This is a genomic window from Campylobacter concisus, assembly GCF_002913745.1.
In the GTDB taxonomy this organism is placed as follows: Bacteria; Campylobacterota; Campylobacteria; order Campylobacterales; family Campylobacteraceae; genus Campylobacter_A; species Campylobacter_A concisus_R.
In genome coordinates this window covers 1-56,922 of the sequence record NZ_PPCG01000021.1, presented here as the reverse complement: position 1 = coordinate 56,922, position 56,922 = coordinate 1, and the positions used below count along the sequence as shown (strand labels likewise).

Below are 56,922 nucleotides of genomic sequence, written 5' to 3'. Positions count from 1 at the left end.
TTGTGAAGCAACTTTTGCGTTGTGATTAGCTCAAATTCTTTGTTTAGATAGGCTTTCATGCTCTCGGCCAAAAGCGAGATGATCACTTTATCGACACGAAGCATCCTTAAAAGCTGGTTTTTTCTAAGCTTTGCGATGAGCTCTTTTTTGCCGACTATGATGCCACACTGCACCGCGCCAAGCAGCTTATCGCCGCTAAAGCTAACTAGCGAAACATCTTTTAAATTTTTTAGATCTGGCTCGTTTTTGTCTAAGTTAAATGGCAAATTCCCGTAAAATCCACTGCCAAGGTCAAAATAATCTATCAAATTTTGCCTGCTTGCTAGCTCGCTTAGCTCATTTGCCGTGGTCTCTTCGCTAAAGCCAACGATGTCAAAATTTGAGCGATGAACCTTTACAAGCATCGCCGTCTCGTCACTTATCGCCTCTTCATAGTCCTTTAGCCTAGTTTTGTTTGTAGTGCCGACCTCTTTTAAGATACAACCTGCATTTGCCATCACTTCAGGCACTCTAAAACTGCCGCCGATCTCGACTAGCTCGCCTCTGCTAACGACCACCTCTCTGCCCTTTGCAAAGGTGTTTAGCACCAAAAATACAGCGCTTGCGTTGTTATTTACAACGATGGCGTCCTCAAAGCCAAAAGCCCTTGCTATTAGCGAGCCAACGTAGTCGTATCTGTTGCCGCGGCTGCCTGTTTTTAGATTGTATTCAAGGTTTGAGTATCCAGTGATAACAGGTGTTGCTCGCTTTAAAATTTCTTTATCGATAACGCTTCTAGCGAGGTTTGTATGTATGGTGATACCGGTTAAATTTAGCACTCTTTGAAGGCTTGCTTCATTAAATTTATAGTACTCATCTAGGACCAAATTTATTATCTCTTCTCCGCTAAAGCTTGCATTTTCATTTAAAATTTTAGCTCTTATTTCATCTAAAATTTGCCTTGCAAGCATAGTGACTAAACTCGTATCAAGCCCCGAAAATGCTTCATTTTTTATGATCTTATCAACTTGTGGGATATTTCTTAAATCGTTCAATTTGCGCTCCTAGTAAGTTAGTTTTACCAAGGCGTGATTTTAACATAAAAATATTATAAATTAAAACTTAGAGCAAAAAGAAGGATATAAATTTCAGAGTCTATTAATCCCATTAATATTAGAATAAGCCCGTTTTTGATAATAGGAGAAACAATGAAAGAATTTGGCTTTTATAACTATTTTGTCGATGCTTTGATGCTAAATGAGCAGATAGAGATCAACAACGAAAATGGCGACTATCTAGTCTCAAACTCTCCAAAGCTAAAAGCAAACATCATCGCACCTGAGATAAATTTCTACCTTAAAAATACCACCGCAAGCGTCTTAGAAAAAGCCAAAAACACACTTTTACTCTACGAGGCAAGAGCGAGCGCCTTTGACATGGCAAAGGATGTGGATTACGAAAAAGAGGTCGGCAAAAATGTCGTGATAGTAAGCAACTCAGGCCGCGAAGAGCTAGCAAATTTACTAAAAGAAAATGGCTACAAAGTGATTGAGCTCACGCACTTTGAGGTTAAATTTATATATGGCGCTGCTGGCGAGCTAAGCGTTTTGGTGCTTAGAGCAAATGATGAATTTGAGGTTGATTGCGACTTTTTCTTAGTTGAAAACGCAAGGGATTATATGCTAAAACAAAGCGGCTGCTACGAAATTTCAGGGTTAAAAGATGAAAAAGTGCTTGAAATTTTAAATGCAAAAAGCCCAAAATTTAGATACAAAAGCTTTACGCAGTATGACTCTTCTATCTGCCAGTATCACGAGCGCAGGACCGAAATTTGCGGACGTTGCGCCGAGGTTTGCCCAACGGTTGCTATCTTAAAAGAGGACGAGACAAAGCACCTTGTCTTTTCAGCGATAGATTGCACAAACTGCGGAAACTGCATCAGCGTCTGCCCTAGCGGCTCGCTAGACTCAACGCTCATGCCACAAAGCTCATTTGCCACTATCGCTAAGCTTTACAAAGATAAGGTCTCTCTCATCATATCTGAAGAGATAAATTTAGAAGAGCTTAACGTGAGCCTACCGCAAAATGTCCTACCTTTTGTCATCCTAGCCCCGCATCTGCTAAGCCAAACGCACTTTTTGACGCTCCTTCAAGAAAGTGGTGCAAGTGTGATTTTATATAGCAAGAGCCTTGGCAAGGGCGAAAAAGACGCCATTAGCATCTTAAATCAAATTTATGAGCTTAAATTTAAAGAGCAAGCGATATACCACGCAAAAGATAAGGCCGAGCTTGAAAGCGCACTTAAAAAAGCAAAACTAATAGACGGCTCTCAGCACTCTATCAACGAATACGCACTGCCAAAGAGAGAAATTTTTGCCAAAAGGCTTGAGTTTATCGTAGGTAGTGATGATCTTGGCGTGGTAAAAAGCGGCGAGATGATAAGATATGGCGAGGTTAAGATAAACGCTGAAACTTGCACGCTCTGCCTTAGCTGTGTCGGCGCTTGTAACGTAAGCGCTTTGGTGGCTGACAAGAAGACAAATTCGATTTTATTTAACCCAAGCGTCTGCACCGCCTGTGGCTACTGCGAGCTAAGCTGCGCTGAGAAAAACACCATCTCGCTTGAAGTTGGCAAACTAGCACTTAAGCCTGAGAGCTTCGTTTATAGCGAGCTTGCGCATGATGAGCTTTTTGCTTGCGTGGAGTGCGGAAAAGAGTTTGCGACTAAAAAAGCAGTCGAGAAGATCGCAGCGATCATGCAGCCACGTTTTGGCAACGACAGAGCCAAGATAAAAGCTCTTTACTGCTGTGCCGACTGCAAGGCAAAGATCATGGTGCAAGCCCAACTAAACGCGATGAGAGAGGATTTATTAAATGGATAAAAACATCACAAAAGCAAGGGCATATTTTTACGAATTTTTAGCTTATCCGCTATTTTTTCACACTAGCGATGAGAAATTTGCAAGGTGGAGAGAGCAGCTAAGCTACCTAGCGCAAAATCCTTTGAGCGAGCAAAGCGCAGAGGCATTTGCAAATTTAGATAAATTTAGCTTTAAAGAGCTTGTAAATGAGCAAAATGAGGTTCTTTTTGGCTTTACAAATATCCCTTTAAGCGCCTCATTTTATGAAGAGGGCAGAGATAACGGCGCGGCTAGACTTAGGGTGATACACTGCCTAAACCTTAGCCCATATAGGCGTGATAAGGAGCTTTGCAAGGATAGCGAAGACTACGTTGGCTTTATATTTTTAGCGATGGCTACGTTTTTAAATGACGAATTTAATGGCGCAAAAAATATCAGCGACAAGCTTTTTAGCGAGACTTTAAATTTATTTGTAGATGAGTTTGGCTCGCTACTTTTAGCTCATAAAAATGCAAATTTCTTCCGCTCCTATGCGCTCATCTTAAAAGACTTCATCGAGCTTGAAAGAGCCGTTTTAAGCGTAGAAGCGCCAGCTAAGCCACAAGGCGATAGCGTCGCTATGGCAGCTCTTAAAAAAGAGCCATTTCAAAGCAAGATGCCAACTATTAAAACCAAGCTTCACTGGGAGGAATTCTCCCCAGTCATCTCACACGAGTTTAAAGACTAGCTTAAATTTACTCTTAGCCTAGCTAGGAGTAAATTTAACATCCGCTTAAATCTCACAACTATTCTTGATATTTTTTAACTATCTTAGCCCTTTGGTAGTAAATTTCTTTAAATTTTTACAAAGGATTTACAATGGTAATGACACACTACATGGAGCTTTTATCGCTCAATCAACCTTACAATCTAATCCTCTACATGGTGATACCTATGGGGCTTGCGGAGCTTTTAGTGGCGATGGAGTTTTTCACGATGTATCACATGGATAGCGGCAAAAACGCTGGCTTTAAGGCCGTTAGCAAATTTGTTGGCATAGTGCTTGGGGTCTATTTTACAGCTCTTGTAATCTACTTTTTAGCAAAAATTTATCCAAGTATAAAATGGCGCGGATATGCCGATATTATCGCTATCTACTCATATCTCATCGGCGTCATCCCACTTCTTGGCATCGCGCTTTTAGAGCTAAATTTGATCTATAAAAACGCAAGCCAAAAGGCAAAGCTAAAGCTTCACTTTTGCCTGCTTATCTTCTTCTTGATCGTCGGACACGTCGCTATGATATTTGGCATGGTTGATCCTACTATAACTGGCTACAAGGCTAATGATGGCGCGATGGATATGCGGATGAATATGCCAATGAACATGCCAGCAGATATGCCGATGCATGATCACCACAAGATGATGATGGATATGCAACAGATGAGTGATGATAACTCAACTAACATGCATATGCATCACTAAAATTTTTATAGCTTCTTGGTGCCTACTAAGAAGCTATAAAAAATTTAATTCTTTTTTTCTGCTTTTAACAATCTATCTTCTTTAAAAAATTTTCGGAGTGATTTTTGCTCTTTTGGGCCTATTTTGTAGCTTATAAATTTAAGATACCACTTGATATCTTGCTCGCTTATGTCGCGACTTTTAGCATACTGGGCTAAGATGTAGTTTGGAATTTTTACATTTTTTTGCAAAAATTTTGCGACCAGTTTTTTGTAGAACGAGCCATTTTTTACGTAAGAAAATCTACCAAAAACAAAGGGCAAATTTGTCTTTTCGTGCCAAATTTGACCAAGGTCGTAAAAGCACTCTTTGCCCTCGCTTAAGTATGCCTTTAGCGCCCTGTCACCTATGATCACCTCGCCATTTAGCTTAAGCACCTTGGCTAGGGCGTTTGAGCTAGCCGAGGCAGGATCTGGCTTTGGGGCTGAGTTTTTGCGCACAAGCACGCTTTTTACATCTTTTTTGGCGACTATTCCAAAATTTAGCTTCTTTAAATTTGCCTTTTTACTAGCTATGCTTGAGATAACCGCAGCGTCGATCTTTCTAGCGTTTAGGGCTCTATTTAGCTTGCTTGGCACGCCTTTTTTAAACTCGATCGCCTTTTTTATCTGAGAGCTTAGTGGGGCTGATTTTAAAAATACGTGAAAGGGGAGTAAATTTAGATAATCAATCTTTCCAAATATCATTTTTCATCTTTTACAAGCTCAAATTTAACCATCTCATTTTCGTTGCAAACGTCGCGAAATAGCTGGGTTAAGCTCTCTTTTGTGCCATCATCCAAAGCATTTTCATTTTTTAGCTTTATAAGCGTTGGCTCATTTATCTCACAAAGGCAGTCAAAGAGCGCGTCTAAATTTTTGCCGTAGTACTCTGGCAGGTCAAATTTCTTAGCAAAATACTCATGCATCTTCTCTTTTTTGAGCATCTTTTTGGCATCTAAACTCACGCTTTTCATTGCATCCTCTTCTCATAAAGCAGGTAAAAATGCTCGTAGTGATCGGGCGTGTAGTAGATAAGCCCGTCGTTTGAGTATAAAATTCTCTCAGCGCCGCGCCTGCCACCATTATAATTCACATCGCACTCAAACCACTTTCTACCATCAGCCTCAGGCAACCTCTTTTCTCGGTTTGAAAACCTATCTCCACCGATGCTTTTGCCGCCGCTTATCTGCCATAAATTTCCGCTTTTTGCGTCCCAGCCAAGAGTCATTGCCTCTTTTTTGGTTATGAAATTTTTTGGTAGCTTGTTAAATTTATAGATATAAAGTGCGACCTTATCTTTTGAGGTGTATGAGCCGTTTTCTGCGAGGCTCTGGCTCTTTTGCCCCTCTTTGTTTAGCTGCTCAAGTAAAATTTGAGCGTTTTTGTTTGCCTCGCCGCCCTCTTTTGAAAAAAAGAAGGTACCGATGATGATGGCAATAACAAAGGCGACTAGAGCTGGCAAAAGTCTTTTGTTCAAATTTTGCCCTTAAAGAGTGTTAAAAACTCTATCGCCAGCATCACCAAGACCTGGTACGATGTAGTTTTTCTCATTTAGTTTCTCATCGATCGATGCCGTATAGACCTCGACGTCTGGGTAAATTTCGCTAAATCTCTTTAGCCCCTCAGGTGCAGCGATGATAGAGATAAATTTGATCTCTTTAACGCCCTTTTCACGCAAAAACTTAACCGCGTCTATCGCCGTGCCACCAGTCGCAAACATAGGATCGATGATGATAGCCATGCGCTCTTTTGCGTCTTTTGGAAGCTTTGCGTAGAAAAACTCAGCCTGCGCTGTCTCCTCGTTTCGCTGAAAGCCCAAAAAACCAACGCTCGCATCTGGTATGATGGTAAAGACGCTATCAAGCATGCCAAGAGCAGCCCTTAAGATAGGGCATATCATCACCTTTGTAGTTAGCCTCTTTGCGTCTGCCACCGCAACTGGAGTTTGGACTTTGACATCTTTTACCTTTAAATTTCTAGTCGCTTCAAAGATCATAAGGTAGCTGATCTCATCAACTAGCATGCGAAACTGAAAAGGCTGGGTGTTTTTATCACGTAAAATGGTTAATTTATGCTCGATCAATGGGTGTGAGATGAGCTTCACGTTTTGCATTTTTTGTCCTTAAATTTACTGTTTTTACAAGGTTTGTCTTTTACAAAATGCCAAGAGAAGAATTTAGCCCAAAATTTGGGCTAAATTTGATTAAAAACCTTTTGCAAGTTTGGCTTTGTAAGCCTCAATGTCAAAATCTTTTACTCTCGCTACGCCATCTTCAACTGCAGCTTTTGCAACTGCTGGAGCGACCGCTGTTAGCACGCGCTTGTCAAATGGTTTTGGGATGATGTACTCTTTGCCAAATTTTAGCTCGCTAACGCCACTTGCTTTTAAAACTTCAGCTGGCACTGGCTCTTTTGCAAGCTGTGCAAGCGCTTTAGCTGCAGCCATTTTCATATTTTCAGTGATCTTTTTAGCCCTAACGTCAAGCGCGCCTCTAAAGATAAATGGAAATCCCAAAACGTTATTTACTTGGTTAGGATAGTCGCTTCTGCCTGTGCCCATCATAACGTCATCTCTTACAGCTACGACGTCCTCTGGGAAGATTTCAGGCACTGGGTTTGCCAAAGCGAAGATGATAGGCTCTTTGTTCATCGACGCGACCATCTCTTTTGTCACAACGCCAGGCTTAGAAAGACCTAAAAACATATCAGCGCCTTTCATCGCATCAGCCAAAGTCCTATCCTCAGTCTCAAGCGCAAATTCAACCTTTTCTGGAGTTAGATCTGTTCTTTTTGAGTGGATGACGCCTTTGCTATCTATCATCACGATGTGTTTTGCGCCAAGTGCTTTATACATCTTTGCGCAAGCTATACCCGCTGCACCAGCGCCGCTAACTACGATCTTTATCTTAGATATATCTTTGCCAGAAATTTCCATCGCGTTTATAATGCCAGCGCTTGTTATCATCGCTGTGCCGTGCTGATCGTCGTGCATTACAGGGATATCGACTGCTTCTTGAAGCTTTCTTTCGATCTCAAAGCACTTTGGAGCGCGGATATCTTCTAAATTTATACCGCCAAATGTCGGAGCTAGAGCCTTGCAAATCTCAACGATCTTATCAGGATCGTGCTCGTCTAGCTCGATGTCAAAGGCATCAACGTTTGCAAATTTCTTAAATAAAACTGACTTGCCCTCCATAACTGGCTTACCAGCGATAGCGCCGATGTCGCCAAGCCCAAGAACAGCCGTGCCATCGGTGATGACAGCTACTAAATTTGCTTTATTTGTATATTTATAAGCTAGCTCAGTGTCTACATTTATCTCACGGCATGGCTCAGCAACGCCTGGTGTATAGGCCATTGAAAGGTCTCTTGAAGTCTCGCAAGGTGTCTTTACCCTGATCTCGATCTTACCGCCGATGTGGTAGTTTAGTGCCTCTTCTTTAGTTACATGTGTCATTTCTCTTCCTTTAATAAATTTTGTATTCTGTTTTTTATCTCGTTGCTACCTACTACTTCAAGCACCTCAAAGATACTTGGGCTCACGCTTGAGCCAGTTAGCGCTATCCTTAAGGCTTGAGCTAGGTCTTTTAGTTTTAAGCCATTTTGCTCTAAAAATTTATTAGTTAGCTCCTCATAGCCTTTAGCATCAAGGTCACGGTCTAAAATTTGAGCAAATTTCGCCAAAATTTCTTTGCTATTTTCATTTATAAATTTAGCCCACGCTTTCTCATCGTAGCTTTTTGGAGTGTTGATGATAGCATTTGCGCTATTTGCCATTTCGATCAAGGTCTTTGATCTCTCACGGAGCGAATTTAATAGTAGCTCGCCCTTTATTAAAGCCTTAAAATCCACGCCAAACTCGAGCATATCGTGCGCTAGTCTCTCGTAAGGCAAAGTTTTTATATAGTGAGAATTTAGCCAGTCAAGCTTTTGAGCGTTGTAGGTGCTTGAGCTTTTGTTGATATCGTTTGGATTGAAGTATTTAAGCATATCCTCAATAGTAAAAATCTCATCATCGCCGTGGCTCCAGCCAAGACGAACGAGAAAATTTAAGAGCGCTTCAGGCAAGTAGCCCATCTTTTTATACTCCATAACGTCAGTCGCGCCGTGCCTTTTGCTAAGTTTTTTACCGTCCTCGCCGTTTATCATAGCGACGTGATAAAATTTTGGCACCTTAAAGCCAAGCGCCTCGTAAAGAACGATCTGTTTTGGGGTATTTGAGAGGTGATCATCGCCGCGGATGACGTCTGTGACGCCCATTAGCGCATCGTCTATCACAACTGTGAAGTTATATGTTGGCGTGCCGTCGCTTCTAGCGATGATGAAGTCGTCTAAGATATCTTCAACCTTAAATTTAACCTCGCCCTTTATGCCATCATGTATGACGATCTCGCCGCTAAGCGGGGCTTTTATACGGATGACTGGCTCGATACCAGCTGGAGGCGTGCCAGTAAAATCTCTATATCTATTATCATATTTTGGGCGCTCTTTTCTTGCCTCTTGGCTAGCTCTAAGCTCTTCAAGCTCCTCTTTGCTCATGTAGCATTTGTAGGCTTTGCCTTCATCAAGCAGCTTTTTAACGTACTCTTTGTAAAGATCAAATCTCTTTGACTGATAGGTCACTTCGCCGTCGTGATCAAGCTTACACCAAGCAAATGCCCCTTTTATAGCTTGTGTTGCCTCTTCTGAGTTTCGTTTTAAGTCAGTATCTTCGATGCGGAGCAGAAATTTTCCATTGTTAGCTCTTGCGTATAAATAATTATAAAGAGCTGTCCTAAGTCCGCCTATATGTAGGTATCCAGTAGGCGACGGAGCAAATCTAGTAACTATCATTTTGTGCCTTATTTTTATGTTATAATTGCCCAAAATTATATTTACTAAATACTTAAATAAAGGTTTCATTATGAAAAAATTGCTCTTTTTGGCTGCTGGCGTGTTAAGTGCCTTAAATTTATATTCAGCTCAGATGATAAACGGCATCGCAGCTATCGTGGAGAACGAGCCTATCACGCTTTACGAGGTTTATAGTTTGAAGGAACAGCTAAAGACAACAGAGCAGGATGCTTTAAATTTGCTTATCAGAGATAGGCTTGAAGATGCGCAGATAAAAAACTTAAATTTAAGCGTGACACCTTTTGAGCTAAACGACAGGATCGAGGCGATCGCAAAGCAAAATGGTATGACAAATTCACAGTTTAGAAGCTCTATCCAAGCTCAAGGCATGGACTTTTTGGACTTTAAAAACAACTTAGAGCACAAGATGCTTCAAGAAAAACTTTATAAAAGCATAGCTGCCGAGGCTGGCAAAAACATAAATGAGCAAAAAGCAAAGGCGTATTTTGACGCTAATCCTGATAAATTTAAGGTCTTTAGCACCGCTAGAGTCGTAGTTTATAGAGCAAAAGACCCTGATCTGCTTGAAGCTCAAAAGACAAGTCCAAAGCTACTAGACGGCGTGCAAACACAAGAGGTTAGTTTGGACTATCAAAGCATAGATCCAAGACTTGCTGCGATCATCTCAAGCACAAATAACGGCGACTACACACAGCCTTTGCAAGGACCTGACAGCTTTGATATGTTTTTGGTAAAAGAGAAGATCGGCTCATACACACCAAGCTTTGCTGATGTAAAAGATAATGTTATAAACGAGCTTTACCAAGGTGAGCAAGAAAAATTAATGAGTGATTACTTCGAAAAACTCCGCGCAAAAGCAAAAATTCAAATTCTAAGATAACTTCAAATTTAGCCACTTTGGTGGCTAAATTTCTCTAAAATTTAAATTTAAAATTTATAAGCAAAAACCTGCAAAAGCAGTCAAATTTAATTACGATTTTTAGTGAAAAATCCAACGTAAATAGCGTAGATGTAAGGGCTACTACAGCTTAAGGAGCAAAAAGTGTGATGTCAGCTCTCCTGAGCTTTCAAGCACGAAGTTGTGGCTTATAGCAGCACCTGCGCCCATGCCTAAAACAAAAAGAGCTGAATTTCAAAGTCAAATTTGTATTGATTTAGCACTAAATTTGTGATGCTTGCGCAGATGATAATAGAGAGATGCCATAAAACATCAAAAGTCACGCTCGAAAATTTTGCTGATAGCTCCCACTGAGCAAAATTTACTTCTTTGCAAAATGCGCCATTTTCGCCAAGTTTTATGCCAAAAACAAGTGCTATCAAAAGTAAAATAGCAGTGATAGTTGGCAAAAATCCTATCGCCTTTGCAGTGGTTTCGCTCTCAGGTAAAAGGTAGCCATTTTTCTTAAAAGTTCGCCCTACAAAGACGCCAGCAAACAAGCCAACAACGCCAGCGATGATGTTTAAATTTAACTATTTGACAACAAATGAGATTATTGAAAATTTTCTATCAGGTCTTTAAAAACTTCATAAAGTTTATTTATTTCATCAACGCTAACTCGTTCGTTTTTGGCGTGTATGCGGTCATTTATGACGCCAAATTCTATCGCATCTACGCCAAATTCTGCAAAGTGCCTAGCATCGCTCGTGCCACCCTTTGTATTTAAAAGTGGCGTAACGCCGGTGATCTTTGTAACAGATGCCATTAAATTTCTTACGATCTTACTGTCTTTGTTCGTTAAAAATCTCTTCGAGCTTTGCTTTATACTAAGCTCGTAACTAAGCGCATCTAAAACGCTTCTAAGATAGCTCTCAACGTCATTTACATCGGTTAAATTTGAGTTTCTAACGTTAAACATTATGCTAAGCTCGCTTGGCGTGACGTTGCAAACCTGCATGCCACCACGAATGTCTGTCACCACGATCTTGCTTGGGCTAAAAAACTCGCTCCCTCCGTCCATATCGTGGTCAGCTATCTTACTTAAAAGTGGAGCTATTAAATTTACTGGATTTATGCATTTTTCTGGGTATGCCACGTGACCTTGAACGCCCTTTATCACGATCTTGCCATTTATCGAGCCACGTCTACCGACCTTTATACTATCGCCAAATTTCTTATCACAAGTTGGCTCAGCCACGACGCAAAATTTTGGCAGATCCCCTATCTCACGCAGATATTCAAGTGCTAAAGGCGTGCCGTAAGTGCCATCGCCCTCTTCGTCACTTGTTAAGATGAGGCTTAGCTTGCCATCAAATTTAGCCTCTTTAGCAGCACAAACAAAGGCAGCCACGCCGCTTTTCATATCCTGCGCACCCCTTGCGTAGATGTAGCCATCTTTTTCTAGCGGGGTAAATGGCTCGCTCTCCCAGCCATCGCCTGGTGGCACGACATCAACGTGTCCTGCAAAGGCTAGATGTTCGCCGTCTCCATAAATTTTAGAAAGTATGAGATTTTTTGTGCCGTTTTTTTCTATAAATTTAGCCTCAAAATCAGGCAAAAATTTAGCGATAAACTCCAAACTGCCTGCATCATCTGGCGTGATAGAGCGAAAGCTTAAAAGCTCTTTTAAAAAGCCAACTACCACTAAAACGCCTTTTTAGAAGGAATTCCCAAGTAAAATCCCTGGAATTCGTCGATGCCTATCTCCTTACAGACGTTAAAGATTTCTTTAGAATGAACATACTCTGCGATCGTTTTTATGCCAAGATCCTTTGCAAATGCCACGATCGCGCTTGCGATGGCGTATGAGTCTTTATTGATATCGATGTCTTTGATGATAGAGCCATCGATCTTCACGTAGTCTGGCTTGATCTTTATGATGTAAGAGAAATTTGAGTAGCCAGAACCAAAGTCATCAATCGCTATCATAGCGCCCATGCTCTTTGCTCGCTCGATAAAGACTGAGACGCGCTCAGCACTCTTTAGCTCCTCGTCTTCGACTATCTCAAAAACTATCCTGCCAGCGACATTGTGCTTGTTTAGTAAATTTAAAACCATCGCAGAGACGTCGCCATCTATCATATCTCGGCTGCTTAAATTTATAGAAAGAACCAAATTTGGATCTTCAGTGAGGTGCTCAAAGCACTTTTTAATGAGCTGTTTTTCAAGGTCTGCATAACGCTTGATACGCTTTGAGATATCCAAAAATACACTTGGCGAGATGACGTCGTCGCGGTCTAAAATTCTTATTAAGCATTCATATTTTATAGGGATCTTTTTCTCGTCAAATATCGGCTGAAAATACGGCACAATGTTGTCGTTTATCGTAGCGTTTTGGATCAGCTTTGAGCGCTCGATCTGATTTGCGTATTCATCCTTTTGGCTTAGCCCTTTAAAGTAGCAAACATAGTCTTTATCAAGCGTCTTAGCTGATTTTAGCGCGATGGTCGCCTTTCTTAAAGTCTGGTCGCTATCAAGCGCAAAGCCTATGGTGTTGTGAATTTCTATATCATCGACCTCTACGCCATTTTCATCTTTTATGCTAAGCATCCTACCTTTAAAGATCTCTAGTAAATTTTCAGCTAGCTCCTCGTATCTGTCGATAAAGTCGTTATTATCTTCAACCAAAGCAAATCTGTCCGCCTCGATACAATAAGCCTTCATATTCTCATTTTTGGCAAATTCTTTGATGAGATTTGCCATCTGTTTTAATATCTGGTCGCAAACGTATTTGCCGTAGTAGTCGTTCATCTTGCCAAAATCATCGATATCCATAAGTATCACTTTTGGATATTTATACTCATTTACATCTCTCGTGAGTGCAGCTTTATTTAAAAGTCCTGTCATCGGATCAATATACAGTTTCTCATTTAAATCAGCTATCTTTTCAACACTATCTTTTTTTAATTTATCATAGTCGGATACAATTCTTTTATACTTGATAATAAATAAAGAACTTACGATAAGGCCGATAATTAACCCAGCAAAACTTATAAAAAATGTTCTATACATATTTTGAAAAAACCACTGATAAAAGTACCTATCACTAAAACCAACAATTCTTTGATCGATATTTGCCTTAAAGCCTAAAATATAGTCTTTTATAGGCACAAACATACAAACTTTTACACTATTTTCAGGTAAGATTTCAGCTAAGAAATAATCTTTTTGAAAATCATGCGAATATATATCTCCACATTCCTTATCATCATAGTCTTTTCCGACTAAACTTGCATCCGAAGCTGCCACGATTTTAAAACCATTTTTATCATTGTCTTTTAGTAAGGTTACATTTCCAATGGCACTATTATTTATATAATTTTGAAAATTTGCAACATTTAAATTACTAGCATTTTTAAAGTAATTTACAAACTGATATGTTAAATATTCTGTCTTTTTTCTAATATCATAGCCATTAGAGGCAATAGCACTATTATATTTAAAATAAAAAACAACCAAATTTTCAATCATAAAGAATGAAAAAAATACAAACATAACAATAACAATAATTTTGACATTGTTTATACTTTTTTTTTGTAAATCTTCAGACATAAAATTAAACTCCCTTTCCTATGGCTAAGGCTTTCAAATTATAACTATCATTAAATAAAATTTAACTTTTGCTTTAAATTAAAGTTTAACGATCTTTGCACCGTATCCGCCTTGATTTGCCGGTGCATCGTGAAATTCTTTCACGCTTGGATGCTCTTTTAAGAAATTTTTAACCGCAAAGGCAAGCTTGCCAGTGCCGATACCGTGAAATACGCTAACCTCATCAAATCCCATAACAAGACTATCTGAGATAAATTTATCAAGCTTTGCTATCGCCTCGTCAGCTCTCATGCCGTGCAGATCAAGCGAGAGCGAGGCCGTTTTTGGCTTATCGACACTTAAACTTACGCCACCTTTTTTAGGCAAGACTACTTCGTTGCCATTTTTTCTTAAAAGCTCGAGTGGCACGCGCAAATTTATGCCATTTGACTCGATCATCGCGTCATTTTTAGAGATACTTAAAACAGTGCCTTTAATATTTTCATACTTCACTCTATCGCCTACTTTTAGGCTCTCGCGTTCAGTTTTTTTAGGCTTAACGATGGCAGCTTTTTTCTCATTTGCCACGTTTAGCGCCCTTTGCTTGTCTTTTATATCCTTGAAATTTATAACAGCTTTTGCCGCATTTATCGCTTCATAATACTCTTTTTCAAGGCGCGAAATAGTCGCATTTAGCTTGATCTCATTTTTCTCTTTTAGCTCTTTTTGCTCCTCAAGCAAGCGCTCCAGCCGCTCCTCTTTTGCCGTGACCTCTTTTATGCCCTCGTCAAGCTTGGTTTGTAAATTTAGCGTCTTTGTGATGATCTCGTTTAAATTCTCTTTATCTTCGCCGTAAATTTTCTTTGCCTGAGCCACTAAATTTTGAGATATGCCGTATCTTGCTGCAGTTTCAAAGGCGTAAGACTTGCCGATCGTGCCCTTTAAAAACTCAAATTTAGGCCTTTGAGCCGCCTCGTCGTAAAGTGCCGCCACTAGCTCAACCTCTGGATTCTTGGCTAGCAACATCGCAAGGCGCTTGTGGTGGGTCGTGATGATCATTTTGATATCTTGAGTGATGAGGCGCTCTATCATGACACCATACAAGCTCGCAGCCTCCTCAAAGTCGGTGCCAAGCTCGATCTCGTCGATACCGATGATGATCGATTTTTTAGTAAAAAGCCTTGCAAAATGCACCATCCTGCCAGCAAAGGTCGAGATGTCGTTTTTCACGCTTTGCGGATCTTCAATGATCGCGTCAAATTCTTTAAAAGAGCCGATGCTTGAGTGGTTTGCGTCGATACGCATAGGTAGCAGATACTTTGCAAGCAGCGTGGCTGAGATGATCGATTTTAAAAGCATCGACTTACCACCAGCATTTACGCCGGTAATGAGAAGCACCTTTTTGCTAAAATCCACACTCACGCTTTTTGGGTTTTTAAGCGCTGGATGGGCAAATTTCTCAAGTTTGATAACGTGTGAGCTATTTGGCAAAACAAACTCATAGTCACGCGATCTAGCCAAATTTACTCGAGCCTGATATGCGTCAAACTGATCAAAAGCGTTATTTATAAATTTCAAAAAGAGCAGGTTCTTGCTCATCTGCAGGCTAAATTTCTTGCAGTGTTCAAAAATGATCTCCTCTTTTCTATCAAGTAGCTCGCTTTGCTCCTTTTTTAGGCGCTCAGTGCTTGCAGGTGCGACGTAGAAGTAGCCGCCTGAGCTTCTAGCGATCACGGTGCCTTTTAGGGCGTGATTAAAGCCGCCACGCACCAAAAGTGCCTCTTGCGAGTTGATATAGTGCGTCTGGGTATCGACTAGATAGGGTGTGATGTGCTTTGAGTAGATGAGCTTTTTAAGCTCAGCGTCGATCTGGCGCTTTTTCTCGCTAAAAGCCTGCTTTATCGCGTAAAATCTCTCATCCACGCTGTCGCTAAACTCGCCGTTTTCATCAAAGCTGTTTGCCATCTGGCTCATCGCTTCAGGGATTTCAACCTTTGCGATCCACTCGCCAAGCCTACCTTCAAATTTTTGCTTTTTTAGATATGAAAAATACTTAATGATCTTTGCAAACTCGTAAATTTCACTGATGTGAAGCACTGCTTGCTTGCTAAGTCTCATAAGCGCGTCATCAAGCTCTTTTATCTCGTCAGGCGCCTTAAAATCATACTTTGAAAGCTCGCTAATGTTTTCAAAGTGGATCTTGCTGTCGCCTTGTAAAAATAGCGGTTTTTGCCTTGCTAAAAAGGAGTTAAATTTCTCTAAATACTCGCCCAGATCGAGCTTTAAAAATATCTCTTCAGTCATTGCTCACAACTTTTTATAGGCACGATGACGCCTGAGAGATCGCTAAATTCTCTTTTAGCTAAAAATGACGCTGTGCCAAATTCGTAGTTAAATTTCTCAGCGCTCACGTTGTATTCGCCGCATTTTAGTGTTTTGCCTTGTTTAAAATCGCTAACTAGCTTTGAGATGGCGTCCTCATTTTTTGATAAATTCTCTTCGTAAAAATAGACACAAACAAGGATAGCTACAAGCACCGCGCTAACGAGCACTTTAACGCCTTTGCTGATCTTTTCATCTTTTATCGCCCAGATCGCTCCAAAAAGTAGCATCACGCCGGCGATTATTATCAAATTTCTTACCATTTCACGCCTTTATACTTTGCGATGAGTTCTTTGTAAAGCTCAGGGTGAAGCTTGATCTTTTCTAAAATTTCAGCCCTAACCTCGCTGATATCTTGCTTTTCAACCAGCAAGCAAACGGCTAGATAAGGGGCATTTGGCAGCATCTCCTTTATCTGGGTGCTACTTAGCTTTTGCGACCTTGCAAGGGCTATCAAGATATCTTTTTTGCCTAAATTTATAAGGCTTGAAATTTCTTCTTCGCTAAGCTCTTTTTCTTTTATCTCTTTTAAAATTTCATTTTCATCTTGAGGCTTGAAAGTGCTTAGATCCATTAATATCCGCCTCTTAGCTGCACGCTGATATCGCCCGCTCCAAAGCCAACTACGATGCCGTCACTTAGGCGGTTTTTCACGCCAAATTCATCTGTAAATTCTATCCCCTCTTCAACCCTCTCGACCTTGTCTGTAAAGATCGGGTTATACTCGCTAAATTCGCTCTTCATATCAACTTCGATCGGATTTTCTCCGGCTGCATAAACTGGCAAGATAACAAGCTCATCAACGCCCTTAAAGCACTCTTTAAAGCCAGGTAAATTTGTGCTAAGTCTTGTGTAGCGGTGTGGCTGAAATATCGCTGTGACGCTCTTAATACCTAAAATTTTGGCGTATTCAAAGACTGATTTTAGCGTCGCTTTTATCTCGGTTGGATGGTGTGCGTAGTCGTCTATTAGGACGAAATTTTTATTTGCGCTAAGTATGTCAAAGCGCTTTTTTATGCCTTTAAAATTTAATAAATTTTCTCTAATATCTTTAAGCGGTGTCTCATGCATAGCAGCAAGGATAGCCAAAGATGCGTCTATGGCGATGTACTCGCCCATGCCAAAAGCTTCAAATTTGCCTAAATTTTTAAGGTTAAAGCTGGTGTATGGCTGATAGTCTCTTACCACCATCGTTAGCTCGGTGATATCACTGCTTGGATAAAGCCTGATCGCATCAAGCTTAAGAGTGCTTAAAAACTCGTCCTCAGCGTTTATCACCCTAACCTTTGCGCGCTCCAAAAAGCCCTTGTATGCTGCGTAAAATTTAGCTAGATCATAGTCGTAGTGCTCCATGTGCTCTGGCTCTGCGTTTGTGACGATGGCTAGATATGGGTTTGAGTTTAAAAAGCTTGAGTCGCTCTCATCAGCCTCAAATACGACGTTATCGCTCTTTGCGTAGCGCATATTTGAGCCAAACTGCTTTGAGATAGCGCCGATAATGACTGAGCCTTCTATTAGGCTTGCTAGCATCGCTGAAGTAGTACTCTTACCGTGTGCGCCAGCTACTGCAAAAACGCACTTATCTTCAAGCACATAAGGCAAAATTTCTTTTCTTGAAAAGCACTTTATGCCCTTTCTTCTGGCCTCCACTAGCTCGATGTTGTCCTCTTTTATCGCGGCTGAATAGACCACAAAATCTTGGTCTTTTATCGCCTCTTTGCAGTGTGGCGTGATGACCTCGATGCCTTCATTTTGAAGCTCAAGCGTCGTCTTGCTCTCTTTGATGTCGCTGCCGCTTATCTTGTGGCCTTTTTCGTGTAAAAATCTAGCGATGGCTGAGATGCCGATGCCGCCGATGCCTATGAAATGGACTTTTTTGATCTCGTTGTTTAGCTCTTGCAAATTTTATCCTTAAGTTTTTCGTGATTTTAACAAAAACTACTAAATTTAAGGCTGAAAATGGCTTTTATTTGCTTAAGACAAAGCTCTCTTCTATCAGGTCAAAAACTGTTTTTTGTGAGATTTTGGAGTTTAAATTTACGCTTATCCAGTGCTTTTTATTCATATGATATGCCTTAAAAATTTGCCTCTCATCAACTAGCACCATGGCTAGATCTGGACTGCATTTTAGATTTAAAACATCGATCATCTCGTCACTTTCAAGAGCTAGCTTGCTAGCGCTTAGCTGCATAAGTAGCGCAAACCACTTCTTGTTTTCCTTGTGACGAAAGACACTAAATTTTGGATACTTTGGGAAAATTTGCTCACCTAAAATGTCAAATTTCTCTTTTATATATCTCTCAACTTCACTTCGTTTCAAATTTCACTCCGAAATAAAATTATCATTTTTTTAAATCCCCTAAACCCCTCGCACGTTAGAGATTGCTGTGCTTCGAACAGGTTTAGTGATTTGTAAATTTTAAAATTTCATGAGCGAGCAATTTCGGCTCTAAATTTTGAGCTAAGCTGTAAGCGAAGCCAAAATTTAGTAGTCAATTCTTGTGAGCGAATGAAAGTTTTTAAATTTACTAATAAAAAACAAAATTTTAATCTCTGCACTGATAAATTTGGAGGCTAGTATCGCCTACCTAAGCCAAAGGTAAGATAAACTGCCTCCAAATTTAGCACGAGTAAATCTAGATGTTCTCCCCAGCTATCATGCCAAATGTCAAGCAGTCAAGTATCGCGCAGCTACCAAGCCTACTAGCTCCATGTGTGCCACCAGTGACCTCTCCAGCAGCGTAAAGTCCCTTGATCGGCTCATCGTCGATGTTTAGCACCTGAGCTTTGGTGTTGATCTTCACGCCGCCCATTGTGTGGTGAAGCTTTGGAGCGCCACGCATAGCGTAAAATGGGGCTTGCGAGATGGTGATGCCATCAGTTAGCTTGATTGGCTTATCAAAATCCTCATCCTTGCCTTTTTTAACAAATTCGTTGTATCTCTCAACTGTTTTTTCTAGCTCGCCAGCTGGCATTTTGTAGTATTTAGCAAGATCTGCTAGCGTGTCAAATTTCATTATGACGCCGTTTTTCATAGGATTTGCAACGTCGCTCTCGACTAGCTTTGCAGCAGCTACTGAGTCGCATAAATTTATAGGATAGCTGTCGTTTTTAGTATCAATGATCCTAAACATAGCATCAGCCCTTATCTTGCGGTCAGCTAACTCGTTCATATAGCGTTTGCCGGTCTTTGGATCGACTGAGATGCCGTATCTAAAGGCAGCTTGTGAGGCAAATTTACTTGTGATGCCGTTGCCTTTTTCGTCAGGGCATTTATATGGGATGTATTGTATCCAGCCGATTTGAACAGGCAAAGCGCCTATTTTTAGGGCTGAGATCAAAGCTCCTGCAGTCGCTCCTGGGTGGTTTGTGGTGTCAAATTCAGGCACTGCGCGTGGGTCTTGAAGCTTTCTAAAAAATTTATCGCTACAAAAGCCGCCGCTTGCTAGCACGACGCCCTTTTTAGCCTTTATAAATTTACGCTCGCCGCTTTTGTTCTCTTTATCATCGCTAAATAGATTTTTATCAAATTTATAGTCATTTCGCACCGCAACGCCTACTATTGCGCCATTTTCATCAGTCACAAACTCATCAAATTTGCACCTTGTTCTTAGTTCGCATCCTTGTAAATTTTTAAATGTCTCAGCTAGTGGCTGAACTATGCCAGAGCCGCTTGTATTTTCAGTGTAGTAAGTCCTTGGCACGCTGTGTCCGCCCTCAAGAAGTAGCTTGTCTAGGTATTTTGCACCGTGTTTTACAGTGAAGTTAAAAGTATCGACCGCTCTATCAGCAAGGATGCCAAGAAGCTCCACGTGGTTTAGCCCAAGGCCAGCTTTGACGCAGTCTGAGATGAAAAGCTCTTTTGAGTCTTTGACTCCATTTTTCTTTTGAAGTTCGCTGTTTGGCACGGCAAAAATTCCGCCATTTATCACAGAGTTGCCGCCAACTCGTCCCATTTTTTCTAAGATAAGAACCTTGTTGCCTCGCTCATTTGCCTTGATGCCAGCTGCAAGGCCAGCAAAACCGCTACCGATGATAACGACATCCCACTCCTCGTCAAATTTGACATCTTTATCTCTAAAGACTGGCATATCGCTCGCATAAACTCCGCTTGCAGCAAGAGCTGAAACAGCACCAAATTTTATGAAATCACGTCTAGAAACTTTACTCATAGCGTCTCCTTTTTAGTATTACGCTAAAGCCTGTAAATTTTAAATTTACACCTTAGTTTAAACCTTTTGTGATTACTAAAATTATAGGATCATTTATGATAAAAATTACTTAAAATTATTTATTTTACATTAAGGTTACAGTTGCGGCGAGCTTAAATTTTGCCTTTACAAAAGCACTCATTTTCGTGATCATCGATGACACCAACACCTTGTAAAAACGAGTAGATGATCACAGCACCTACAAATTTGAGGCCGCGCTTTTTCATATCTTTTGAGATGCGCTCTGAGAGCTCACTACTTGCTGGCATGTCCTTGGCGCTTTTTATGTCATTTATGACGCGCTTGCCATTTGTAAATTTATAGATGTAGTTATAAAACGAACCAAACCCAGCACAAAGCTCTAAAAAAGCCTTGGCATTTTTTGGCAGAGAGTAAAATTTAAGGCGGTTTTTGATCGCTCTATCATCGCTTAAAAGACTTTGAAGCTTATTTTCATCATAATCTGCGATCTTTTTTGCGTCAAATCCATCTAAAATTTGAGCAAGCCCGGCTCTTTTTCGTAGCACATAGTCCCAGCTAAGACCTGCTTGAAAGCCCTCTAAAATGAGCATTTCAAAGAATTTCTTATCATCTTTGACCGCCCTGCCCCACTCACAGTCGTGATAGCTCTTGCTAAACTCGCTCTTTTCAGCCCAGGCGCAGCGCTTCATCTTTTAAATTTAGCCTCTATCTGCATAAAGCCCCAGGTGCTTCTAGCCTCGCTAAGCTCCTTTTTACTAAGCTCATCGATCATCATCTCTTCATTTTTGCCAAGCCTGTTTTTAACCTCGCCAAATGGGCTAATAAGCATCGAGTCGCCGTAAAAACTCCACTGCTCATCCTCGCTCTTGTGGCTCCCTACGCGATTTGCGCGAAGCACATAGAGGTTGTTTGTAAAGGCTCTAACCTTTAAAAGCTCCTCCCAGCGCGCCTGAGAAAAAAACGTGCAAGCCGTTGGCACAAGCACGATATCGACCTTTTTAGCGCTCATATACGCCCAGCACACGTCAAAGTGCGCCTCGAAGCCAAACATGACGCCAACCTTAAATTTATCGTAGGTAAAGATAGGTAAATTTAGCTCTTCGCTTGCGTTGCTAAAAAATTTTGCCTCGTTCCAGTGCGCATAAGGCATGAGAATTTGCTGATCGTATAGCTTTACTTGAGTTGGGCTAAATTTAGCTAGGCTCTTAAAAATCTCTTTGCCTTTTAAATTTATGATAGGTGCGATGATGTTTAGATCATACTTTTTTGCCATCGCAAATAGCGCCTCTTTTTTGCGCTCGCTTTGCTCTTTTATGAGGCTTTTTGGCATGCTAGCAAGCTCTTTAAAGAAGCTATTTAGCACGTATTCGCCAAGGACAACCAGCCTTGCATTTTCATCCGCGCAAATTTTAAGGTAATAATCAAGCCTTGCCTCGCTCAAAGGCTGCGTTGGTAGCTGAAGGGCGCAAATTTTACTCATCATCCACCTGCTTTATGCTAAGTTTTGCGTTTTCTAAAATTTCTCTTGCTTCATTTAAGAGATTTTTGCCCTGCTCGTGCAGCTTTATGCTGTTTTCTAAGCTCACATCATCTTTGTTTAAATCGTTTAAAATTTTATCAGCTAGGGCTAATTTCTCTTCAAAACTTTGCTCTTTTTGCTCCATTTTCTATCCTTTTAATATATTTTTTATATATCCATCAAATTTTTCTATCTCGACCAAAAAGGCGTCGTGGCCGTAGTTGCTATCTATCTCTACAAAATTTGTCTTTGCGCCTCTGCCCATTTCGCAAAGTGCGTCATAAATTTCTCTCATGCAGCTTGGCGGAAAGAGTAGATCGCCTTTAAATGCGATAAGGTGCAAATTTGCTTTGATCGGCGCAAGGGCGTCTTTTAGGCTATCATAGTGCCTTGTGCAGTCAAAGATATTCATCATCTTTACGATGTATAGGTAGCTTAGTGGGTCAAACCTCTTTGGGAAGTTGTAGCCGTTATACTCCATGTAGCGATCGACCTGAAAATGTCCAAAAAGATCGTAAAGGCCGTCAGTTTCGACGTAGCTCCGTCCAAATTTCTTATCCATGCTATCAGGGCTTAAGAAGCTGATGTGCCCTGCCATCCTGCCATAAGCCATACCTTTTAGCCCATTTTTTCTTATAAATTCTGCGTCATATTCGCCATTTTTGAAATTTTCATCGTTTAAAATGGCTTCGATGGCGATCTTGTTAAACGCTATCGCCCAAGGCTTTGTCTGGTAGGTGCTTGCTAGCATTATGATATCTTGCGCAAATTCTGGAAACTCGATAGCGTAGCAAAGTGCCTGCATACCGCCAAGACTGCCGCCTATCACGGCTTTTGCTCTTGTGATACCAAGCTCGCTAAATAGCCTCATCTGCGCCTTTACTACGTCACTTATAGCAAGGACTGGGAAATTTAGCCTATACTCTTTGCCGCTACTTCGATCAACACTTAGCGGCGAGGTCGAGCCAAAGCACGAACCTAAGATATTCACGCAAATAACATAAAATTTATCCGTATCAACCGCCTTTTTGCTGCCTATTAGCCCGTCCCACCAGCCAGCTTTCTCATCGCCTGCGTATGTGCCAGCAGCGTGGTGTGAGCCAGTTAGGGCGTGACAGATCACGATAACGTTGCTTTTATCAGCATTTAGCGTGCCGTAAGTCTCATAAATAAGCTTGAAATTTGATAGCATACGGCCACTCTCAAGATAGAGTGGCTCGTTAAATTTAATAGTTCTAGTTTGCAGGTCTAACACTAATTAACTTTGTAGTTTGGTGCCTCGTGAGTGATAACTACGTCGTGGACGTGGCTCTCTTTTAGTCCAGCGCTTGTTATCTCGACAAATTCAGCTCTTTCTTGAAGAGTTGGGATGTCTTTTGCGCCGACATAGCCCATAGCGCTTCTTAGGCCGCCTATTAGCTGATGGATCACATCTTTTATGCTGCCAGCAAATGGCACACGGCCTTCGATGCCTTCAGGCACAAGCTTGTCTTGAGCGGTGCCCTCTTGAAAGTAGCGGTCAGAGCTGCCCTTTGTCATAGCGCCTATTGAGCCCATGCCGCGATATACTTTGTACTGGCGACCTTGGAATGTTATAAGCTCGCCTGGGCTCTCTTCGCAACCTGCAAGCAAGCTTCCCGCCATAACGCAAGCCGCACCTGCTGCAAGGGCTTTTGCCACGTCGCCTGAGTATTTTAAACCACCATCTGCGATAACTGGGATGCCATATTTTGCTGCTTCGCTTGCGCAGTCATCAATCGCTGAAATTTGAGGCACGCCAACACCAGCAACGATCCTTGTGGTACAAATAGATCCTGGTCCAATGCCCACTTTTATGCCGTCAGCTCCTGCTTCTGCTAGGTCTTTTACAGCTGCTGGATTTGCGATATTGCCAGCTACGACATCGACTTTAAAATTTGCTTTTATCTCTTTTAAAGTGTCGATGATGCCCTTTGAGTGGCCGTGAGCTGAGTCGATGACGATGACATCTACGCCAGCATCAACAAGTGCTTTAGCGCGGTCTATCTGACCCACGCCAATAGCCGCAGCCACGCGAAGTCTGCCGTAGCTATCTTTGTTTGCGTTTGGATACTCTTTGCGTTTTTTTAGATCTTTTATGGTGATAAGTCCGTCAAGTCTGCCATCTTTATCGACTATAGGTAGCTTCTCAACCCTATTTTGAGAGAAAATTTTCTCCGCATCATCAAGCGTGCAGCCCTTTGGTGCAGTGATAAGCGGTGCTTTTGTCATGCGGTCTTTTACCAAAGTGCTCATATTTGTTTCAAATCTCAAATCGCGGTTTGTTAAAATTCCTATTAGTTTGCGGTCTTTGTCGATGACTGGAACGCCTGAAATATGAAGATCTGACATAAGGCTTAGAGCTTCAGCCACGGTTGCTTCTGGATTTATAAAGATAGGATCGATGATGACGCCACTTTCGCTTTTTTTAACGCGTTTGACCTCTTTTGCTTGGCTTTCGACGTCCATATTTTTGTGGATGACGCCGATACCGCCGAGCCTTGCCATCATGATAGCAGTTCTATGCTCAGTCACCGTATCCATCGCAGCAGAGACGATCGGGATATTTAGCGTGACGTTTTTGCTGATCCTGGTTTTGACATCAACTTGCTTTGGCAAAATTTCAGAGTATTGCGGCACAAGAAGCACATCCTCAAATGTTAAAGCTCTCTTTACTATCTTCATATTTTTATCCTTTTATTAAATTTTCTAGGCTCTTAGCACCATTTATCAAGGTCTGTTCGTCCCACGCTTTTGCGATGAGCTGGGCGCTTACGTTTAAATTTTGATCATCTTTGCCAACTGGCACAGAGATAGCTGGTAGGCCTGCTAAATTTACGCTGATCGTGTAGATGTCGCTTAGATAGGCTTGAAGTGGATCGCTGTGTGCTCCAAATTTATAAGCTGTGCTTGGAGCAACTGGCATGAAGATGAGATCATTTTCTTCCAAAATTTTCTCGTACTGAGCTTTTATATGCGCTCTTGCTTTTTGCGCTTTGATGTAGTAAGCATCGTAGTATCCGCTACTTAGTACAAATGTACCAAGTAAAATTCTTCTTTTTACCTCTTCGCCAAAGCCTTCTGAGCGCGAATTTACATATAGCTCTTTTAAATTTCTAGCTTCTGCGCGTCTGCCATATCTCACGCCGTCGTAGCGGCTTAAATTTGCGCTCGCCTCTGCGGTTGCGATGATGTAGTAGGCAGCGACGTCATATTTTGAGTCTTCAAAATTTGTGTAAGTTACGCTGTGACCGTGTGATTTTAGCTTCTCGATCGCTAAATTTAAAGCAGCTTTTGTCTGCTCGCTTGCGTTTTCGACGTAGTTTTTGATGACACAAATTTTTAGCTTTTTGTTGCCATCTATCTTGTCGCTAACGCTCACAAACGGCACATCTGCGCTCGTGCTATCTTTTGGATCGTGTCCAGCGATCGCGTCATATAAAATGGCTGCATCTTCTACGTTTTGAGCGATAGGTCCTATTTGATCAAGGCTGCTTGAGTAGGCACCAAGGCCGTATCTGCTCACTCTGCCATAAGTTGGCTTAAGTCCTACGCATCCGCAAAATGCCGCTGGCTGGCGGATCGAGCCACCAGTGTCGCTACCAAGTGCGGCTACTGCAAGGCCAGCTGCGACTGCTGCTGCCGAGCCACCGCTACTGCCACCTGGGACGTGAGCGTGATTTAGTGGGTTTAGTGTTTTGCCATAAAATGAGCTCTCAGTCGTGCTTCCCATCGCAAATTCGTCCATATTTGTGCGGCCAAATGGAGCTAAATTTTTGCTAAGTAGCTTCTCTATGACAGTTGCATTATATGGTGCTACGTAGCCTTGTAAAATTTTAGAAGCGCACGTGACGTTCCAGCCTTTTACTTGGATGTTGTCTTTTATAGCGATAGGCACGCCCTCGCCTAGTTTTGCGATCTCTAAATTTGCTAGCTGCTCGACATAAGCGCCAAGCTCTTTTTCTTTTATGATCTTTGCCTCAAGCTCGGCTCTTAAATTTTTTATCTCTTCAGCTGAAAATTTCAAAGCTTCTTTTAAAGTTACCACTATTTTTATCCTTTAAATTTATTAACCAAAAATATGCCAAATAAGCTAACAACGACCACCGCAGCGATCGTTGCTATTATGATAGTTGCACTTACTGGCTCACTTAGCACTTATGACCTCTTCACATCTTGGGCATAGCGCATCTTCTTTGCTAGCGTTAAATTTCCAGCATCTTGGGCATTTGTGAAGGTTGCTTGCTATGATCTTAAATTTATCACCCTCAAGCTCAAACTCAGCTAATGGCTCGCTATCATCATAAGCTCTAACCGAGCTTACCATGTAAAGATCGGCCACTTCGCGCTCGTCGTAGCCTGTGATGTTGTGGTTTGTGGTCTCTAGGCTTAGCTCTAGAGTTGATTTTATCTTTTTATCCTTTTTAAGAACGTCCACAATCTCGTTAAATTTCTCCCTGCTAGCAAAAAGCAGCTCATCTTCAAAGCTAAGATCAAATTTGATAGGCTCATAAACTAAGTCAAACGCGTCTTTTGCCTCGCCTTTGATGATCTTTGGAGCGTAGTCCATCACCTCATCAACGGTGTAAGTAAGCGTTGGAGCGATGAGTGGCAAAAGTGCCTTTGCGATGATCGCCATTGCGCTTTGAGCTGATCTTCTTCTTGGTGCGTCTTTTGCGTCGCAGTAAAGCCTATCTTTGCATACATCAAGATATACGCCGCTAAGATCGGCTGATAGGAAATTTAAAAGGATGTTAAAGCCCTTTGAAAAGTCATAATTTTTAAAGCAAGCACTCGCCTCATCAAAGACCTTTTTAGCACGTGCTAATATCCATTTATCAAGGATGTTAAATTCTGTATTTAAGCTCTCAAGATCATTTACATTTGCTAGTAAAAAGCGTATAGTGTTGCGGATTTTGCGGTATTGCTCGCTTATTTGTTTTAATATATCTTCGCTTATTTTTAAATCGCTTGAATAATCACTCATACCAACCCAAAGGCGTAAAATTTCCACGCCGTGAGTTTTGGCTACATCTTGTGGAGCGATGACGTTGCCCTTGCTCTTGCTCATCTTCTCGCCCTTGGCATCAACAGTAAAGCCGTGAGTTAGGATGCTCTCATAAGGTGCGTGAGAATTTATAGCTGTGCTTACTAGAAGCGAGCTTTGAAACCAGCCGCGGTGCTGGTCTGAGCCTTCAAGATACATGCTTGCAGGGTATTTGCCAGCGTCGTAGTTGTCACTTTGCAAGACCGCATGCCACGTCGAGCCGCTATCAAACCAAACGTCAAGGATGTCCATAACTTTTTCTAAATTCTCAGCCTTGTATTTTGTGCCCTTTGGTAAAAGCTCATCTATACTTAGCGCCCACCACGCATCAGCGCCTTTTTCTTTAAAGATAGCCACGATGTGGTCTAAAATTTCACTATCAAATATAACTTCTTTTGTCGCTTTATCTCTGAAAAACGCGATCGGCACGCCCCAGTCACGCTGACGAGAGATGCACCAGTCTGGGCGATTTTCTATCATCGAGCCTATTCTTTTTATGCCTACGCTTGGGTAAAATTTAACCTTTTCAAGCTCTTTTAGCGCTGTTTGTCTAAGCGTTTTTCCACCTAGTTTAGCCTCATCCATAGCGATAAACCACTGCTTTGTGGCTCTATAAATTACAGGCTTGTGTGTTCTCCAGCAAAATGGATAAGAGTGTCTAAATTTAGAGACGCTAAGCAAGCTTTTGCCAAGTAGCTCTAAAATTTTCTCATTTGCTTTAAAGATGTGCATGCCGACAAACTCGTCTACCACGTCACTTCTAAATAGTCCGTGATGTTTTATGCTCTCATCGTAGCAGCCTCCATCATCAACTGGCATCAAAATTTCGCTAAAGCCATATTTCAAACAGACGTAGTAGTCGTCCTCGCCGTGACCTGGAGCTGTATGAACAAGTCCAGTACCCCCGTCCATCATGACGTGATCACCTAGTAAAAATTTAGACTTTCTGCCGTTTAGTGGATTTATCGCGTGGGTATTTTCAAGCAGGCTTGATTTAAACTCTTTTTTGATCTCGCCCTTGCTTAGGCCACTCTGCACAACGCTTTCAAGTAGTGGCTTTGCAAATATCAAATTTTCAGCCGTTAGCACATAAATTTCATCTGGTTTTAGGCTTATGGCTTGATTTGCTGGAAGCGTCCAAGGCGTGGTTGTCCAGATGACAGCGCTTGCCTCTTTTACGCCAAGCTTTTCTAGCGCGTCGCTATCAAGCTCAAATGCTACGTAAATAGAGTAGTCCTCTTTCTCCTCGTACTCGACCTCAGCCTCAGCTAGTGCCGATCTAGCCGCCCAGCTCCAATAAACTGGCTTGCTTCTCTCTATCAAAAGGCCTTTTTTAGCGATCTCGCAAAGCGCTTTGTAGATGTCAGCCTCAAACTCAAATTTCATCGTCATGTATGGATTTTCAAAGTCGCCGATGATGCCAAGGCTTTTAAATTCATTTCGCTGGATATCTATAAATTCTCTCGCATGCTGCCTGCAAAGCTCCCTGATCTCGACCTTGCTAAGCTCTTTTTTCTTATCGCCAAGCTTAACTTCGACTTGCTGCTCGATAGGCAAGCCATGGCAATCCCAGCCTGGCACATAGCGGACGTTTTCGCCGTAAAAATAGTGCGTTTTTGTGATGATATCTTTTAAAATTTTATTTAATGCGTGGCCGATGTGAAGGTGTCCGTTTGCATACGGAGGGCCGTCGTGGATATTGAAGTTTTTAACCGCATTTTGGCGATTTTTCTTCATTTTTTCATAAACCTTGCGCTCTTCATACCATGATTTTAGTCTTTGTGGTTCATTTTGTGGGAGATTTCCGCGCATCGGGAAATTTGTCTCTGGGAGTAAAAGTGTCTCTTTGTAGTCCATTTTTTACCTTGATTTTAAAATTTGCTAATTTTACACCTGTGCTGGTTAAATCACACTGAAAAATAGTATAATGAGGCAAAAAAAGGAGCTTAAAAATGAGACAAAGTATCTTGATAATAGGCGAAGATCTTGAGATAAATAGAGAATTTCTAAACTACATTTTTCAAAGTTACGAGGATCATTTTGGCGAGCTTGGAGTGGTCAGTTTTGCTCCAAAAAATAGCAAAGAGCTACCTTTTATCATCGAAAATTTATCAAAAGATTACGACTTTGTAAGCATTTTTGGCTCGGATGAAAATTTTGCCATCGCCGCAAAGATCGTAGCGACGCTAACTGGGGGCTCACTCGAGCTAAAAGATAGCACGACACTTGCGCTTAAAGATAGCTTAGACTACTCTAAAAATAGCTTTTTAGCTAGCCTAAATAACGCCCAGATAAATCTCATAAAAGCCAACCCAAATGAAGAGCTAGGCGAGTTTCTAACCGAATATGAGCCTGATTTTAGCTACTTTCATCTAATAGACATCGACGCAGATAGCGCGAAGATCCTTATGCTACCACTTGCTAAAACTTATGAGGTCGATATCACTATTGCGCAGATCCTGCCAAATTTGATACTAGTAAGGGCAAAAAGCAATAAATTTGGCCAGATCGAGAGCTTTTTACAAGGGGTAAAAACGCTATTTTCGCAAAAATTTATCCCGCAAAAAGATGTGATCAAATTTGTAGCAAAAAAGCTCATGCAAAATGGGCTTAAAATTTCATTTGCTGAGTCTTGCACGGCTGGGCTTGCGGCGGCTAAATTTGCAAGATATGGCGGCATCTCAGCTAGCTTTGATGGCTCCTTGGTAACTTATGCAAATCACATAAAGCACGAATGGCTGGGCGTTGAGGATGAAATTTTAGATACTTACGGAGCCGTGAGCGAGCCTTGCGTAAAAGCGATGGTAAAAGGCACGCTAAGCACGACAAATGCGGACTTTGCGCTTGCTATAAGTGGCATAGCAGGACCAGGTGGAGGCACAGCTAGCAAGCCAGTTGGCACGGTATATGTCGCAGCTGGCGATAGAAACGGCAATATCGAGGTTGAGAGGCTGCTTTTAAAAGGGGAGCGCAACTACGTTAGAGAGCAAAGCGTGCTAAGTGCCTATCTATGTTTGCTTCGTCTAAAAAGCGAGATATTTTTCGCGTAAAATTTATCTTTTTAAAAATTGCACTAAATTTAACAGCGACATTCACAATAAAATATCAAAAATAAAAAGCCAAATTTAGGAGGCTAAAGATGTTTAAAAAGATATTGTTTCTCGCCGCTGGCGCGTTATTTGCATTTGGTGCTAAGACACAAGCTGGCGAGATAAAAGCAAGCGACTCGCCCTTTGGTTACGCTAGCATTGGAGCTGAGCAAAATTTTGGCGGATACGCCGGCAAAGAGAGTAAAGAAGTCGTCATTCAAGATAGGCAAGAGCTCATAAAATATGCCAAAATGGACAGCTACGTTATATACATAGATGGGCTCATAGACCTTAGCGAAGGCAAGATCCCGCAAAATGGCAATAGCGATGGGCTGGATAAATTTATAAGTGAGATTAGCGGTGGTGAGTTTGACACTTATACTAAATTTATGCAGGCTTACGGCGCTTCGTGCCATGCATTTTTAGATGGTTCGCAAGATCCAAAGCTAGCAGCGCTTCGCAAAAATTTAGCCAACGAATACAAAAAGCTTATCGTAGTGCCAGTAGCTAGCAATACCACGATAATCGGCCTAGGCGAAAACTCAGGCATAAAAGGTGGCTCATTTTTGCTAAAAAATGTCCAAAATATCGCGATCCGCAACATGAATATCCTAGATGCTTTTGATCCATTTCCAGATGTACAAAAAAATGACGGCTTTAACGCGCAATATGACGGCGTTAGCATAGAGTCAAGCAAAAACATCTGGGTAGATCACTGCCATTTTAAGGATACTGTTGAGCTTAGCCATGTGCATTTAGCAGGTGGAGAGCTTACTAAATGGCAAACTTATGACGGACTATGCGACATCAAGGGGGATAGTGCGGCTATCACGATCTCGCACAACATCTTTGAAAACCACGACAAAACGATGCTAATAGGCTCAAGAGACTCGGACGGCAGCAGCGAAACAAGAACTATAACGGTCGCTCATAACATTTTTGACAACTGCGCGCAACGCCTACCTATGGCACGCAATGCAAAGGTGCACGTCTATAACAACTTTTACGACTCAAAAGATGGCTTTTATAACCAAAAATACGCCATTGGCGTGCGCTTTGGCTCGCTAGTATACGCTCAAAACAACTACTTTACAAATGGCGTCAAGATAAGCTATAAATGTAACAAAGGCACCATTTTTGAAAGCGGCAACATAGACCTTTCTAAAAAAGGCAGCGTTTGCGAAAAGCTAGACAAACCGCCATTTGAGCCTCCATATAAATTTGAACTCCTCGAAGCTTCAAACGTCCAAAAAGAGGTAAATCAAAACGCAGGCACTGGCAAACTAGCCGTTATAAAGTAAAACCAAAGCCCCGAGCTAGCCAAAACTCTTGGGGGCTAAATTTCTCAGCCTCAAAGCCGATAAAAAGATAAATTTCACCCCTTTTTATAGGCATTTTTAACTCTTTTTTTATACTCTTTTGCACTTTCAAGTGCTCCTCTAAACTCGCCACTAATCGCCCTTAAAGCGTCATTTTGAAGCTCACTCTCATCTTTAAACGATCTAATCCTTGGCGTAAAAGCGACCTCATCATCTCTAAAATCAGCCTCTTTTAGATCAAAATTTAAATTACTTATTTTGCTATTTAAGATATGCAAGGCGCATTTTCTTGGTCCAAAGATGAAATTTCGCTCATTTAAGGGCTTCAAGCTCCTTACCAAAATGCCGCCATAAAGCGCTGGCTCGCTCTTAAAAGAGATGTCAAAACCAAAATTGTGAAAGTAAATTTCGCCCGCCTCGCACGATCTTTTGTAGGTGTTAGCATCAAAGCAGGTGTAAATTTCAAGCTCGCTAAATTTATACTCCGCGCCACTTACAACGAGGATCTTGCTTTGCATCAGCTCACGTAAAAAGCCCTGAAATTTCGCGTCAAAATACGCTTTAAAGCCTGCTATTTTAAGAAGCTCCTCTCTTTGGCTCTTATCTAAGCTTTTAAAGCCATCTCGCCTAAGTGCTTGAAATTTTTCTTTATCAAAAGAACATTGCTTTAAAAACTCGCTAAGCATCGCCACTAGATCAAATTTAGCAAAATGGCTTTTAAGTAGCTCGCCTGATAGCATTTTTGCTCCTAATTTTTGGCATATTTTAAGAAATTTAGCTTTTAGATAAAAAGTAAATCTCACATAAATTATACATTTTATAAACATTTAATTACATTTAAAAATATTCAAAAAAGTTTATGAACTTAATCGATTTTATTTCTGCTACAATTACGCCAAAAAATTCAAAGGCTATATATAAATGAAAAGCTTAATCATCGTGGAATCTCCCGCAAAAGCAAAGACTATCAAGAATTTCTTAGACAAAAGCTACAACGTCATCGCCTCAAAAGGCCACATCAGAGACCTGCCAAAAACGAGCTTTGGCATCAAGATAGAGGATGATAAATTTACCCCAGAGTATCGCATCAGTAGCGATCACTCCGCCATCGTAAAAGAGATAAAAGAGCTAGCTAAGGGTGCAGATGAAATTTACCTCGCGACCGATGAGGATAGAGAGGGCGAGGCGATCGCGTTTCACATCGCAAATGCCATCGGCAAAGAGCCAACCAGCCTGCCTCGCATCGTCTTTCACGAGATCACCAAAAGCGCCATACAAAACGCTCTAAAAAGCCCAAGGCATGTCGATATGAACAGCGTTAATGCCCAGCAAACAAGGCGTTTGCTCGACCGCATCGTTGGCTACAAGCTAAGCCCGCTTTTAAATTTAAAGATACAAAAAGGCTTAAGCGCTGGCCGTGTGCAAAGTGCAGCGCTAAAGATAATAGTCGATCGCGAGCGTGAAATTCAGGCGTTTAAACCAGTTGAATACTACACCATTGACACCGTTTTTAAAAAAGACCTAGACGCTGAGCTAGTTAAATTTGAAAATCAAAAGATCGAAAAGCTAACTATCCAAAACCCAGACCGCGCAAAATACATCATTGAAAATTTACAAAATGAGAAATTTAGCGTCCGTGAGATCGAGAGCAAGGATAGAAAGATCCAGCCAAGTCCGCCATTTATGACTTCAACACTTCAACAGAGTGCGAGCAACCGCCTTGGCTTTAGTCCTAAAAAGACGATGATGATCGCGCAAAGCCTCTATGAGGGCGTGCAAACAAACGAGGGCTTCATGGGTGCGATCACATATATGAGAACGGACAGCTTAAATTTAGCCAAAGAGGCCGTCGTAGCAGCTAGAGAGCACATCCTTCAAAACTACGGCAAAGAGTACTTGCCAGCCAAAGCGATAAGCTACACGACAAGCTCAAAAGGCGCGCAAGAAGCCCACGAAGCGATCCGCCCTACAAATTTAAACTTCACACCGCAAATCGCCGCTAAATTTTTAGAAAAAGACGCGCTCAAACTCTACACGCTCATCTACAATAGATTTTTGGCCTGCCAAATGAGCGCATGTGTGAGCCAAACGCAAAACGTCTATGTCGCAAGCGAAAAAGGCGAGTTTAAGATAAGCGGCAGAAAGGTGCTATTTGACGGCTTTTACAAGGTTTATGGCGAGCTTGATAAGGATAAAATTTTGCCAAATTTAAAAAAGGGCGACGAGATGAGCTTGCAAAGCATAAAAAGCACGCAAAACTTCACCGAGCCGCCAGCCAGGTACTCTGAAGCTGGCCTTGTTAAAAAGCTAGAAAGCCTAGGAATTGGCCGCCCAAGCACCTACGCACCGACCATCTCGCTGCTAACATCAAGAGACTACGTGAGGATCGAGAAAAAGCAGCTCATACCAAACGAGATCGCATTTAGTATGATAGGCGTTTTGGAGGAGCACTTTAGCAACATCGTAGATAGCGAATTTACCTCACATCTTGAAGAAAAGCTCGATGAGATCGCACTTGACAAGGCTGACTGGCAAAAGGTGCTAAGCGACTTTTACTATCCATTTATGGAAAAAATAAGCGCTGGCAAAACTGGCATAAAAAGCCTAAAAACAGCCACTCCGATCGGCGAGAAGTGCCCAGAGTGCGGAAGCGAGCTAGTGCTTAGAAAGGGCAGATACGGCGAATTTATCGCTTGCTCAAATTTCCCAAAATGCAAATACTCAAGAAATGTCGCAAAAGATAATGAAAAGAGTGCAGAAACTGGCTCTGCAACGGCAGCTAAGCCAAAACGTGAGCTTAAAAAGCTTGAGGTGCCATGTCCAAAATGTGGCGGCGAGATCGTCGAGAGATTTAGCAGGCGCGGTAAATTCTATGGATGTGCCAACTATCCAAAATGCGACTTCATCTCAAACTACGAGCCAGTCGCGCAAAAATGCGATGAATGCGGCGGCGATATGATTAAAAAAGAGCTAAAAAAAGGCACTTTTATAGAGTGCACAAAGTGTAAGAAAAAGACGCTTATCTCTGAAAATTAAAATTTCTAGCTAAATTTAAGCCCCTGAGCCTAAATTTGGCTTATAAATTTGGACTTTAAATGCCTGACACCATCATAGAAGTTAGCCAGTATAAAGGGCAAAAGAGCCTTGTGATAAACTGCACGCAGCTAGGGGATAGCTTCACGCCGCAGTATAAAACCGCCAAGCAAAAAAGAGCGGTGCTTGATGAGTGGTGCGACTTTTTAAGAAGCGAGCAAGAGGCATTTGATGAGCTTAACTTTTGCACCAAAATGCCTCAAGAGCTCTTTGATGCGGTGTGCTGCCAAAGAAATTTAAAGAGCCTTCACATCAAATGGGGCTCGTATGAGAGCCTTGATGCGCTGGCAAATCTTTCTAGTCTAAAGAGCCTTTTTGTAGGCTCTGGAGCCAGCGTAAAAAGCATCGCACCGGTTGCGACACTTACTGGACTTGAAAGCCTTGCGGTGGAGAATTTTCAAAAGATAAGTGACTACTCTGCGCTTTCAAATTTGCAAAATTTAAAGAGCCTAGAGATCAGCGGAGACGGACTTTCGCCTAAATTTATCCACATCGAAAGCTTAGAGTTTTTGCGCCAGATGCCTGGGCTAACCAGCCTTGTGATCTTGGTGGCTAGGCTAAAAAGCAAGGACTACTCGCCTATTTTATCTCTAAAATTCCTCACTCACCTCAGCCTGCCACCACAGCACGCACTTTTTGGACTTTTTGACGAGCTTAGCGCTTTGCCAAATTTAAAAACAGGGCTTTTAAAAGAGAGAGCGGAAATTTATAAGAAAAGATGATGCTGTAAAATTAAATTTTTGCCAGACTTGCAGTAAATTTGATAGTTTTAGGCAAATTTTAAAATTGCATTCACTCGCAAGAATTGACTACTAAAATTTGGCTTCGCTCACAGCTTAGCTCAAATTTTAGAGCCGAAATTACTCGTTCATGAAATTTTAAAATTTTTCAGAGCTTTTTAAGTCGCATGCAGTGCGTTAGCACTATTGCATGCCCCTCTAACGTGCGAGGGGTTTGGGGGATTTAAAAAGGGGGATAAGAGGACGGACTTCGTAATTTAAGTCCCCTTGTCTCCCTTTTGATAAAAAGAAATTTACAAATTTAATCAAGCTATTCTTACAAATTTTTAAAATTCCATCACTCGCAAGAATTGACTACTGATTTTAGGTCTCGCAAGGCTTGCCACTAAAATCAGAGCCGAAATTACTCGTTCATGAAATTTTAAAATTTAGTATAGTTTTTGCAAAATAACAAACCACTCTACTTAAATTTTAAACCTACCAAAGCTATAATGCTCCCCAAAAAAGGATAAAAAATGAAAACGATTATGCTTTGTGCGATATGCTCCATCACTCAGGGAAACTGCGCTGAGGACTGCGCCTATTGCACGCAAAGTGCCAAAGCTGGCGCTGATATCACAAAATTTAAAGAAAAAAGCGTGCAGCAGGTGGTGGACGAGGCCAAAATGGCTTATAAAAACCACGCCCTTGGCTTTTGTTTAGTCACAAGTGGCGCTAGACTAAATGACAAAAAGACCGACTACATCGCTTCTTTAGCAAGAGCTGTGCATAAAGAAGTACCAAATTTGATGCTCATCGCATGTAACGGTATGGCAACTTACGAGCAGCTTTGTGAACTCAAAAATGCTGGCGTTTTTAGCTACAACCACAACCTAGAAACTAGCCGCGAATATTTCCCCAAAATCTGCACAACGCATTCTTGGGACGAGAGATATCAGACAAATTTAGACGCAAAAAAGGCTGGGCTCATGCTTTGCACTGGCGGCATTTACGGCGTTGGCGAGAGCGAGGCTGATAGGGTGAGCTTTAGAGCTAGCCTAAAAGAGCTTGAGCCGTTTTCGTCGCCTATAAATTTTTTCATAAAAAGTGACGCACTAAGGCTTGATCTGCCGCCTCTTAGCGCAGATGAAGCCCTAAAAATCGTGCGCGAAACCAAAAGCGCGCTGCCAGAAACTAGGGTCATGATAGCTGGCGGCAGGGAGAAGATATTGGGCGAGAGGCAGTACGAGATCTTCGAAAATGGCGCAGACGCTATCGTGATAGGCGACTACCTCACCGCAAAGGGCGAGAAGGCGAGCAAGGACATCGAGGAGCTTACAAAGCGCGGTTTTAGCTTTGCAAGTATCTGCCACTAATGCTTGTCAATTTGCTTTTTGCCGGGCTTGGGGGCTTTATCGGAGCTGGATGTAGGTTTTTAGCTGGAGAGCTGCTAAAATTTAGCCACTTTCCGCTAACCACACTTGGCGTAAATGTGCTTGGCAGCTTCATTATCGGCATTTTATTTTGCTTAAATTTAAGCCAAAGCGTGAGGGTTTTCTTAGCCGTTGGCATACTTGGTGGCTTTACCACATTTTCAAGCTTTAGCCTTGATAGCGTTAAATTTTTACTAGAAGGCGAACTCGTAAAAGGCTTTTTAAATATATTTTTAAACATTATCCTTTGCCTGATCGCAAGCTATCTTGGCATTTTGCTTGGTAAGAATTTGTGAGAGCTTGCAAATTTAGTAGAGCTTAAATTTTGCTAGATTTTCTTAACCACATGCGGCGCAAAGCGCTATCGCATGCACTTTGAACGTGCGAGGGGATTGTGGGATCTAAAGGGAGATAAGTGGACGGCTTCGTAATTCAAGTCCCCTTGTCTCCCTTTTGGATAAAAACGAAACATTAAATTTCTAAAAATCTTTTTGTAAATTTTAAAACTTCATTCACTCGCAAGAATTGACTACTAAAATTTGGCTTCGCTTATTGCTTAGCTCAAATTTTAGAGCCGAAATTACTCGCTCATGAAATTTTAAAATTTGTCAGAATTTTCTAAAAACAAACTCCATGCAGTGCTTTGCCACATGCACCTCTCTACCTAGCTTCTATCTTTGGCATCTGCAGCATAAAATTTCTAGCTTCGCTTAAAAGCACTGGTTTGAGCGCATCTGCCAAGGTTTTTGGATCGTAAATTCTCTCATATGAAAGTATCAAGACTCCATCTTTTTTAAGCAAAAAGTGGATTATTTCTATATTTTTGCTCTTAGTTTCATCTTTTATAAGAGCTAAAATTTGATCATTTTCTTCGCTATAAAGCACATTTTTATCTTGCTTAAGAGCCTTTTTTAGCTCCTCTAGCTCACTTTTTGTCTTGACATCTTTGTTAAACTTTACTCTAAACGAGGCAAAGTGCTCGTCCATGTTTTCGTTTTTTAAAAAGTAAAAGCTCTCATTTTTAACCACTTGCTTTTTATAAAATGTGCTCCCATCAAACCTAAAACTCTCAACCAAGCTTAGCTCATCTGCCAAAGAAAAGAGACCAAAAAACAGCAAAACAAAAAGGCTAAATTTACGCATAAAATTTCACTCCAAATTTCTAAAAATAGCCGCCATTTTGCCCAAATTTCGCTTAGCTTAATCAAAAAATAACAAAGCTTTTTATACAATCAGGCATTTTTATTTTAAGGATCTTTTTGCAGTTACACCAAGCAAGCGAGCTTAGCATCCTTGTCGTTTTGGCATTTATCGTCTTTGCTTCGCCTTATATTTCTAAAATTTTACGCATACCAGTCGCACCTGCTGAGATACTACTTGGAGCGGTTGCCGGCTACATCGGAGTTGTCGGAGAAAACGAGATGTTTAAGCTCATCAGTGAAGTTGGCTTTTTCTTTTTAATGTTTCTAGCTGGCATGGAGATCGATCTTAGGATGCTCATCAACATCGACCGTAAAATTTTGCGCCTTGGGCTCATCTATCTAACGCTCGTCTACGCTCTAGCCACGGCTTTGACGCTGGGGTTTGAGCTTAGCCTGCTTTACATCATCATCATCCCGATAATGGCCGTTGGTATGATATTTACGCTATTTAAGGAGTACGGCAAGCAGCAAGAGTGGCTAAATTTAAGCATGCTAATAGCAACTATCGGCGAGCTTTTAAGCATCACGCTTCTAACATTTACCGCTGCTTACTTGCAGTTTGGAGCGAGCATAAATTTATGGCTAACGATTGGCTATTTGATCCTATTTTTGGTTATCAGCGTGCTTAGCTTTAAAATTTTGGACGTGCTTTTTTGGTGGTATCCGGGGCTTAAAGTGGTGCTTATGCCACACTATGACAAGGACGAGAAGGACATCAGGCTTTGCATCGCGGTATTTTTCACGATGATAGCTTTGATGCTATATTTAAATTTAGAGGTTGCCTTTGGTGCGTTTATCGCAGGTATGTTTATCACGACATTTTTTGATCACAAAAAGGACTTGCCGCACAAGCTTTCAAGCTTTGGATTTGGCTTTTTGGTGCCGATATTTTTCATCCACATAGGCTCTACTTTTAAGCTTTCCAACCTAGGATCTAGCGAAGTGATAAAGGATGCTGTTTTTATATTTTTAGCGATGCTTGGCACGAGGGTTGTATCTAGTTTGCTCTTTTTGGGTAAGCTTGGCTTTAGAGGGATATTTTTATTTGCCATTTCGCAGTCTATGCCACTCACTCTTTTGATCGCAGTTGCTACTATCGCACACAAATCAGGCGAGATAAGTGACTATTCTTACTCATCTTTCATCCTAGCAAGCCTCGCACAAGCTATAATAGGAGCTATAATCATCAAAATTTTAATGCAATCAAAAAGCAAGGAGTAAAAATGTCATCAAATACAGCCACACTAATCGATAACCGAACTGGAAAAAGCTATGAATTTCCTATCCTAAAAGGCACGATGGGGCCAGATGTCATCGACATATCGACCTTCTTTAGTGACACTGGGATGTTTACTTTTGACAGGGGCTACACCTCAACTGCGATGTGCCGCTCAGCCATAACCTACATCGATGGCCTAAAGGGCGAGCTAATGTATAGGGGCTACGACATCGCCTATCTGGCTGAAAATAAGACATTTTTAGACGTTGCCTACCTGCTTTTAAACAAAGAGCTACCAACGAGCGAGCAATACAAGGGTTTTAAAGATGAGCTCAAAAAAAGGAGCTTCATACACGAGGGAATGATGAAGCTTTTTGATGCATTTCCAGACAAGGCGCACCCTATGGCGATCTTGCAAGCGGCAGTCTCTGCACTAAGTGCCTTTTACTCAGACCACCTAAATATGGACAAGCCTGAAGAGTATCACGAGATGGCTATGAGGATAATCGCTAAAATCCCAACGATAGCGGCCTTTAGCTACCGCTACTCACGCGGTCTTCCTATTATATATCCAAATTTAGATCGTGGCTTTACTGAAAATTTCCTCTACATGATGAGGGGTTATCCATACGAGCACGTCGATCTTAAGCCTATCGAGATAAAGGCGCTTGACACGGTCTTTATGCTCCACGCAGACCACGAGCAAAATGCCTCGACTACGACTGTTAGGACAGTTGGCTCTACGCACGCGCACCCATACGCATGTATAAGTGCAGGCATCGGCGCACTTTGGGGCTGGGCTCATGGCGGAGCAAACGAGGGCGTCATCCGTCAGCTTGAAGAGATCGGCTCGGTCGCAAACGTCGATAAATACATCGCTAGAGCAAAGGATAAGAACGATCCATTTAGGCTAATGGGTTTTGGTCACAGGGTCTATAAAAACTTTGACCCGCGCGCAAAGGTGCTTAAAAAGATGAGAGATCAGCTGATGGATGAGATCGGCATTAACTCAGAGCTTATCAAGATCGCCAACCGCATCGAAGAGATCGCGCTAAATGACGACTACTTTGTAAGTAGAAATTTATATCCAAATGTTGATTTTCACTCAGGGCTCATCCTAAAAGCGCTTGGCATACCAAATAATATGTTTGCCGTTATCTTCGTGATCGGCAGGACGCCAGGCTGGATCAGTCAGTGGATCGAGCTAAAAGAGCAAGACACTATAAAGATCGTCCGTCCAAGACAGCTCTACGTTGGAGAGACAAACAGAACACCAAAATGAGCGAGCTTTTAAATTTAGCCATCAAGGCAGCCATCAGCGCTGGGGGTGAGATAATGAAATTTTACTCATCTAATAGCCAGGCGCTTAAAGTCTGCCTAAAAGATGACAGCTCGCCGCTAACTAGCGCTGATCTAGCGGCAAATGAGGTGATACTAAAAGAGCTAAGCAAAAGTGGAATAAAAATTTGCTCTGAAGAGAGCATCTTGCAAGAGAGTGATAAAGATGAGTTTTGGCTAGTTGATCCCCTTGATGGTACGAAAGAATTTATAGCTAGAAATGGCGAATTTTGCGTTTGCATAGCGCTTATAAAAGAGGCTAGACCGGTGCTTGGCGTCATTTTTATCCCGGTTAGCAAAGAGCTTTTTTACGCTGATGAAAACGGCGCTTTTAAAGAAATTTTAGGCGCAAATGATGAGGTCGTAGAAAGGCAAGATCTAAATGAAAAAGCTAAAAGCTTAAATAACTTCATCTTTTCAAGCAGAAGAGGCGAGACGAAGAAGGTTGAACTTGTAAGAGATAGTTTAAATTTAGAGCAAAAATGCATCGGATCTGCCATTAAATTTTGCCGTTTAGCCGAGCTTGGCGGGATATATGTGAGATTTAGTCCAAGCTATCTTTGGGACAATGCCGCAGGCGAGGCGGTAGTGAAATTTAGTGGTGGCAAGGTCTTAAACGCTAGTGACAGATGCGAGCCAAGCTACAAGCTAGCGGATCTAAAAAGCCCATTTTACGTAGCTTTTGGTAAAAATACTTTGAGCTTAGAAGATGAAGTTTTTAGGCTGATAGAGCAGGGTAGATAAGGCTACTTGCACCTTATCTCACCACTCATCTTTAAAAATGCGCTCTCGTTTTGCTCTAAAAATTTATCTGCCGCTTCTAAATCTTGAAATTTATCTTTTAGTCTGATCACTAAAGTGCCACATTTTAGCTCTCTAACTCGCTCTAAACTGGCATCAAAGCTTTGCGTTAGATCATTTACGCTTTTTATTAAAAAATCGTTTTTGCCTAGATCTTTTACGTTAAATTTAGCGTGTCTCTCAGCTCTTACTACGCCAAGATAGTTTGCGACTTTGGCGTTACTTATGTAGATAAAAACTCCCTCACGCAAGTTGCTGCTAAACGCCACTGCATCATCTTGCTCAAGTATCTTTTCAAGCTCTTCGCCGCCGTAGTTTAGGCTGCTTTTAAGATTTAGATTTTTCACGCTTGGCTTGCTAGCACAACCTGCTAGAAATATACAAAATATAAGAGCAAGAATTCTTTTCATTTTAAATTTCCTCAAGCAGATAGAGCATGCTAGCTATCTTTGCTGTGCCTACGATGTAGCCCTTTAAGTGATCTACTAGTTTGTCATTTTTAAGCTCTTTGCCATTTTTATCAGATATTTTTATGCTGTTTTCTTTTACAAATTTTAAACTCTTAGCAGCTATTTCTTCTAAAGTATTTTTACCATCAAGTAGCAAAAATATATAGTAATCAAGCGTACTAAGCTGCTCTGAGAAACCAAATTTGTTTGCAAAGATGATGTCGGCGTTATCTTTGTGGTTTAAAAAATACTTTATATAACCAGTTAAATTTGCCTTTAGCCTTGAGTGATTTGGAGCGTATTCTATATCTTTTAGCTCATCTTTTACGATCATTGCGCTTGCTGAGTTAGTTAAAAGTCTTACAAAAGCGCTATAAACCATGAGCTTATCTTCTGGCAAAATCTCTAAAATTTGAGAGAGATTTATACTTGCTGGATACATCCCGTAAAATACCTCACAAAGCCAAGAGATATCTTGAGGCATAAGAGAAAATTTATCATGCCAGCCATCATCTTTTTTTATAAAGTCGGCCACGACGTGAATTTTATTTACATCGCTTGGTCCTATTTGCTTATTAGCCACGCTTTCGTAAGCTTTAGCATGCACGATGAGACTTTGCCTAAAGACCTTGTTGCTAACTATATCTAAAAACTGCTCTAGATCGATCCTATCTTTAAATTTGCTATCTTTGTAATTATCTACATGCTCTATGCCAAGATCTGGCACAAAAAGGTCTTCAAGTCCATATTCGCAAAGATAGGCAAGATCGTTTTTAGCTAGCATGGCGTTAAAGTCTTTAAAGTAAAATGGATCGTTTATCTCTTCTAAAAACTCATGTGCTATATAAAAATCATCTTTTTCAAACACTATGTCTATCCAATAAAGTAGCAGCTTTACAGGTATTTTATCTTCATAGTTTGCACCAAGCTTTGTTAGTAAGACCTCTTTATATACTAAAAGTGCCTCTTTAGCAGCTTTTAGCCGCTCTTCAGTGCTATCTTTATCTTTTGCAGCAAGCAACATAAGATCACGCACTACATCTTTTATCTTCCAGCCGGGATAGACATTGTAAGAGATAAACGCCACGCCGTTTTGGCTTAAATTTTCTCTTACGACCCTTAAAATAGCATCTTTTACAAAGTCAGGTACCCAGCTAAAGACGCCGTGAGCGATGATGTAGTCAAATTTCTCATCACTTTTAAACTCGCAGATATCGCCGTGAATTAGCTCTAAATTTTGCAGTCCTATCTCTTTTACGATCTCTTTGCCACGCCTTATTTGCTCGCCACTAAGGTCGATGCCAACTACTCTTGCGTTCTCATTATTTACGGCAAATGGGATCAAATTTCCACCAAAACTGCACCCTATCTCCAAAACTTTTGCGTTTTTGCAAGGCGGTGGATTGATGCCAAGAAGTGTGGCGCAAGCCTCTAGTTTATAGGGCGATGACTGCGCAAATGCTGCTGATTTGTAAGTTAGCTCGTCATAAGACTTTTCGATCTTGCTATTTTTGTCCATCTTCTATCCTTAATAGTCTTCGTTTTTTATCTTCTCCAGCATATTTTTAGCGTCGTTTTCAGGCTCATCAACGATATATGCGCGCCTTATATTGCCACCTTTTATGATAAGTGTTTGACGAAAGTAAAATTTATGCCCATTTGAAGCTGCAAATACAGGCAATTCAAGCGCGCGCTCTAGCATAAACTCGCTATCATTTAAAAACATCACGCCAGTTGCGGTCTCTTCTTCAAATTTCTTTTGAGCCGCGATATCTTGGGAGCCAATAGCTACTACCATAAAGCCAAGATCGTTAAATTCTTTAAGAAGTTTTTTGTAGTTTATCGCTTGCTTGGTGCAACCCTTCATGCCCGCAGTTTTTTGTAGCTGCTCGCTTAAAAGCTCGAAGTCCTCACCTATCTTTGGATAGATAAAAACCACGCAGTCGTGGGTCCTTGCAAAGGCAGAAAAGTCAAATTCTTTGCCGTCCAAAGTCCTTAGATAGATGCTTGTAGGCACTTTTATCATGTTTTGTCCTTTAAAAATTTTATCTATTATATATCTTTAAGCTTTTTTTGAATTTAAAAAATAGACGATAAAAAGGACGAAAAAGCTGATTATTAGCATCAAAAGAGCGTAGATGTGAGCTTTGGTATAGTCAAGCATCTCAACCGCCTCAAATATCGCGATACTAGCGACCTTGCTCTCACCAGCCACGCTGCCACCTATCATCAAAACCACGCCAAATTCGCCCATCGTATGAGCAAAACTAACAACGATCGCGGTTAGTAAATTTGATCTGATGCTTGGCAAGATGACCCTAAAAATGGTCGTAAGCTTGCTTTTTCCAAGACTGTAGCTCGCCTCAAAAAGGCTCTTTTTTAGGCTATTTAACCCAGCGTAAATGGGTCCAAACATAAATGGCAGCGAGTAGATGCAGCTTGCCACAACAAGGCCTGTGAAGTTAAAAACTAGCCTCACGCCAAAGAGCTCTTCGATAAATTTGCCAAAGGCAGAGTAGGGCGAGAGAAAAATGAGCAGATAAAAGCCAAGAACGCTTGGCGGTAGCACCAAAGGCAGCGAGATGATGGACTCTAAAAATGCCTTGCCAAAGAATTTCTTTTGCGACATAAAGTAAGCCAGCGCTACACAGAAGAAAAATAGTATAAATGTCGTGATAAAAGAGAGTTTTAGCGAGAGCCGAAACGGCTCGTAATCAATATTTGCTAGCTCGCTCATCATGCTTTTACCAAATTTACGCCAAAGGCTTTTGTGCTAACTATGGCCGTGTCGCCAGCTCTTAGCCCACTAGCTTCTGCGCTACTTAGCACGACCTCACAAATTTGGCGGTTTATGAGCACGCTTGCTACAAAAATGGCGTCACGCTTTTTGATCTCCAAAACCTTAGCGTTAAATGCAAATTTCTGCGATCCTGCACTTTTTAAAAATATCTCGCTCGCACTGCCAGATCTTGAAATTTTGCCATTTTCAAGGACGAAAACCTTGCTGCAAAGCTTGTAAATTTCAGCTATGTCGTGACTTACTAAAATAACGCTCATCTTAAATTCATCGTGAAGTGCTAGTAAATAATCCTGCAGCTTCTCGCGCATGGCGTTATCTAGGGCACTTAGTGGCTCATCAAGCAGTAAAATTTCTGGCTTTCTCATCACCGCACGAGCAAGTGCCACGCGCTGTTTTTGACCGCCTGAAAGTTCGCCTATCTTGGCGCTTTTTAGGCTCTTTAGCTCGCAAATTTCAAGTAGTTTGTTTGCTAAATTTTCATCATTATTTGCAAAGAGTAAATTTTTAAAGACATTCATATTTTCAAAAAGGGCGTAGTCTTGAAACAAAAAGCCGATATTTCGCTTTTGCGGGGCTAAATTTGTCTTTTCGTCAAAAAATATCTTATCTCCAACCTTTATCACGCCACTTTGTGGGGCTTCAAAGCCAGCGATGAGCCTTAAAATCGTCGTTTTACCTCCGCCACTTGCTCCATAAAGTGCGACAAACTCGCCACTTTCAAAGGCAAGCTCAGCCTCAAGCATAAATTTACCGCCACCGCCATTTAGCTCTTTTTTGCATGAAATTTCTATCATTTTTAAGCGCTTATGTGGATACTTGTTGATTTAACGTAGGCAAATACCTGCTCGCCTACCGCTAAATTTAGCCCTTTTAGAGCGTGATCTGAGATGATAGCCTCAAAGCAAAGCTGCTCACGCTTTAGGCTAATGATGCTTAAAATTTCACCGCGAGTTACGCTAGCGACCTCGCATTTTAGCTCATTTTCAAGCGAACTAGCCTCAAGTCTAGGCTTTGATAGGACGACATCTGAGCTTTTGAAATTTAAGCTCACCTCATCATTTAGGGCAAATTTGCTAGCCTCGTTTAAGGCTAGCATATATAAATTTGTCCCTAAATTTAAGCACTCAAGCTCAAAAAAGCTGACGCCATCTTTGGATGAAATTTGAACGATCTTTGCTCTTATCATTTAGCTGGGACGTTGTAGCCAAATTTCTTGAAAATTTCTTTTGCCTTTTCGCCCAAGATAAACTCATAAAATGCCTTCGCATCAGCGTTACCATCAGCATGTTTTAAGAGTACGATGCCTTGATCGATCGGAGTGTAGAGCTCTTGAGGCACGAAGATGTAGTTAGTGCCCTCTTTGTATTTTTCCATTTTTTTGTCAAACAATGCACTAGCGGCGATAAAACCAACATCTGAAGCACTTAGTGCTTGAGAAAGTGTCTCAGAAATTTTTTGAGCATAGACGATGTTTTTCTCTACTTCGTCATAAAGTTTTGCATTTTTAAGAGCCTCGATACTAGCCTTGCCGTAAGGTGCGGTCTCTGGGTTTGCTACCGAGATCGCTTTTAAGCCGCGAACCACTTCGATGCCCTTTTTAAAATCCACGTTTCTTATAGAAAAGATCGCTACAGCGCCTTGCGCATAAACTTTTGGTGCAGCAACTGCAAAGCCTGTGTCATAGGCCTTTTGCGCAAAGCCCATATCAGCAGCCATGAAGATATCAGCTGGAGCTGAATTTTGTATCTGCGTAACAAGACCGCCGCTTGCGCCAAGAGTTAGGTTGATCTTGGCGTCTGGGTGAAGCTTGTTAAACTCTTTTATAAGCTCAGGAAACGCGTAAGTCGTGTTTGCTGCGGCATAGACATTTACCTCTGCGCCAAGTGCGTTTATGGCAAGTAGAGCTGCCACACATAGAAATTTAAAAACCTTTTTCATTTATACTCCTATTATGATTTGAGATGATTTTACTATTGCTAAAAGCGTGTCACCAACGCCTATTTGCATATCCATTGCGCTATCTTTTGTGATGATAGCAGTTAAAGTTTGCTCATCACTTAGTTTTAGCGTGACCTCAGCATTTACAACGCCTATCTTTGCCTCGATGACCTCACCTTTTAGCTGATTTTTAGTGCTTATTTTTATATCAAGATCTTTTGCAAGGATGACTGCTGGTGCTTTAAATATAAAAACAACTTTTTGACCCACTTTTAGGCCTAAATTTTTCTCGCTCTCAACTGTTATAGTCGCTTCAAGCGTGTTGCCATTGCTTAGCTTTGCGATGATTTCAGAATTTACAGCGCCTCTATTTATGCTAACTATCTCGCATGAGAGCTGGTTTCTCGCACTTAAATTCATACTCATTCTTTGTAAATTTATGATATCAACATCTTCAAAATCAACCTTTTGGCAAATTTTTTGTAAAAAGTCCTTTTGCGTCTCAAGGATGGCGTCGTAAATTTTTATCAGTTTTTTGGCGTATGGGCTAAGCTCTGAGCCGCTATTTTTCTTGTTGCCATCAGCTCTTATGATGAGAGGCTTGCTGCTTTTGTTATTTATCGTATCTAAGCAGTCCCAAGCGTTTTTATATGATATGCCGACAACCTCAGCCGCTTTTGTGATGCTTTTTGTCTCTTTTATCGCCTTAAGTAGCGCTATATGCTTTGCTAAAACCTGCGTATCTTCGCCTAGAAATAGCTCTAAATTTATATCTGCTTTCAAATTTTTAACCTCTAAATATATAATAATAATTTGCAAAGTATATCTAATTATATTAATTCACAAGCTTAAAATTACAAATTTTCTTTAATTTCTTGTAAAGTTTCAAGAGGATAAAATCAAGCTGTTTTTTATAAATAAATTTTAAGGTTTTATGATGAAATTTTTGCTCGCTATCTTTTGTAGCCTGCTTTTAGCCTGTGCAAGTGCTGACCTGAACGCAAACAGTGAAAAAGATGGTTTTGACGTTGAATTTGAAGCAAAAAAAGATGTTTTTGACCCGCTTAGTGGCTATAACAGAGTGATGACAAACGTAAATGACTTTATCTACATAAATATGCTAACTCCAGTGGCAAAAGGCTACGCTTATGTCGTGCCAGCTACGGCTAGAACGATGGTTGCAAATTTCTTTGACAACCTTCTTTTTCCAGTGCGTTTTGTAAATAACTTGCTTCAGTTTAAATTTCAAAACGCTGGCGAGGAGACATTGCGCTTTTTGGCAAATACAATAATTGGCTTTGGAGGGCTAACAGACGGGGCAAAATACTATGATCTAAAGGCTCACAACGAGGACTTTGGACAAACCCTTGGCTACTGGGGGCTAGGAAGCGGCTTTCACATCGTTTGGCCTTTGCTTGGACCATCAAATTTAAGAGATACTGGCGGCTTAGTTGGCGACTATTTTGCTGATCCTATTAGTTACGTTGATCCTATGCTTTTATCGGCTGGCATAAAGTCATATAGGGCGTTTAATAGCTTTTCACAAGATCCAACTGCTTATGAAAAACTAAGAAAAGATGCGATCGATCTATATCCATTTTTACGCGATGCTTACGAGCAAAGACGCGATAAACTTATCAAGGAGTAAGTATGAAAATTTTAAAAATTATAGCGGCGATTTTACTTTTAGCAACTAGCCTTTTTGCCCTCTCAAAAGAGCAGATAAAGCCTGAGATAGAGGCAAAGACAACAAAGGTGATTGAAATTTTAAAAAATACAAATTTAGATAACAATGCAAAGACAAAAGAGATTTTTGCTCTGCTTGATCCACTATTTGACTACAAACAAATGGCAAAGATCAGCCTTGGCAAACGCTACAACAGCCTAAGTGCCGATGAGCAAGCTAAATTTGACGCAGCATTTGAGCAAAAGCTAAAAAGCTCATATATCGACAAACTTTTAGGCTACAAAGACCAACAGATCCACATCACTGGAGAGAATGAGCCTCAAAAAAATAGATATTGGCTCACATCAGAGCTTCTAAATGACGGCAAAAACTATGAATTTATCTATAAATTTTACGATGCAAAAGAGCGTGGCTGGCTCATTTACGATCTTGATATTGTTGGTGTAAGCATCATTCAAACATACAGAAGCCAGTTTGGTGATGTGCTAAATAACGCTGATTTCAATACCCTTTTACAAAAGCTAAACGAAGCTGTTTTACCTGATCAAAATAAAACCAACCCTTAATGCGACAAATTTTTAAATTTATCATTGCCAAAAACAAGCTTGTTATCTCGCTTGTGCTAGTTCTAAGCGTAGTTTTTGGCTACCTTAGCACAAAGCTTAGCATCGATGCTTCGGCTGAGACCTTGCTGCTTGAGCATGACCCAGATCTAAAAGCCTATAGGCAGATCGCAAAGCGCTACGACTCACCAGGGCTTTTGGTGGTCGCTTTTACCCCAAAAGATAATCTTTTTTCACCTAAAAATTTAGAGCTTATTAAAAATTTAAGCGACGAGCTAGCCAAAAACGATATGGTTAGCAGCGTCATCTCTATCTTAAACGTGCCACTTCTAAATAGCGTGAAAGGCGGCGTTACAGGCATCCTAGATCACACTCCAACGCTAAGCGATAAAGATATAAATATCTCAAAAGCAAAGATTGAGTTTGCAAAAAGTCCTATTTATAGCGGAAATTTGATAAGCAAAGATCTAAAAACCACAGCGATCGCGCTAAATTTAAAGCAAGATGAGAAATTTAACGAGCTTTTAAATGAGCGAAATTTACTTAGCCAAAAAGAGTCAAACGGCACTATCACGCAGGCTGAAAAGCTTAAATTTAAAGCGCTTTTAGCGGAGTTTAAAGCCTACCGAGATGAGCTTAGAAAGAGCGATCACAAAAACCTTGAAGCCATAAAGGCAGCCATCGCTAAATTTAACGCAAACGATGAGCTATTTTTAGGCGGCGCAAACATGATCGCTGATGATATGATAGGCTTTATAAAGAGCGATCTTTTGGTTTATGGGCTAAGCGTTTTAGCGCTTCTTAGCTTTAGTTTGTGGCTATTTTTCAGACAGGTTAGATGGATCGTCTTGCCGATGTTTATCTGCGCGGTAAGTGCCATTTTTACGACCGGGATTTTTGGTATGTTTGGCTGGGAGGTGACGGTCATTAGCTCAAACTACATCGCACTTCAGCTCATCATCACCATCTCAACAGTCATCCACCTAGTCGTAAGCTACAGAGAATTTTACGCAAGGCACCCAAAATACAGCCAAAATCAGCTCATCTATCTGACACTTCGTGACAAATTTTCTCCATCTTTTTGGGCGATATTTACGACAGTCATTGGCTTTAGCTCACTCATGAGTGCCGATATAAAGCCAGTTATCATGCTTGGCATTATGATGAGTGCTGGCATTAGCGTTTCACTTGTGCTTGCATTTTTGCTATTTGGCGCGATAAATGTAAATTTAAAGAAGCTTGCTCCTGTTAGGACATTTGAAAACAGCTTTAAATTTACAAAATACTGCGCAAATTTAGCGCTAAACTCAAGAAAGATCATCTACGCAGTTTGCGTTTTGGTCGTCTGCTTTGGCGTTTATGGCATCAGTAAGATAAAGGTTGAAAATAGCTTCATTGGCTACTTTAAAGAGAGCACGCAGATCCGCCAAGGCATGCAGGTCATCGACACAAAGCTTGGCGGCACGATCCCAGTTGATGTGATAGTTAAATTTAAAGAGAGCGAGCCAAAACAAGAAAAAACTGATGAAAAAGATGACTTTGAAAGCGAGTTTGAAAACGACGCAAAGAGCGCGAAATACTGGTTTAACAGCTACCACACAAGAGTTGCAGAGAAAATTCACGACTATCTAAAAGAGCAAAATTTTGTAGGCAACGTAAGCTCGCTTGCAACGCTTATAAAGGCGATAAAAGAGTTAAATAACGGCGTTAGTGATGATTTTTTGCTAGCTGCGATGTATGAGAAGCTACCACTTGAGTATAAAAATATCTTGTTAAGTCCTTATGTAAGCGTCGAAAACGACGAGCTTAGATTTAGCCTAAGGATCGTTGATAGCGATCCAAAGCTTAGACGAAATTTATTTCTAAAAGAGCTTAGAGAAGGGCTTTTAGAGCTAACTAAAAACGATAACGTAAGCATCGAAGTTGTCGGCATGATGGTGCTTTATAACAACATGCTTCAAAATTTACTTAGCTCACAGGTTGATACATTTGGACTAACGGTTGCGATACTTTTTGTTATATTTTGCTTTGTTTTTAGAAGTATTAAACTTGCAACCATCGCGATAGTTTCAAATTTGATCCCGCTTTGCACGCTCTTTGGTGTGATGGGATTTTTTGGCATACCGCTTGATGTGATGAGCATTACGATAGCGGCCATTAGTATAGGTATCGGCGTTGATGATATCATCCACTACATCCACCGCTTCAAAGAGGAGCTGCTTACAAAAGATGTTTTTGAGAGCATCAAGGCTGCACACGCTAGCATAGGATACGCGATGTATTACACCTCATTTACCATTTTTCTTGGCTTTAGCGTGATGATAACTAGCAACTTTATACCGACTATTTATTTTGGCTTGCTAACTGATCTTGTTATGGTATTTATGCTGCTTGGCGCACTCATCATCTTGCCAAGTTTAATAGCAAGCTTTGTGAAAAAGCGCGAGGTATAAATTTATTTGATAACTTTGATGAATGAATAGACATCAGCCACGCCATCAATGTGCTTAGCGTACCAAATGGCGTGCTTTTCTTGCTCGATGCTATCTACCACACCGCTAAAAACAACGTCACAGCCAACGATGCTAACACGCACATTTGTGCCCTCAACGACACTATCTTTGAAGAGATTTTGCTTTAAATTTGCAAGTATGCTTAGACTATCGCACGGATACTCGCTCTTTTTCACTCTAAGATAGGTGTAAATTTTTCGCACTCCGTCTGTGTTTTTGGCAAGCTCAACTAGCTTACCTTCAAGCTCTTTGCTATCAACAAGTCCTATGAGATAGACATCGCCATAAAAGACCTCTATCTCGATGTCGATGTTACTAAGCCCTTTTGAAAACAAAATTTTGCTTTGTAACTTGCTTTGGATAAATTTATCACGAGAGATCGAGTAGATGCCGCGTTTATCGCGAGAAATGGAGTATGCGTCATATACATTTAGTGGCGCTGTTGCTGGGGTGAGGACTGAGGAGCAAGAGCAAAAAAATAAGACCAAAAATGCAAAAACGCTAAATTTAGAAATCATAAATCCTTTTGTAATTTCAAAAAGTTTATAGAAAATGGGCTAAAATTTATCTAAATCTGCTAAAATAACGCGCACGGAGGATAAAGTAATCTGGTGATGCTCACGGGCTTCAAACCCGATGACTGGGCGGTTGACCGTCTGGTGGGGAGTTCGATTCTCTCATCCTCTCGCCACTTTTGCTTCTTTTAAATCCTACTTTTTTCTAGCAAATTTATAATAAAAAATAAGATAAAACTAAGCACAACTAAAACAAGGCTTAAAGCGAGTGCCTGATCGCTTCTGCCGTCATAGACTGCGTTGTAGATAGCAAGTGAGATGGTGTCTGTTTTGCCTATGATATTGCCGCCTAAAATGAGCGTTATGCCAACCTCGCCAAGCCCTCGCGAGAGCGCTAGGATAAAGGCTGCTGCCACGCTTTTTGCGATGCTGGGGAAAAGCACCAAAACGGCTGTTTGAAATTTATTTTTACCAAGGCTGTATGCCGCCTCACTAAGGCTTTTTGAAAGTGAGCTAAGCGCTGAGGCTACGGGCTTTACAAAAAGTGGCAGTGAGGCTATGAAAGCTGCTATAACAAGGGCTTTAAAGCTAAAGACAATCTCTAAATTTAAAGCCTTGCCGATGATGCCATTTTTGCCAAGCAGATAAAGCAGTAAAAATCCCGTCGCAATGGGCGGAAATATGAGCGGAAAGGTGACTATCATCTCGGCAACTGCTCTAAATTTAGAGTTGCTAAAAGCTAGAAAATAAGCAAGAGCTAGCCCAAAAATAGCGAGCAAAAGCCCTTGGCACAAAACGACTTTTATGCTTAAAAATAGCGGATCAAAAAGCCAAGCAAGCTCTTGCAAATTTTGCCCTATCTTATGCCAAATTTAGCGTAAATTTCTTTTGATCTCTCGCTTTTTAGCTCGTTTATAAATTTCTCGCAATCAGCCTTTTTCTCACACCCTTCAAGCTTTGCAGCTACGATGTTTGCTGGTGCATAAAGCGCCTTATCTATCAAGATAAAACTACCAAATTCATCCTTGTGCGCATTTAGCTCAGTTTGGTTGATAAAGCCAGCATCAACTTCGCCGTTTAATATATAGGTAACGACCTGTGGCACGCCTGCAACTGCTAAAATTTTATCCTTTAGCTCGCCCTCTAAATTTGCTTTTTGCATAAACTCACTCGCTCTTTTGCCATAAACAGTCTTTGCCGCGTCTGGCATAGCGATTTTTGAAAGCGTTTTTAGCTCATCAATTTTTTTTATTTTTACGCCCTTTTTGGTAGCTAGCACCAAGGCGCCAGAGCCTAAATTTACATATTCAGTGATCTTTAGATCAGACTTTTTTAAAAAGTCCTCATCGCCCACGATCACGTCAGTTTTGCCCTCTTTTGCCTGCGCCATGATCGCTGTGATGTTTGCAAAAGAGGTGTCAATATTTACGCCATCTTTTTTAAGATTATGCGCGACTGCTTCGACTATCTTTTTATATCCACCGCCTGCACTAACTAGCAAATTTTCATTGCCAAATGCAAAAACTACGGCCATTAAAAGCAAAAATTTTTTCATACTTTTTCCTTTAAAAATAAAATTTCAGAATTTTATAAAATATACTCTTATACATTCTTAAAATATATTTTTACAATTTTACTCTTTTTTTAAAATGGTATAATCTCGCAAAAACAAAAGGATAGACATGAACGAACTCGAGCTAAAGTTACAAGGCAAGATAGAGAGGCTAACAGATAAGACTTTTAGGCTAGATCCTAGGATCGGTGAGGGCTATTTTACGGCGAAATACTTTCTAAAAGTAAATGAGATAATTAAGCAAAATCTGCCTGATCAGCATGTGACGATGCAGTTTTTTCAAAGGCGTGATGATATCATGCTTTGTGGCATAGACGAGGTTTTAGCTATCATCAATAAATTTGCCAAAAACCCAAGCGAGCTTGAAATTTACGCACTTGATGATGGCGATATCATAAACGCAAACGAGCCAGTTTTAAAGATAAGCGGCAAGTATGAAAATTTCGGCTTTTTAGAAAACGTCATCGACGCGACGCTTACTAGAAGAAGCTGCGTAGCGACAAACTCCAGAGACGTGATAAAAGCAGCAAATGGCAAGGATGTCTTTAGTATGGCGGACAGACAAGACGACATATGCACGCAGCCAGGCGACGGCTATGCCTCGTTTATCGGCGGTATAAAAAAGGTCGCCACAGACGCTCAGGGCGAGCTTACAGGGTTAAAAGGTGGTGGCACCATGCCTCACGCACTCATTCAAATGTGCGGCGGAGATGTGGTGAAGGCTTGCCAAATTTACGCTAAAACCTTTGAAAACGAGCAGATCACGGCCTTGGTTGATTACAACAACGACGTGATAACAGACGCTTTAAAGGCTGCAAATGCCCTAAAAGAGAGGCTTGGCGCAGTTAGGGTGGATACTAGTAAAAATTTGATAGATAGGTATTTTGAAGGCAAAGATACGAGTAAATTTGACCCACATGGCGTTTGCAAGGAGCTTATATTTGCTCTAAGAGAGGCGCTTGATAAAGCTGGTTTTAAATACGTCAAAATCGTTGTTAGCTCAGGTTTTAGTCCTAAGATTATGGAAGATTTTGAAGCTCATAACACGCCGGTTGATACTTATGGCGTGGGAAGTTATCTTGTTAAAAATGACATTTTTGGCTTTACAGGCGATCTAGTCGAGCTAAACGGCAAAGATGAGGCTAAATTTGGCAGGAAAAATTTCGCTTCAGATAGGCTAAAGAGAGTGAAATTTTAAGAGAAAAGATGAAATTTATAAAAATTTTAATATTTCTAGCGCTTTTACTGACCGCTTGCACCGCCACAAACTACGCTAATGCCTTTGAAAAGGTTGGCATCCTTGAAGACGGAGTTTATCGCTTTAGCCAAAATGGACTTGGGGTCAAAAAAGATCTGCTTGTAAAGGTGATCTCGGTGCAAAACGCAGAAATTCCTCACAAAAAGATCATCTCCATGCTAAATATCCCTAAAAAATCTAAAATCAATGACTTTAAAACAAGCGATGCTGGCGTAATAGTATGGCCATTTTATGAGTTTGAGGGTAATTTTATAACGACAATAATCGTTGAAAATATAAAAAAAGAAGATAGTGATCAAAAACTGATTAAGATGCTTGAACTTAAGCATCCGTTTTACTCAACGCTCCTAGCTCGAAGAAAAGGGGCTAAAGACGTTATGGACGTGAAATACATGCTAAATTTTAAAGAGGCAAAGCTGGTAAAATCGTTTAAAAACCGCCCTTAAAACTTTATTTTAAATAAATTTCATTAAAATGGTGTAATCAAAAAAAGGATCATCTTTGCATAATCTAAAAACTATAAACGTCGCTCACTCGCCGGACGCTGACGATATTTTCATGTATGCTGCAGTCAAATTTGGCTGGGTTAGTAGTAAAAATTTAGCCTTTACATCAAAGGCGCTTGATATCGAGACCCTAAACGAAGAGGCGCTAAAAGGCACATATGAAGCCACGGCGATCAGCTTTGCTTTGTATCCAAAAATCTGCGATGAATTTGCACTTTTGCGCTGTGCGGTGAGCTTTGGCAATGGCTATGGCCCAAAGCTTATCAAGCTAAAAGGCAAGCAGCTAAAGCGAAATTTCAAGGTCGCACTCTCTGGCAAAAACACGACAAATGCCTTGCTTTTTCGTATCGCCTATCCAGAAGCGAGGATAGTTTATAAAAATTTTCTTGAGATCGAAAATGCCGTACTTAGCGGCGAAGTCGATGCTGGCGTACTCATACATGAAAGTATATTAAATTTCTCCGACCAGCTCTGCGTAGAGCGTGAAATTTGGGATATCTGGAGTGAACTAAACGGCGAAAATTTACCACTTCCACTTGGTGGCATGGCACTTAGACGAAGCTTACCGATAACTGATGCGATCGAGTGCGAGAGAGTACTTAGCGAGGCCGTTAGGATCGCCACTTCGCACAAGCCATTTTTGTCTCACATGCTAATGGAGCGAAATCTCATCAGAGTTGGCAAAGATGAGCTAAAAACATATCTAAATTTATACGCAAATGACGAGTCTATAAGCATGAATGAAACTCAGTTAAAAGCGCTAAATAAGCTCTATCAAATAGGCTACGAGAAAGGCTTTTTTGAAAAGCCAATCGACGTAAACGACTACCTAATCCCAACTGAATATAACGAAGTAAGGTTTAGTTGATGCAAAGCACGCTTGTCTCACTTGGAGTTGAAACCTTTAAGATCGCCCTTTATATCAGCCTCCCGATGCTGCTAAGCGGACTAATAGCTGGTCTTATCATCTCCATTTTCCAAGCGACCACGCAGATAAACGAAACCACGCTAAGCTTCGTGCCAAAAATTTTGCTAGTCGTCGTTGTCATCATATTTTTGATGCCATGGATGATCTCTATGATGGTTGAATTTACTACACGTATGTTTGATTTTATACCGGAATTTATCCAGTGACGAGGCTCGTTGACTTTTCTAAATTTACCTCGGTTAAGATAGGCGACGTGCATGAAGTTTTTGAGCTTAATTGCCTTGATGATCTAGGCTCGTCTCACTTTTTAGGCGCTGTGATGATAGGCGGGGGCAATAACCTTCTTATCTCGCCAAATCCCCCAAAAATGGCGATGCTTAGCAAGAGCTTTGACTATATAAATTTAGAAATTTGTGATGAAAAAATTTACCTTGAGATAGGTGCTGCGACAAAATCTGCCAAAATTTATAACTTCTGCAAACAAAACAACATAGCTCACCTTGAGTTTTTAAAAAATATCCCAGGCACGCTTGGCGGACTTATAAAAATGAACGCTGGGCTGCTTAAATTTAGCATAAGCGACAACATCACGCATGTGCGTCTGGCTCGTGGCTGGGTGAGCAAAGAGGAGATAAACTTTAGCTACCGCCACAGCGGCATAGATGAGGCCATTTTGGGGGCTAAATTTGATCTTCATAGTGGCTTTGACGCAAGCATATCTGAAGCTATAAGCGCAAAAAGGGCAAATCAACCAAAAGGAGCTAGCTTTGGTAGCTGCTTTGTAAATCCAGAGGGGCACTTTGCAGGGGCTTTGCTTGAGGCGGTCGGGCTAAAAGGATACGCTATCGGCGGAGCGAAATTTAGCGAAGAGCACGCGAATTTTTTGATAAATTTTAACCACGCAAGCTTTGAAGATGCCACTAGCCTTATAAATTTGGCAAAGGCTAGAGTTTTAGAGAAATTTGGAGTAGAGCTTAAGACTGAAGTTTGCATTTTATAAGGATGATGATGAGTGAGTTTTTGAGCGAAGTTTTTACCCTTTCATTTTTATTTATAGCTATTGGGTTTTACGCCATTTATAGGGCTAAAAAGGCGCAAAGCGAGCATGAGAAAAATGTGGCTGATTACGATAAAAATCTGCTAAATTTTGCCAAAATTTTAGGTGTTCAAAATC

57 protein-coding genes and 1 tRNA gene (1 of these 58 only partly in view) are annotated in these 56,922 nt (G+C 41.0%); 22 read left to right on the top strand and 36 right to left on the bottom strand.

Features of this window, described 5'->3' with window-relative positions:
* A protein-coding gene (selA, locus tag CYO90_RS02705) for an L-seryl-tRNA(Sec) selenium transferase (RefSeq protein WP_103578364.1) crosses the window boundary here: on the bottom strand, positions 1–1,034 show its 5' portion. 292 nt of this gene lie to the left of the window's left edge; 1,034 of the gene's 1,326 nt are visible here — the first part of the coding sequence; its start codon is at positions 1,032–1,034; its stop codon lies off the left edge, out of view.
* Positions 1,035–1,187: 153 nt separating this feature from the next.
* Here selA and CYO90_RS02700 point away from each other — a divergent pair, with 153 nt between their 5' ends.
* The 3 genes from CYO90_RS02700 (at position 1,188) to CYO90_RS02690 (ending at position 4,304) form a co-directional block, all read left to right on the top strand.
* Positions 1,188–2,861: a 4Fe-4S dicluster domain-containing protein gene (locus tag CYO90_RS02700; RefSeq protein ID WP_103578363.1), complete on the top strand. Its 1,674-nt coding sequence runs from the start codon at positions 1,188–1,190 to the stop codon at positions 2,859–2,861.
* The gene (locus CYO90_RS02695; RefSeq protein WP_103578362.1) at positions 2,854–3,567 is read left to right on the top strand and encodes a TorD/DmsD family molecular chaperone; all 714 of its coding nucleotides are present in this window, start codon (positions 2,854–2,856) and stop codon (positions 3,565–3,567) included. The genes CYO90_RS02700 and CYO90_RS02695 overlap by 8 nt, the downstream gene beginning before the upstream one ends.
* A 131-nt stretch (positions 3,568–3,698) precedes the next feature.
* The gene (locus CYO90_RS02690) at positions 3,699–4,304 is read left to right on the top strand and encodes a DUF6803 family protein (RefSeq protein WP_103578361.1); all 606 of its coding nucleotides are present in this window, start codon (positions 3,699–3,701) and stop codon (positions 4,302–4,304) included.
* 44 nt (positions 4,305–4,348) lie between these two features.
* Here CYO90_RS02690 and CYO90_RS02685 read toward each other — a convergent pair whose 3' ends face one another.
* The 6 genes from CYO90_RS02685 to gltX form a co-directional block, all read right to left on the bottom strand.
* Positions 4,349–5,029 carry an MqnA/MqnD/SBP family protein gene (locus tag CYO90_RS02685; RefSeq protein ID WP_103578360.1) on the bottom strand — a complete coding sequence of 227 codons (681 nt, stop codon included), beginning with the start codon at positions 5,027–5,029 and terminating at the stop codon, positions 4,349–4,351.
* The gene (locus CYO90_RS02680) at positions 5,026–5,298 is read right to left on the bottom strand and encodes a barstar family protein (protein ID WP_103578359.1); all 273 of its coding nucleotides are present in this window, start codon (positions 5,296–5,298) and stop codon (positions 5,026–5,028) included. Before CYO90_RS02680 ends, CYO90_RS02685 begins: the two co-directional genes overlap by 4 nt.
* The gene (locus CYO90_RS02675; RefSeq protein WP_103578358.1) at positions 5,295–5,801 is read right to left on the bottom strand and encodes a ribonuclease domain-containing protein; all 507 of its coding nucleotides are present in this window, start codon (positions 5,799–5,801) and stop codon (positions 5,295–5,297) included. Before CYO90_RS02675 ends, CYO90_RS02680 begins: the two co-directional genes overlap by 4 nt.
* Positions 5,802–5,810: 9 nt before the next feature.
* Complete coding sequence (gene upp, locus CYO90_RS02670) at positions 5,811–6,437, bottom strand: uracil phosphoribosyltransferase (RefSeq protein WP_004317747.1); 627 nt, start codon at positions 6,435–6,437, stop codon at positions 5,811–5,813.
* A gap of 90 nt (positions 6,438–6,527) precedes the next feature.
* Positions 6,528–7,781 carry a malic enzyme-like NAD(P)-binding protein gene (locus CYO90_RS02665; protein WP_103578357.1) on the bottom strand — a complete coding sequence of 418 codons (1,254 nt, stop codon included), beginning with the start codon at positions 7,779–7,781 and terminating at the stop codon, positions 6,528–6,530.
* The gene (gene gltX / locus CYO90_RS02660; RefSeq protein WP_103578356.1) at positions 7,778–9,157 is read right to left on the bottom strand and encodes a glutamate--tRNA ligase; all 1,380 of its coding nucleotides are present in this window, start codon (positions 9,155–9,157) and stop codon (positions 7,778–7,780) included. The genes CYO90_RS02665 and gltX overlap by 4 nt, the downstream gene beginning before the upstream one ends.
* 70 nt (positions 9,158–9,227) lie before the next feature.
* Here gltX and CYO90_RS02655 point away from each other — a divergent pair, with 70 nt between their 5' ends.
* Positions 9,228–10,058: a peptidylprolyl isomerase gene (locus CYO90_RS02655; protein ID WP_021084537.1), complete on the top strand. Its 831-nt coding sequence runs from the start codon at positions 9,228–9,230 to the stop codon at positions 10,056–10,058.
* 230 nt (positions 10,059–10,288) lie between these two features.
* Here the strand turns inward: CYO90_RS02655 and CYO90_RS02650 are convergent, their stop codons facing one another.
* The 16 genes from CYO90_RS02650 to ileS form a co-directional block, all read right to left on the bottom strand.
* Positions 10,289–10,615: a hypothetical protein gene (locus CYO90_RS02650; protein ID WP_258030629.1), complete on the bottom strand. Its 327-nt coding sequence runs from the start codon at positions 10,613–10,615 to the stop codon at positions 10,289–10,291.
* A gap of 53 nt (positions 10,616–10,668) precedes the next feature.
* The gene (dapE, locus tag CYO90_RS02645) at positions 10,669–11,760 is read right to left on the bottom strand and encodes a succinyl-diaminopimelate desuccinylase (protein ID WP_103578355.1); all 1,092 of its coding nucleotides are present in this window, start codon (positions 11,758–11,760) and stop codon (positions 10,669–10,671) included.
* On the bottom strand, positions 11,760–13,364 hold the full coding sequence (locus tag CYO90_RS02640) for a GGDEF domain-containing phosphodiesterase (RefSeq protein WP_258030628.1): 1,605 nt from the start codon (positions 13,362–13,364) through the stop codon (positions 11,760–11,762). Before CYO90_RS02640 ends, dapE begins: the two co-directional genes overlap by 1 nt.
* A 381-nt stretch (positions 13,365–13,745) precedes the next feature.
* Positions 13,746–15,950 carry an endonuclease MutS2 gene (locus CYO90_RS02635; protein WP_103578353.1) on the bottom strand — a complete coding sequence of 735 codons (2,205 nt, stop codon included), beginning with the start codon at positions 15,948–15,950 and terminating at the stop codon, positions 13,746–13,748.
* The gene (locus CYO90_RS02630; protein ID WP_103578352.1) at positions 15,947–16,291 is read right to left on the bottom strand and encodes a hypothetical protein; all 345 of its coding nucleotides are present in this window, start codon (positions 16,289–16,291) and stop codon (positions 15,947–15,949) included. Before CYO90_RS02630 ends, CYO90_RS02635 begins: the two co-directional genes overlap by 4 nt.
* Positions 16,285–16,602 (bottom strand): hypothetical protein, encoded by a 318-nt coding sequence (locus tag CYO90_RS02625; protein ID WP_103578351.1) that lies wholly within the window; start codon positions 16,600–16,602, stop codon positions 16,285–16,287. The genes CYO90_RS02630 and CYO90_RS02625 overlap by 7 nt, the downstream gene beginning before the upstream one ends.
* A complete protein-coding gene (gene murC, locus CYO90_RS02620) occupies positions 16,602–17,909 on the bottom strand; it encodes a UDP-N-acetylmuramate--L-alanine ligase (RefSeq protein ID WP_103578369.1) in 1,308 nt (435 codons plus the stop codon). The genes CYO90_RS02625 and murC overlap by 1 nt, the downstream gene beginning before the upstream one ends.
* 85 nt (positions 17,910–17,994) lie before the next feature.
* Complete coding sequence (locus CYO90_RS02615) at positions 17,995–18,348, bottom strand: MmcQ/YjbR family DNA-binding protein (protein WP_103578350.1); 354 nt, start codon at positions 18,346–18,348, stop codon at positions 17,995–17,997.
* Positions 18,349–18,664: 316 nt separating this feature from the next.
* A complete protein-coding gene (locus CYO90_RS02610; protein WP_103578349.1) occupies positions 18,665–20,200 on the bottom strand; it encodes a flavocytochrome c in 1,536 nt (511 codons plus the stop codon).
* Positions 20,201–20,352: 152 nt separating this feature from the next.
* Positions 20,353–20,910, bottom strand: a complete 558-nt coding sequence (locus CYO90_RS02605) for a DNA-3-methyladenine glycosylase I (protein WP_103578348.1) — start codon at positions 20,908–20,910, stop codon at positions 20,353–20,355.
* Positions 20,907–21,701, bottom strand: coding sequence for a carbon-nitrogen hydrolase family protein (locus CYO90_RS02600; RefSeq protein ID WP_103578368.1), 795 nt, complete (start codon positions 21,699–21,701; stop codon positions 20,907–20,909). Before CYO90_RS02600 ends, CYO90_RS02605 begins: the two co-directional genes overlap by 4 nt.
* Positions 21,694–21,885, bottom strand: a complete 192-nt coding sequence (xseB, locus tag CYO90_RS02595) for an exodeoxyribonuclease VII small subunit (RefSeq protein WP_103578347.1) — start codon at positions 21,883–21,885, stop codon at positions 21,694–21,696. Before xseB ends, CYO90_RS02600 begins: the two co-directional genes overlap by 8 nt.
* 3 nt (positions 21,886–21,888) lie before the next feature.
* The gene (metX, locus tag CYO90_RS02590) at positions 21,889–22,995 is read right to left on the bottom strand and encodes a homoserine O-acetyltransferase MetX (RefSeq protein ID WP_103578346.1); all 1,107 of its coding nucleotides are present in this window, start codon (positions 22,993–22,995) and stop codon (positions 21,889–21,891) included.
* On the bottom strand, positions 22,995–24,443 hold the full coding sequence (gene guaB / locus CYO90_RS02585) for an IMP dehydrogenase (protein ID WP_103578345.1): 1,449 nt from the start codon (positions 24,441–24,443) through the stop codon (positions 22,995–22,997). Before guaB ends, metX begins: the two co-directional genes overlap by 1 nt.
* Positions 24,444–24,447: 4 nt before the next feature.
* Complete coding sequence (gene gatA / locus CYO90_RS02580) at positions 24,448–25,806, bottom strand: Asp-tRNA(Asn)/Glu-tRNA(Gln) amidotransferase subunit GatA (protein WP_103578344.1); 1,359 nt, start codon at positions 25,804–25,806, stop codon at positions 24,448–24,450.
* 99 nt (positions 25,807–25,905) lie between these two features.
* On the bottom strand, positions 25,906–28,662 hold the full coding sequence (gene ileS, locus CYO90_RS02575) for an isoleucine--tRNA ligase (protein ID WP_103578343.1): 2,757 nt from the start codon (positions 28,660–28,662) through the stop codon (positions 25,906–25,908).
* 95 nt (positions 28,663–28,757) lie between these two features.
* On the opposite strand from ileS, the gene CYO90_RS02570 reads away from it, so the two are divergent.
* Together CYO90_RS02570 and CYO90_RS02565 are read left to right on the top strand one after the other, a co-directional pair.
* On the top strand, positions 28,758–29,855 hold the full coding sequence (locus CYO90_RS02570) for a CinA family protein (protein ID WP_103578342.1): 1,098 nt from the start codon (positions 28,758–28,760) through the stop codon (positions 29,853–29,855).
* Positions 29,856–29,944: 89 nt separating this feature from the next.
* A complete protein-coding gene (locus CYO90_RS02565; protein ID WP_103578341.1) occupies positions 29,945–31,195 on the top strand; it encodes a pectate lyase family protein in 1,251 nt (416 codons plus the stop codon).
* A 74-nt stretch (positions 31,196–31,269) separates the two neighbouring features.
* On the opposite strand, the gene CYO90_RS02560 is transcribed toward CYO90_RS02565, so the two are convergent.
* Entirely contained in the window at positions 31,270–31,953 is a 684-nt protein-coding gene (locus tag CYO90_RS02560) for an ABC transporter substrate-binding protein (RefSeq protein WP_103578340.1), read from the bottom strand.
* 181 nt (positions 31,954–32,134) lie between these two features.
* Between CYO90_RS02560 and topA the strand changes: the two genes are divergently transcribed.
* The 4 genes from topA to crcB all read left to right on the top strand — a co-directional run bounded on the left by topA (position 32,135) and on the right by crcB (position 36,754).
* Positions 32,135–34,249, top strand: a complete 2,115-nt coding sequence (topA, locus tag CYO90_RS02555; RefSeq protein ID WP_103578339.1) for a type I DNA topoisomerase — start codon at positions 32,135–32,137, stop codon at positions 34,247–34,249.
* Between the two features lie 59 nt (positions 34,250–34,308).
* Entirely contained in the window at positions 34,309–35,028 is a 720-nt protein-coding gene (locus CYO90_RS02550; protein ID WP_103578338.1) for a hypothetical protein, read from the top strand.
* A 533-nt stretch (positions 35,029–35,561) separates the two neighbouring features.
* A complete protein-coding gene (locus tag CYO90_RS02545; RefSeq protein WP_103578337.1) occupies positions 35,562–36,401 on the top strand; it encodes a biotin synthase in 840 nt (279 codons plus the stop codon).
* The gene (crcB, locus tag CYO90_RS02540; protein WP_103578336.1) at positions 36,401–36,754 is read left to right on the top strand and encodes a fluoride efflux transporter CrcB; all 354 of its coding nucleotides are present in this window, start codon (positions 36,401–36,403) and stop codon (positions 36,752–36,754) included. Before CYO90_RS02545 ends, crcB begins: the two co-directional genes overlap by 1 nt.
* 364 nt (positions 36,755–37,118) lie before the next feature.
* Here the strand turns inward: crcB and CYO90_RS02535 are convergent, their stop codons facing one another.
* A complete protein-coding gene (locus CYO90_RS02535) occupies positions 37,119–37,601 on the bottom strand; it encodes a hypothetical protein (RefSeq protein WP_103578335.1) in 483 nt (160 codons plus the stop codon).
* Positions 37,602–37,717: 116 nt separating this feature from the next.
* Between CYO90_RS02535 and CYO90_RS02530 the strand changes: the two genes are divergently transcribed.
* Genes CYO90_RS02530 through CYO90_RS02520 form a run of 3 tightly spaced genes read left to right on the top strand, consistent with a single transcriptional unit; the run spans position 37,718 to position 40,961 of the window.
* Positions 37,718–38,881 (top strand): cation:proton antiporter, encoded by a 1,164-nt coding sequence (locus tag CYO90_RS02530; RefSeq protein WP_103578334.1) that lies wholly within the window; start codon positions 37,718–37,720, stop codon positions 38,879–38,881.
* Positions 38,882–38,883: 2 nt separating this feature from the next.
* The gene (locus tag CYO90_RS02525) at positions 38,884–40,161 is read left to right on the top strand and encodes a citrate synthase (protein WP_103578333.1); all 1,278 of its coding nucleotides are present in this window, start codon (positions 38,884–38,886) and stop codon (positions 40,159–40,161) included.
* A complete protein-coding gene (locus CYO90_RS02520) occupies positions 40,158–40,961 on the top strand; it encodes a 3'(2'),5'-bisphosphate nucleotidase CysQ family protein (protein ID WP_103578332.1) in 804 nt (267 codons plus the stop codon). The genes CYO90_RS02525 and CYO90_RS02520 overlap by 4 nt, the downstream gene beginning before the upstream one ends.
* A 2-nt stretch (positions 40,962–40,963) precedes the next feature.
* On the opposite strand, the gene CYO90_RS02515 is transcribed toward CYO90_RS02520, so the two are convergent.
* The 8 genes from CYO90_RS02515 to CYO90_RS02480 are packed head-to-tail and all read right to left on the bottom strand — an operon-like array spanning position 40,964 to position 46,988.
* On the bottom strand, positions 40,964–41,428 hold the full coding sequence (locus tag CYO90_RS02515; RefSeq protein ID WP_103578331.1) for a damage-inducible protein: 465 nt from the start codon (positions 41,426–41,428) through the stop codon (positions 40,964–40,966).
* Position 41,429: 1 nt separating this feature from the next.
* Positions 41,430–42,986 carry a class I SAM-dependent methyltransferase gene (locus CYO90_RS02510; protein ID WP_103578330.1) on the bottom strand — a complete coding sequence of 519 codons (1,557 nt, stop codon included), beginning with the start codon at positions 42,984–42,986 and terminating at the stop codon, positions 41,430–41,432.
* 9 nt (positions 42,987–42,995) lie between these two features.
* Complete coding sequence (locus tag CYO90_RS02505) at positions 42,996–43,493, bottom strand: redoxin family protein (protein ID WP_021084665.1); 498 nt, start codon at positions 43,491–43,493, stop codon at positions 42,996–42,998.
* 36 nt (positions 43,494–43,529) lie between these two features.
* Positions 43,530–44,204: a molybdate ABC transporter permease subunit gene (gene modB / locus CYO90_RS02500; RefSeq protein WP_103578367.1), complete on the bottom strand. Its 675-nt coding sequence runs from the start codon at positions 44,202–44,204 to the stop codon at positions 43,530–43,532.
* A complete protein-coding gene (locus CYO90_RS02495; RefSeq protein ID WP_103578329.1) occupies positions 44,204–45,061 on the bottom strand; it encodes a sulfate/molybdate ABC transporter ATP-binding protein in 858 nt (285 codons plus the stop codon). Before CYO90_RS02495 ends, modB begins: the two co-directional genes overlap by 1 nt.
* Before the next feature lie 2 nt (positions 45,062–45,063).
* Positions 45,064–45,453: a TOBE domain-containing protein gene (locus tag CYO90_RS02490; RefSeq protein WP_103578328.1), complete on the bottom strand. Its 390-nt coding sequence runs from the start codon at positions 45,451–45,453 to the stop codon at positions 45,064–45,066.
* Positions 45,450–46,205, bottom strand: a complete 756-nt coding sequence (modA, locus tag CYO90_RS02485; protein WP_103578327.1) for a molybdate ABC transporter substrate-binding protein — start codon at positions 46,203–46,205, stop codon at positions 45,450–45,452. The genes CYO90_RS02490 and modA (CYO90_RS02485) overlap by 4 nt, the downstream gene beginning before the upstream one ends.
* Positions 46,206–46,988, bottom strand: coding sequence for a TOBE domain-containing protein (locus CYO90_RS02480; protein ID WP_103578326.1), 783 nt, complete (start codon positions 46,986–46,988; stop codon positions 46,206–46,208).
* Between the two features lie 154 nt (positions 46,989–47,142).
* Between CYO90_RS02480 and CYO90_RS02475 the strand changes: the two genes are divergently transcribed.
* Genes CYO90_RS02475 through CYO90_RS02465 form a run of 3 tightly spaced genes read left to right on the top strand, consistent with a single transcriptional unit; the run spans position 47,143 to position 50,908 of the window.
* Complete coding sequence (locus tag CYO90_RS02475) at positions 47,143–47,853, top strand: MlaA family lipoprotein (protein WP_103578325.1); 711 nt, start codon at positions 47,143–47,145, stop codon at positions 47,851–47,853.
* 2 nt (positions 47,854–47,855) lie between these two features.
* Entirely contained in the window at positions 47,856–48,458 is a 603-nt protein-coding gene (locus CYO90_RS02470; RefSeq protein ID WP_103578324.1) for an ABC transporter substrate-binding protein, read from the top strand.
* Positions 48,458–50,908: an efflux RND transporter permease subunit gene (locus tag CYO90_RS02465; RefSeq protein ID WP_103578323.1), complete on the top strand. Its 2,451-nt coding sequence runs from the start codon at positions 48,458–48,460 to the stop codon at positions 50,906–50,908. The genes CYO90_RS02470 and CYO90_RS02465 overlap by 1 nt, the downstream gene beginning before the upstream one ends.
* Before the next feature lie 2 nt (positions 50,909–50,910).
* Here CYO90_RS02465 and CYO90_RS02460 read toward each other — a convergent pair whose 3' ends face one another.
* Complete coding sequence (locus tag CYO90_RS02460) at positions 50,911–51,486, bottom strand: BON domain-containing protein (RefSeq protein ID WP_103578322.1); 576 nt, start codon at positions 51,484–51,486, stop codon at positions 50,911–50,913.
* A gap of 75 nt (positions 51,487–51,561) precedes the next feature.
* Here CYO90_RS02460 and CYO90_RS10165 point away from each other — a divergent pair.
* A tRNA-Sec gene (locus CYO90_RS10165) sits at positions 51,562–51,659 on the top strand.
* Positions 51,660–51,671: 12 nt separating this feature from the next.
* Here the strand turns inward: CYO90_RS10165 and CYO90_RS02455 are convergent.
* Together CYO90_RS02455 and modA (CYO90_RS02450) are read right to left on the bottom strand one after the other, a co-directional pair.
* A complete protein-coding gene (locus tag CYO90_RS02455) occupies positions 51,672–52,331 on the bottom strand; it encodes a molybdate ABC transporter permease subunit (protein ID WP_103578321.1) in 660 nt (219 codons plus the stop codon).
* 8 nt (positions 52,332–52,339) lie between these two features.
* Entirely contained in the window at positions 52,340–53,038 is a 699-nt protein-coding gene (modA, locus tag CYO90_RS02450) for a molybdate ABC transporter substrate-binding protein (RefSeq protein ID WP_103578320.1), read from the bottom strand.
* A 127-nt stretch (positions 53,039–53,165) separates the two neighbouring features.
* Here modA (CYO90_RS02450) and CYO90_RS02445 point away from each other — a divergent pair, with 127 nt between their 5' ends.
* Genes CYO90_RS02445 through CYO90_RS02425 form a run of 5 tightly spaced genes read left to right on the top strand, consistent with a single transcriptional unit; the run spans position 53,166 to position 56,748 of the window.
* Positions 53,166–54,254, top strand: coding sequence for a nicotinate phosphoribosyltransferase (locus tag CYO90_RS02445; protein WP_103578319.1), 1,089 nt, complete (start codon positions 53,166–53,168; stop codon positions 54,252–54,254).
* 8 nt (positions 54,255–54,262) lie between these two features.
* Positions 54,263–54,760 (top strand): chemotaxis protein, encoded by a 498-nt coding sequence (locus CYO90_RS02440; RefSeq protein ID WP_103578318.1) that lies wholly within the window; start codon positions 54,263–54,265, stop codon positions 54,758–54,760.
* Between the two features lie 55 nt (positions 54,761–54,815).
* The gene (locus CYO90_RS02435) at positions 54,816–55,688 is read left to right on the top strand and encodes a menaquinone biosynthesis family protein (protein ID WP_103578317.1); all 873 of its coding nucleotides are present in this window, start codon (positions 54,816–54,818) and stop codon (positions 55,686–55,688) included.
* A complete protein-coding gene (gene fliQ, locus CYO90_RS02430; protein ID WP_223155459.1) occupies positions 55,685–55,954 on the top strand; it encodes a flagellar biosynthesis protein FliQ in 270 nt (89 codons plus the stop codon). Before CYO90_RS02435 ends, fliQ begins: the two co-directional genes overlap by 4 nt.
* Positions 55,951–56,748, top strand: coding sequence for a UDP-N-acetylmuramate dehydrogenase (locus tag CYO90_RS02425; protein ID WP_103578316.1), 798 nt, complete (start codon positions 55,951–55,953; stop codon positions 56,746–56,748). Before fliQ ends, CYO90_RS02425 begins: the two co-directional genes overlap by 4 nt.
* The last annotated feature ends 174 nt before the right edge of the window (positions 56,749–56,922 follow it).

What these genes read in the sequence shown, in the direction of transcription:
- modA (WP_103578327.1), bottom strand. Translation starts at nt 46,205, where the DNA reads ATGAAAAAGGTTTTTAAATTTCTATGTGTGGCAGCTCTACTTGCCATA.
- CYO90_RS02490 (WP_103578328.1), bottom strand. Translation starts at nt 45,453, where the DNA reads ATGATAAGAGCAAAGATCGTTCAAATTTCATCCAAAGATGGCGTCAGC.
- CYO90_RS02510 (WP_103578330.1), bottom strand. Translation starts at nt 42,986, where the DNA reads ATGGACAAAAATAGCAAGATCGAAAAGTCTTATGACGAGCTAACTTAC.
- CYO90_RS02655 (WP_021084537.1), top strand. Translation starts at nt 9,228, where the DNA reads ATGAAAAAATTGCTCTTTTTGGCTGCTGGCGTGTTAAGTGCCTTAAAT.
- CYO90_RS02630 (WP_103578352.1), bottom strand. Translation starts at nt 16,291, where the DNA reads ATGGTAAGAAATTTGATAATAATCGCCGGCGTGATGCTACTTTTTGGA.
- CYO90_RS02470 (WP_103578324.1), top strand. Translation starts at nt 47,856, where the DNA reads ATGAAAATTTTAAAAATTATAGCGGCGATTTTACTTTTAGCAACTAGC.
- CYO90_RS02690 (WP_103578361.1), top strand. Translation starts at nt 3,699, where the DNA reads ATGGTAATGACACACTACATGGAGCTTTTATCGCTCAATCAACCTTAC.
- gltX (WP_103578356.1), bottom strand. Translation starts at nt 9,157, where the DNA reads ATGATAGTTACTAGATTTGCTCCGTCGCCTACTGGATACCTACATATA.
- crcB (WP_103578336.1), top strand. Translation starts at nt 36,401, where the DNA reads ATGCTTGTCAATTTGCTTTTTGCCGGGCTTGGGGGCTTTATCGGAGCT.
- ileS (WP_103578343.1), bottom strand. Translation starts at nt 28,662, where the DNA reads ATGGACTACAAAGAGACACTTTTACTCCCAGAGACAAATTTCCCGATG.
- CYO90_RS02535 (WP_103578335.1), bottom strand. Translation starts at nt 37,601, where the DNA reads ATGCGTAAATTTAGCCTTTTTGTTTTGCTGTTTTTTGGTCTCTTTTCT.
- CYO90_RS02665 (WP_103578357.1), bottom strand. Translation starts at nt 7,781, where the DNA reads ATGACACATGTAACTAAAGAAGAGGCACTAAACTACCACATCGGCGGT.
- CYO90_RS02520 (WP_103578332.1), top strand. Translation starts at nt 40,158, where the DNA reads ATGAGCGAGCTTTTAAATTTAGCCATCAAGGCAGCCATCAGCGCTGGG.
- CYO90_RS02445 (WP_103578319.1), top strand. Translation starts at nt 53,166, where the DNA reads ATGAACGAACTCGAGCTAAAGTTACAAGGCAAGATAGAGAGGCTAACA.
- CYO90_RS02625 (WP_103578351.1), bottom strand. Translation starts at nt 16,602, where the DNA reads ATGGATCTAAGCACTTTCAAGCCTCAAGATGAAAATGAAATTTTAAAA.
- upp (WP_004317747.1), bottom strand. Translation starts at nt 6,437, where the DNA reads ATGCAAAACGTGAAGCTCATCTCACACCCATTGATCGAGCATAAATTA.
- CYO90_RS02635 (WP_103578353.1), bottom strand. Translation starts at nt 15,950, where the DNA reads ATGACTGAAGAGATATTTTTAAAGCTCGATCTGGGCGAGTATTTAGAG.
- CYO90_RS02700 (WP_103578363.1), top strand. Translation starts at nt 1,188, where the DNA reads ATGAAAGAATTTGGCTTTTATAACTATTTTGTCGATGCTTTGATGCTA.
- CYO90_RS02440 (WP_103578318.1), top strand. Translation starts at nt 54,263, where the DNA reads ATGAAATTTATAAAAATTTTAATATTTCTAGCGCTTTTACTGACCGCT.
- CYO90_RS02565 (WP_103578341.1), top strand. Translation starts at nt 29,945, where the DNA reads ATGTTTAAAAAGATATTGTTTCTCGCCGCTGGCGCGTTATTTGCATTT.
- CYO90_RS02460 (WP_103578322.1), bottom strand. Translation starts at nt 51,486, where the DNA reads ATGATTTCTAAATTTAGCGTTTTTGCATTTTTGGTCTTATTTTTTTGC.
- CYO90_RS02515 (WP_103578331.1), bottom strand. Translation starts at nt 41,428, where the DNA reads ATGAAAAGAATTCTTGCTCTTATATTTTGTATATTTCTAGCAGGTTGT.
- CYO90_RS02605 (WP_103578348.1), bottom strand. Translation starts at nt 20,910, where the DNA reads ATGAAGCGCTGCGCCTGGGCTGAAAAGAGCGAGTTTAGCAAGAGCTAT.
- modB (WP_103578367.1), bottom strand. Translation starts at nt 44,204, where the DNA reads ATGAGCGAGCTAGCAAATATTGATTACGAGCCGTTTCGGCTCTCGCTA.
- topA (WP_103578339.1), top strand. Translation starts at nt 32,135, where the DNA reads ATGAAAAGCTTAATCATCGTGGAATCTCCCGCAAAAGCAAAGACTATC.
- CYO90_RS02600 (WP_103578368.1), bottom strand. Translation starts at nt 21,701, where the DNA reads ATGAGTAAAATTTGCGCCCTTCAGCTACCAACGCAGCCTTTGAGCGAG.
- xseB (WP_103578347.1), bottom strand. Translation starts at nt 21,885, where the DNA reads ATGGAGCAAAAAGAGCAAAGTTTTGAAGAGAAATTAGCCCTAGCTGAT.
- CYO90_RS02685 (WP_103578360.1), bottom strand. Translation starts at nt 5,029, where the DNA reads ATGATATTTGGAAAGATTGATTATCTAAATTTACTCCCCTTTCACGTA.
- CYO90_RS02495 (WP_103578329.1), bottom strand. Translation starts at nt 45,061, where the DNA reads ATGATAGAAATTTCATGCAAAAAAGAGCTAAATGGCGGTGGCGGTAAA.
- modA (WP_103578320.1), bottom strand. Translation starts at nt 53,038, where the DNA reads ATGAAAAAATTTTTGCTTTTAATGGCCGTAGTTTTTGCATTTGGCAAT.
- CYO90_RS02465 (WP_103578323.1), top strand. Translation starts at nt 48,458, where the DNA reads ATGCGACAAATTTTTAAATTTATCATTGCCAAAAACAAGCTTGTTATC.
- guaB (WP_103578345.1), bottom strand. Translation starts at nt 24,443, where the DNA reads ATGAAGATAGTAAAGAGAGCTTTAACATTTGAGGATGTGCTTCTTGTG.
- CYO90_RS02570 (WP_103578342.1), top strand. Translation starts at nt 28,758, where the DNA reads ATGAGACAAAGTATCTTGATAATAGGCGAAGATCTTGAGATAAATAGA.
- CYO90_RS02680 (WP_103578359.1), bottom strand. Translation starts at nt 5,298, where the DNA reads ATGAAAAGCGTGAGTTTAGATGCCAAAAAGATGCTCAAAAAAGAGAAG.
- CYO90_RS02550 (WP_103578338.1), top strand. Translation starts at nt 34,309, where the DNA reads ATGCCTGACACCATCATAGAAGTTAGCCAGTATAAAGGGCAAAAGAGC.
- CYO90_RS02560 (WP_103578340.1), bottom strand. Translation starts at nt 31,953, where the DNA reads ATGCTATCAGGCGAGCTACTTAAAAGCCATTTTGCTAAATTTGATCTA.
- CYO90_RS02525 (WP_103578333.1), top strand. Translation starts at nt 38,884, where the DNA reads ATGTCATCAAATACAGCCACACTAATCGATAACCGAACTGGAAAAAGC.
- CYO90_RS02545 (WP_103578337.1), top strand. Translation starts at nt 35,562, where the DNA reads ATGAAAACGATTATGCTTTGTGCGATATGCTCCATCACTCAGGGAAAC.
- CYO90_RS02695 (WP_103578362.1), top strand. Translation starts at nt 2,854, where the DNA reads ATGGATAAAAACATCACAAAAGCAAGGGCATATTTTTACGAATTTTTA.
- CYO90_RS02505 (WP_021084665.1), bottom strand. Translation starts at nt 43,493, where the DNA reads ATGATAAAAGTGCCTACAAGCATCTATCTAAGGACTTTGGACGGCAAA.
- CYO90_RS02610 (WP_103578349.1), bottom strand. Translation starts at nt 20,200, where the DNA reads ATGAGTAAAGTTTCTAGACGTGATTTCATAAAATTTGGTGCTGTTTCA.
- CYO90_RS02475 (WP_103578325.1), top strand. Translation starts at nt 47,143, where the DNA reads ATGAAATTTTTGCTCGCTATCTTTTGTAGCCTGCTTTTAGCCTGTGCA.